General features: G+C 74.3%; 53 protein-coding genes and 1 pseudogene. 11 read left to right on the plus strand and 43 right to left on the minus strand.

Annotated elements, in window-relative coordinates:
* Positions 1 to 147: 147 nt before the first annotated feature.
* The gene (locus ACFYZF_RS21570) at positions 148 to 273 is read left to right on the plus strand and encodes a hypothetical protein (RefSeq protein WP_387023417.1); all 126 of its coding nucleotides are present in this window, start codon (positions 148 to 150) and stop codon (positions 271 to 273) included.
* 122 nt (positions 274 to 395) lie between these two features.
* Positions 396 to 2,222, plus strand: a complete 1,827-nt coding sequence (locus tag ACFYZF_RS21575; RefSeq protein ID WP_387023419.1) for an AMP-dependent synthetase/ligase — start codon at positions 396 to 398, stop codon at positions 2,220 to 2,222.
* A 165-nt stretch (positions 2,223 to 2,387) separates the two neighbouring features.
* Here ACFYZF_RS21575 and ACFYZF_RS21580 read toward each other — a convergent pair whose 3' ends face one another.
* Positions 2,388 to 3,845, minus strand: coding sequence for a PLP-dependent aminotransferase family protein (locus ACFYZF_RS21580; protein ID WP_387023421.1), 1,458 nt, complete (start codon positions 3,843 to 3,845; stop codon positions 2,388 to 2,390).
* A gap of 59 nt (positions 3,846 to 3,904) precedes the next feature.
* Here ACFYZF_RS21580 and ACFYZF_RS21585 point away from each other — a divergent pair, with 59 nt between their 5' ends.
* The gene (locus tag ACFYZF_RS21585) at positions 3,905 to 4,624 is read left to right on the plus strand and encodes a YitT family protein (protein ID WP_387023423.1); all 720 of its coding nucleotides are present in this window, start codon (positions 3,905 to 3,907) and stop codon (positions 4,622 to 4,624) included.
* Between the two features lie 68 nt (positions 4,625 to 4,692).
* A complete protein-coding gene (locus ACFYZF_RS21590) occupies positions 4,693 to 5,154 on the plus strand; it encodes a hypothetical protein (RefSeq protein WP_387023425.1) in 462 nt (153 codons plus the stop codon).
* A 66-nt stretch (positions 5,155 to 5,220) separates the two neighbouring features.
* Here the strand turns inward: ACFYZF_RS21590 and hisF are convergent, their stop codons facing one another.
* From hisF to hisD, 12 genes are all read right to left on the minus strand, one after another.
* Positions 5,221 to 5,988: an imidazole glycerol phosphate synthase subunit HisF gene (gene hisF / locus ACFYZF_RS21595; RefSeq protein WP_387023427.1), complete on the minus strand. Its 768-nt coding sequence runs from the start codon at positions 5,986 to 5,988 to the stop codon at positions 5,221 to 5,223.
* A 184-nt stretch (positions 5,989 to 6,172) separates the two neighbouring features.
* The gene (locus ACFYZF_RS21600) at positions 6,173 to 7,171 is read right to left on the minus strand and encodes an NADP-dependent oxidoreductase (protein ID WP_387023429.1); all 999 of its coding nucleotides are present in this window, start codon (positions 7,169 to 7,171) and stop codon (positions 6,173 to 6,175) included.
* A gap of 45 nt (positions 7,172 to 7,216) precedes the next feature.
* Complete coding sequence (locus ACFYZF_RS21605; protein ID WP_387023431.1) at positions 7,217 to 7,648, minus strand: organic hydroperoxide resistance protein; 432 nt, start codon at positions 7,646 to 7,648, stop codon at positions 7,217 to 7,219.
* A 1-nt stretch (position 7,649) separates the two neighbouring features.
* Positions 7,650 to 8,096, minus strand: coding sequence for a MarR family winged helix-turn-helix transcriptional regulator (locus tag ACFYZF_RS21610; RefSeq protein ID WP_387023433.1), 447 nt, complete (start codon positions 8,094 to 8,096; stop codon positions 7,650 to 7,652).
* Between the two features lie 104 nt (positions 8,097 to 8,200).
* On the minus strand, positions 8,201 to 8,590 hold the full coding sequence (locus tag ACFYZF_RS21615; RefSeq protein ID WP_387023435.1) for a RidA family protein: 390 nt from the start codon (positions 8,588 to 8,590) through the stop codon (positions 8,201 to 8,203).
* Positions 8,587 to 9,312 carry a bifunctional 1-(5-phosphoribosyl)-5-((5-phosphoribosylamino)methylideneamino)imidazole-4-carboxamide isomerase/phosphoribosylanthranilate isomerase PriA gene (priA, locus tag ACFYZF_RS21620; protein ID WP_387023437.1) on the minus strand — a complete coding sequence of 242 codons (726 nt, stop codon included), beginning with the start codon at positions 9,310 to 9,312 and terminating at the stop codon, positions 8,587 to 8,589. Before priA ends, ACFYZF_RS21615 begins: the two co-directional genes overlap by 4 nt.
* Before the next feature lie 80 nt (positions 9,313 to 9,392).
* Entirely contained in the window at positions 9,393 to 9,716 is a 324-nt protein-coding gene (locus ACFYZF_RS21625) for a hypothetical protein (protein WP_387023439.1), read from the minus strand.
* A gap of 75 nt (positions 9,717 to 9,791) precedes the next feature.
* Positions 9,792 to 10,427, minus strand: a complete 636-nt coding sequence (gene hisH, locus ACFYZF_RS21630) for an imidazole glycerol phosphate synthase subunit HisH (protein ID WP_387023441.1) — start codon at positions 10,425 to 10,427, stop codon at positions 9,792 to 9,794.
* Positions 10,427 to 10,597, minus strand: coding sequence for a hypothetical protein (locus tag ACFYZF_RS21635; RefSeq protein ID WP_387023443.1), 171 nt, complete (start codon positions 10,595 to 10,597; stop codon positions 10,427 to 10,429). Before ACFYZF_RS21635 ends, hisH begins: the two co-directional genes overlap by 1 nt.
* Before the next feature lie 28 nt (positions 10,598 to 10,625).
* Positions 10,626 to 11,237 carry an imidazoleglycerol-phosphate dehydratase HisB gene (gene hisB / locus ACFYZF_RS21640; RefSeq protein ID WP_350884943.1) on the minus strand — a complete coding sequence of 204 codons (612 nt, stop codon included), beginning with the start codon at positions 11,235 to 11,237 and terminating at the stop codon, positions 10,626 to 10,628.
* Positions 11,234 to 12,307 carry a histidinol-phosphate transaminase gene (locus tag ACFYZF_RS21645; protein WP_387023446.1) on the minus strand — a complete coding sequence of 358 codons (1,074 nt, stop codon included), beginning with the start codon at positions 12,305 to 12,307 and terminating at the stop codon, positions 11,234 to 11,236. Before ACFYZF_RS21645 ends, hisB begins: the two co-directional genes overlap by 4 nt.
* A gap of 23 nt (positions 12,308 to 12,330) precedes the next feature.
* On the minus strand, positions 12,331 to 13,653 hold the full coding sequence (hisD, locus tag ACFYZF_RS21650; protein WP_387023448.1) for a histidinol dehydrogenase: 1,323 nt from the start codon (positions 13,651 to 13,653) through the stop codon (positions 12,331 to 12,333).
* 106 nt (positions 13,654 to 13,759) lie between these two features.
* On the opposite strand from hisD, the gene ACFYZF_RS21655 reads away from it, so the two are divergent.
* The gene (locus tag ACFYZF_RS21655) at positions 13,760 to 14,461 is read left to right on the plus strand and encodes an LON peptidase substrate-binding domain-containing protein (protein ID WP_387023450.1); all 702 of its coding nucleotides are present in this window, start codon (positions 13,760 to 13,762) and stop codon (positions 14,459 to 14,461) included.
* Here the strand turns inward: ACFYZF_RS21655 and ACFYZF_RS21660 are convergent.
* From ACFYZF_RS21660 to mraZ, 25 genes and pseudogenes are all read right to left on the minus strand, one after another.
* Positions 14,376 to 15,326, minus strand: coding sequence for a DUF2567 domain-containing protein (locus ACFYZF_RS21660; protein ID WP_387023452.1), 951 nt, complete (start codon positions 15,324 to 15,326; stop codon positions 14,376 to 14,378). The genes ACFYZF_RS21655 and ACFYZF_RS21660 overlap by 86 nt on opposite strands.
* Positions 15,327 to 15,382: 56 nt before the next feature.
* Complete coding sequence (locus tag ACFYZF_RS21665) at positions 15,383 to 17,023, minus strand: AAA family ATPase (RefSeq protein WP_387023454.1); 1,641 nt, start codon at positions 17,021 to 17,023, stop codon at positions 15,383 to 15,385.
* A 97-nt stretch (positions 17,024 to 17,120) separates the two neighbouring features.
* Positions 17,121 to 18,086, minus strand: a complete 966-nt coding sequence (locus tag ACFYZF_RS21670; protein WP_387023456.1) for a hypothetical protein — start codon at positions 18,084 to 18,086, stop codon at positions 17,121 to 17,123.
* 43 nt (positions 18,087 to 18,129) lie between these two features.
* Complete coding sequence (locus ACFYZF_RS21675; RefSeq protein WP_387023458.1) at positions 18,130 to 19,074, minus strand: RluA family pseudouridine synthase; 945 nt, start codon at positions 19,072 to 19,074, stop codon at positions 18,130 to 18,132.
* Positions 19,071 to 19,685 carry a signal peptidase II gene (gene lspA / locus ACFYZF_RS21680; protein WP_387023460.1) on the minus strand — a complete coding sequence of 205 codons (615 nt, stop codon included), beginning with the start codon at positions 19,683 to 19,685 and terminating at the stop codon, positions 19,071 to 19,073. Before lspA ends, ACFYZF_RS21675 begins: the two co-directional genes overlap by 4 nt.
* Before the next feature lie 62 nt (positions 19,686 to 19,747).
* A complete protein-coding gene (locus ACFYZF_RS21685) occupies positions 19,748 to 20,167 on the minus strand; it encodes a TraR/DksA family transcriptional regulator (RefSeq protein WP_387023462.1) in 420 nt (139 codons plus the stop codon).
* Positions 20,168 to 20,392: 225 nt separating this feature from the next.
* Positions 20,393 to 21,898 (minus strand): potassium/proton antiporter, encoded by a 1,506-nt coding sequence (locus ACFYZF_RS21690; protein ID WP_387023464.1) that lies wholly within the window; start codon positions 21,896 to 21,898, stop codon positions 20,393 to 20,395.
* Positions 21,899 to 21,920: 22 nt separating this feature from the next.
* Complete coding sequence (locus ACFYZF_RS21695) at positions 21,921 to 22,220, minus strand: DUF167 domain-containing protein (RefSeq protein WP_387023466.1); 300 nt, start codon at positions 22,218 to 22,220, stop codon at positions 21,921 to 21,923.
* Positions 22,221 to 22,226: 6 nt separating this feature from the next.
* Complete coding sequence (locus ACFYZF_RS21700; RefSeq protein ID WP_387023468.1) at positions 22,227 to 22,934, minus strand: hypothetical protein; 708 nt, start codon at positions 22,932 to 22,934, stop codon at positions 22,227 to 22,229.
* A gap of 73 nt (positions 22,935 to 23,007) precedes the next feature.
* Entirely contained in the window at positions 23,008 to 23,808 is an 801-nt protein-coding gene (locus tag ACFYZF_RS21705) for a DivIVA domain-containing protein (RefSeq protein ID WP_387023470.1), read from the minus strand.
* Between the two features lie 52 nt (positions 23,809 to 23,860).
* The gene (locus tag ACFYZF_RS21710; RefSeq protein WP_161690198.1) at positions 23,861 to 24,163 is read right to left on the minus strand and encodes a YggT family protein; all 303 of its coding nucleotides are present in this window, start codon (positions 24,161 to 24,163) and stop codon (positions 23,861 to 23,863) included.
* 29 nt (positions 24,164 to 24,192) lie between these two features.
* A complete protein-coding gene (locus tag ACFYZF_RS21715) occupies positions 24,193 to 24,903 on the minus strand; it encodes a cell division protein SepF (protein ID WP_387023472.1) in 711 nt (236 codons plus the stop codon).
* Positions 24,904 to 25,089: 186 nt separating this feature from the next.
* Positions 25,090 to 25,836, minus strand: a complete 747-nt coding sequence (locus tag ACFYZF_RS21720) for a YggS family pyridoxal phosphate-dependent enzyme (protein WP_387023474.1) — start codon at positions 25,834 to 25,836, stop codon at positions 25,090 to 25,092.
* Between the two features lie 9 nt (positions 25,837 to 25,845).
* Complete coding sequence (ftsZ, locus tag ACFYZF_RS21725; RefSeq protein WP_387023476.1) at positions 25,846 to 26,961, minus strand: cell division protein FtsZ; 1,116 nt, start codon at positions 26,959 to 26,961, stop codon at positions 25,846 to 25,848.
* A 275-nt stretch (positions 26,962 to 27,236) separates the two neighbouring features.
* The gene (locus tag ACFYZF_RS21730) at positions 27,237 to 28,019 is read right to left on the minus strand and encodes a cell division protein FtsQ/DivIB (RefSeq protein ID WP_387023696.1); all 783 of its coding nucleotides are present in this window, start codon (positions 28,017 to 28,019) and stop codon (positions 27,237 to 27,239) included.
* Between the two features lie 32 nt (positions 28,020 to 28,051).
* On the minus strand, positions 28,052 to 29,521 hold the full coding sequence (gene murC, locus ACFYZF_RS21735; RefSeq protein WP_387023478.1) for a UDP-N-acetylmuramate--L-alanine ligase: 1,470 nt from the start codon (positions 29,519 to 29,521) through the stop codon (positions 28,052 to 28,054).
* A gap of 142 nt (positions 29,522 to 29,663) precedes the next feature.
* Entirely contained in the window at positions 29,664 to 30,770 is a 1,107-nt protein-coding gene (gene murG, locus ACFYZF_RS21740) for an undecaprenyldiphospho-muramoylpentapeptide beta-N-acetylglucosaminyltransferase (protein ID WP_387023480.1), read from the minus strand.
* Positions 30,770 to 32,173 (minus strand): FtsW/RodA/SpoVE family cell cycle protein, encoded by a 1,404-nt coding sequence (locus ACFYZF_RS21745; protein ID WP_387023698.1) that lies wholly within the window; start codon positions 32,171 to 32,173, stop codon positions 30,770 to 30,772. Before ACFYZF_RS21745 ends, murG begins: the two co-directional genes overlap by 1 nt.
* A gap of 256 nt (positions 32,174 to 32,429) precedes the next feature.
* A complete protein-coding gene (mraY, locus tag ACFYZF_RS21750; protein WP_387023482.1) occupies positions 32,430 to 33,566 on the minus strand; it encodes a phospho-N-acetylmuramoyl-pentapeptide-transferase in 1,137 nt (378 codons plus the stop codon).
* Complete coding sequence (murF, locus tag ACFYZF_RS21755; protein WP_387023484.1) at positions 33,563 to 34,963, minus strand: UDP-N-acetylmuramoyl-tripeptide--D-alanyl-D-alanine ligase; 1,401 nt, start codon at positions 34,961 to 34,963, stop codon at positions 33,563 to 33,565. Before murF ends, mraY begins: the two co-directional genes overlap by 4 nt.
* Positions 34,960 to 36,522 (minus strand): UDP-N-acetylmuramoyl-L-alanyl-D-glutamate--2,6-diaminopimelate ligase, encoded by a 1,563-nt coding sequence (locus ACFYZF_RS21760; RefSeq protein ID WP_387023486.1) that lies wholly within the window; start codon positions 36,520 to 36,522, stop codon positions 34,960 to 34,962. The genes murF and ACFYZF_RS21760 overlap by 4 nt, the downstream gene beginning before the upstream one ends.
* Positions 36,523 to 36,574: 52 nt before the next feature.
* On the minus strand, positions 36,575 to 38,803 hold the full coding sequence (locus tag ACFYZF_RS21765) for a peptidoglycan D,D-transpeptidase FtsI family protein (RefSeq protein WP_387023488.1): 2,229 nt from the start codon (positions 38,801 to 38,803) through the stop codon (positions 36,575 to 36,577).
* 3 nt (positions 38,804 to 38,806) lie between these two features.
* Positions 38,807 to 39,409 (minus strand): hypothetical protein, encoded by a 603-nt coding sequence (locus ACFYZF_RS21770; protein WP_387023490.1) that lies wholly within the window; start codon positions 39,407 to 39,409, stop codon positions 38,807 to 38,809.
* Positions 39,406 to 40,505, minus strand: a pseudogene (rsmH, locus tag ACFYZF_RS21775) (16S rRNA (cytosine(1402)-N(4))-methyltransferase RsmH). Before rsmH ends, ACFYZF_RS21770 begins: the two are co-directional and overlap by 4 nt.
* Positions 40,506 to 40,712: 207 nt before the next feature.
* The gene (mraZ, locus tag ACFYZF_RS21780) at positions 40,713 to 41,144 is read right to left on the minus strand and encodes a division/cell wall cluster transcriptional repressor MraZ (RefSeq protein WP_387023492.1); all 432 of its coding nucleotides are present in this window, start codon (positions 41,142 to 41,144) and stop codon (positions 40,713 to 40,715) included.
* 356 nt (positions 41,145 to 41,500) lie between these two features.
* Between mraZ and ACFYZF_RS21785 the strand changes: the two genes are divergently transcribed.
* From ACFYZF_RS21785 to ACFYZF_RS21795, 3 genes are read left to right on the plus strand one after another with little or no spacing between them, the layout of a single operon-like run.
* Complete coding sequence (locus ACFYZF_RS21785; protein ID WP_387023700.1) at positions 41,501 to 42,748, plus strand: MurT ligase domain-containing protein; 1,248 nt, start codon at positions 41,501 to 41,503, stop codon at positions 42,746 to 42,748.
* Positions 42,738 to 43,457: a type 1 glutamine amidotransferase gene (locus ACFYZF_RS21790; RefSeq protein ID WP_387023494.1), complete on the plus strand. Its 720-nt coding sequence runs from the start codon at positions 42,738 to 42,740 to the stop codon at positions 43,455 to 43,457. Before ACFYZF_RS21785 ends, ACFYZF_RS21790 begins: the two co-directional genes overlap by 11 nt.
* Entirely contained in the window at positions 43,454 to 44,140 is a 687-nt protein-coding gene (locus ACFYZF_RS21795) for a TVP38/TMEM64 family protein (protein WP_387023496.1), read from the plus strand. Before ACFYZF_RS21790 ends, ACFYZF_RS21795 begins: the two co-directional genes overlap by 4 nt.
* Before the next feature lie 197 nt (positions 44,141 to 44,337).
* On the opposite strand, the gene leuS is transcribed toward ACFYZF_RS21795, so the two are convergent.
* Positions 44,338 to 47,175, minus strand: coding sequence for a leucine--tRNA ligase (gene leuS / locus ACFYZF_RS21800; RefSeq protein WP_387023498.1), 2,838 nt, complete (start codon positions 47,173 to 47,175; stop codon positions 44,338 to 44,340).
* 560 nt (positions 47,176 to 47,735) lie between these two features.
* Here leuS and ACFYZF_RS21805 point away from each other — a divergent pair.
* The 3 genes from ACFYZF_RS21805 (at position 47,736) to ACFYZF_RS21815 (ending at position 52,713) form a co-directional block, all read left to right on the plus strand.
* Positions 47,736 to 48,791 (plus strand): AAA family ATPase, encoded by a 1,056-nt coding sequence (locus ACFYZF_RS21805; protein WP_387023500.1) that lies wholly within the window; start codon positions 47,736 to 47,738, stop codon positions 48,789 to 48,791.
* A gap of 2 nt (positions 48,792 to 48,793) precedes the next feature.
* Positions 48,794 to 50,092: a DUF58 domain-containing protein gene (locus tag ACFYZF_RS21810; RefSeq protein WP_387023502.1), complete on the plus strand. Its 1,299-nt coding sequence runs from the start codon at positions 48,794 to 48,796 to the stop codon at positions 50,090 to 50,092.
* A 152-nt stretch (positions 50,093 to 50,244) separates the two neighbouring features.
* Entirely contained in the window at positions 50,245 to 52,713 is a 2,469-nt protein-coding gene (locus ACFYZF_RS21815; protein WP_387023504.1) for a transglutaminaseTgpA domain-containing protein, read from the plus strand.
* Positions 52,714 to 53,002: 289 nt separating this feature from the next.
* On the opposite strand, the gene ACFYZF_RS21820 is transcribed toward ACFYZF_RS21815, so the two are convergent.
* The 4 genes from ACFYZF_RS21820 to ACFYZF_RS21835 form a co-directional block, all read right to left on the minus strand.
* Complete coding sequence (locus tag ACFYZF_RS21820; RefSeq protein ID WP_387023506.1) at positions 53,003 to 53,401, minus strand: DUF3040 domain-containing protein; 399 nt, start codon at positions 53,399 to 53,401, stop codon at positions 53,003 to 53,005.
* Between the two features lie 115 nt (positions 53,402 to 53,516).
* Complete coding sequence (locus ACFYZF_RS21825; RefSeq protein WP_387023508.1) at positions 53,517 to 54,776, minus strand: DNA polymerase IV; 1,260 nt, start codon at positions 54,774 to 54,776, stop codon at positions 53,517 to 53,519.
* Between the two features lie 49 nt (positions 54,777 to 54,825).
* Entirely contained in the window at positions 54,826 to 56,040 is a 1,215-nt protein-coding gene (locus ACFYZF_RS21830; protein ID WP_387023510.1) for an alkaline phosphatase family protein, read from the minus strand.
* Positions 56,037 to 56,804: a methyltransferase domain-containing protein gene (locus ACFYZF_RS21835; RefSeq protein ID WP_387023512.1), complete on the minus strand. Its 768-nt coding sequence runs from the start codon at positions 56,802 to 56,804 to the stop codon at positions 56,037 to 56,039. The genes ACFYZF_RS21830 and ACFYZF_RS21835 overlap by 4 nt, the downstream gene beginning before the upstream one ends.
* Positions 56,805 to 56,812: the final 8 nt, after the last annotated feature.

Below are 56,812 nucleotides of genomic sequence, written 5' to 3' on the forward strand. Positions count from 1 at the left end.
CAAACCACTTCTTCGCGTACGAAAAGTAGACGGGGGGGGGGCGCCCCCCCCGCCGGCGCGGGGGCCCCCCCCCCCCCGCCCCCCCCGGGCGGGCGGGCGGGGGGGGCGGGCCCCCCCCCCCCCGACCGGTTCAACCGCACCCTCGCCGTGTACGCCGAGCGGGAGGCGGCCCTGCTCGCCGACGACCCGACGGTGCGCCCGTTCCTGGCCGCCCGGAGCAACTGGGTGCGGGCCACCTACGACTGGTCCGCCCGTGCCGCCCGGTACGCCTGAGGTCCACCCGGACAGCCTGGGATCACCAGGGCTAGCCGATGGGCGGTGCAGGCAATACCCTTCGGTAACCGCAGAATGACGTGACCCCTGTCACGCCTCCAGCCCTGAAGGCGGCTACAGCGATGACTCTCGATGTACCGTACCGCTCCATCCCCGACATGTTCCTCAAGCGCGTCGCGGCGTCCCCCGACCGCCACGCCTTCGGCCACCCCGCCCCCGACGACTCCGGGCCGGTCTGGCTGACCTGGACGCAGGTCAGCCAGCGGGCCAAGGCGGTCGCGGCCGGGCTGCACGGGCTCGGGGTCGGCCAGGAGGACCCGGTGGCGATCCTGGCGAACACCCGGCTCGACTGGGTCATCGCCGACTTCGGCATCATGTGCGCCGGCGGCGCCACCACCACCGTGTACCCGACCACCGAGCCCGAGGAGGCGGCGTACATCGTCGCCGACTCCGGCTCCCGGGTGCTGTTCGCCGAGAACCCGGCCCAGGCCGCGAAGCTCGTCGGGGCGGAACTGCCGGCGCTGACCCACGTGGTGCTCTTCGACGGCGCGGCCGATCCCGCCGCGGCCGTGCCCCAACTGACCCTGGCCGAGCTGGAGGAGCAGGGCGCCCGGGTGCTCGCCGCCGAGCCGGGGCTGATCGAGCGGCTGGTGGCCGGGATCGGGCCGGAGCACCTGGCCACCCTGATCTACACCTCGGGCACCACCGGCCGGCCCAAGGGCGTCGAGCTGCTGCACGGCGGCTGGTGCTGGGAGGGGGTGGCGCAGGACGATGTCGGGCTGCTGCGCGACGACGACCTGCAGTACCTGTGGCTCCCGCTGTCCCACTCGTTCGGCAAGACCCTGCTCTGCGGGTCCACCCACGTCGGCCTGCCGACCTACGTCGACGGCCGGGTGGAGAAGCTGGTCGACCTGCTCGGGGTCATCCGGCCGACGCTGATGTGCGGGGCGCCCCGGGTGTTCGAGAAGATCTACAACAAGGTCGTCACCACCGCCCGGGACGCCGGCGGCGCCAAGGCGAAGATCTTCGCCTGGGGGGTCGGGGTCGGCCAGGCGAAGGTGGCCCTGGAGCAGGACGGCCGTCCGGTGCCGACCGGGCTGAGGCTGAAGTACGCGCTGGCCGAGAAGCTGGTGTTCAGCAAGCTCCAGGCCCGGCTCGGCGGGCGGATCCGGGTGCTGGTCTCCGGGGCCGCGCCGCTGAGCAAGGAGATCGCCAGCTTCTTCGCCGCCGCCAACCTGCCCATTTCGGAGGGGTACGGCCTCACCGAGACCAGCGCCGGCAACTTCGTCAACCCGCCGGACGGGCTGCGGATCGGCACCGTGGGCCGGGCGATGGGCGACCTCGAGTGCCGGATCGACACCGACGGGGAGATCCTGGTCCGGGGCCGCCCGGTGATGCGCGGCTACCACAACCTGCCCGAGGACACCGCCGCAGCGTTCACCGACGACGGGTTCTTCCGGACCGGGGACATCGGCAGCCTCGACGAGGACGGCTACCTGCGCATCACCGACCGGAAGAAGGACCTGGTCAAGACCTCCGGCGGGAAGTACATCGCGCCGTCGCACATCGAGGGGATGTTCAAGGCGCTCTGCCCGTACACCTCGCAGGCGATCGTGATCGGCCAGGCCCGCAACTACTGCACCATGCTGGTCAGCCTCGACCCGGACGCGATCACCGGCTGGGCCGCCGGCGGCCCCCTGGAGGGCCGCGGGTACGCCGAGATCGTCGCCTCCGACGAGGCCCGGCTCATGGTCGAGGAGTACGTCGCCCAGCTCAACGCCAAGCTGAACCGCTGGGAGACGATCAAGAAGGTCGCCGTCCTCCCCCGGGACCTGACCATCGAGCACGGCGAGATGACCCCGTCCATGAAGATCAAGCGTCGGGGTGTGGAGGGCAACTTCGCGGCCGAGATCGAGAAGATGTACGCCGGCACACTCGCCGAACTCTGACCGCGGTGCCGCCGGCGGCCGTGTCCCCCCGTCCCGGGACACGGCCGCCGTCGTCTCACAGGTGCTCGCCCCGGCTCTCCTCGGTCCCGGCCGCCCGCTGCTCCTGCGGCGCGAGCCGCCCGGGCGCGGTCCGGCCGGGACGTCGTCCGGGCGGCGGCGCGCCGCTCAGGCGATGACGGCCGGCTCCCGCCACCGCGGCCGGCCGCCGCGGTCCAGGTCGTACCGGACCGCGGCGAGCCGCCCCACGGCGTCGACCAGGTCCGCGGCCGGCAGGGTGAACGGTAGCCGCAGGAACCGCTCCAGCGTCCCGTCCAGGCCGAACCGGGGGCCGGGGGCCAGCCGTACGCCGACCTCCTCGGCGGCCCGGGCGAGCGCGCTGGAGATCGGCCCGTCCAGCTCGGCCCAGAGCGTCACCCCGCCGCGCGGAACGGTGACCCGCCATTCGGGCAGCCGCTGCGCGAGCGCGCCGGTCAGCGCGTCGCGTTGGGCGGCGAGCTGCACCCGCCGGGCGGCCACGATGGTCGACGCGTCGGCCAACAGGTGAACCGCGACCAGCTGGTCCAGCACCGGGCCGGCCATGTCCACCCCGACCCGGGCGGCGGCCAGCCGCTGCACCTGGGGGGCGGAGGCGCGCACCCAGCCGATGCGCAGGCCGCCCCAGTACGGCTTGCTCATTCCGCCGATGGAGATCACCCGGGAGTGCCGGTCGAAGGTGGCGACCGGCGGCGGCAGCGGGGTGCCGTCCAGCGGCAGGTCCACGAACGACTCGTCGATGACCAGGTCGGTGCCGGCGGCGTGGGCCGCGCCGACCACCCGCTCGCGCAGCTCGGTGGGCATCAGGTGCCCGGTCGGGTTCTGGAACTCCGGGATCAGGTACGCCAGCTTCGGCCGCCCCTGGCGCAGGCTGCCCAGCAACAGGTCGGCGTCCCACCCGGCGCCGTCGATGGCCAGCCCGTGGGTGGTGATCCGGGCCCGCCGGGCGGCCAGCGCGGCGAGGGCGTTCGGGTAGGTCGGCGACTCGACCAGCACGCTGCCGCCGGGGGCCAGGGCCAGCCGCAGCACCAGGTCCAGCGCGTGCTGGGTGCCGCTGGTGACCATGATCTGGTCGGGCGAGGTGGGCAGGCCCCGGTCGGTGTACCCGGCGGCCACGGCCTCGCGCAGCTCGATGATGCCGGTCGGGTGGTAACCGGCGCCGCCCAGGTAGCGGGGCAGGTCCTCGGCGGCGGCGCGGGCGGCGGGCATCAGCTCCGCCGGGGCGGCCAGCGCGGCCATCCCGAGGTCGATCATGTCCCGGTCGTCCTGCGGGGTCCACAGCCCGGTGCTGGCGACCTGGTGGGTGCCCGGGAGCATGGTCCAGCTCCCCGCGCCCCGCCGGCTGGCCAGGTGGCCGGTCTCCCGCAGCAGCCGGTACGCGGCGGTGACCGTGGTCCGGCTGATCCGCAGCGCCTCGGCCAGCTCCCGCTCGGCGGGCAGGCGCACCCCCAGGGGCAGGCGGCCGTCGGCGAGCAGCCCTCGGACGGCGGCGGCGAGCGCCGCGTAGTCCGGGCTGCGGCGGCGGCCCGGCAGGGCATGCCACTGCCCGAGCAGTCGGGCCAATTGGGTGCCACGCACCTGACTTGTCATGGCCACCCTCCCGATATTGGCTCCTTATGTCGCACCGATTGGACCCTAGGGTGGCATGCATGGCACCGATTGGCAATCTCCGGCAGCGGCCGGTCCGGCGGCTGACCCAGCTCTACGCGGGCCTGCTCCTCTACGGCGTCAGCATGGCGCTGATGATCCGCTCCGGGCTCGGCCTCGACCCCTGGGACGTGTTCCACCAGGGGCTCTCCCGGCTCACCGGGTTGTCGTTCGGCACCGTCACCATCGCGGTCGGCGCGCTGGTGCTGCTGCTGTGGATCCCGCTGCGGCAGCGTCCCGGTCTGGGCACGGTGAGCAACGTGCTGGTGATCGGGCTGGTGGTGGACGCCACCCTGGCCCTGCTGCCCGGCGGCGGCCCGCTCGCGGCGCGGGCGGCGCTGCTGGTCGCCGGGATCGTCGCCAACGGCGCCGCCACCGCCCTCTACCTCGGCGCGCGGCTCGGCCCGGGCCCCCGCGACGGCCTGATGACCGGGTACGTGGCCCGCCGGCCCGGACGGTCCGTCCGGCAGGTACGCACCGTCATCGAGATCACCGTGCTGGCCCTGGGCTGGCTGCTCGGCGGCACCGTCGGCATCGGCACGATCGCCTACGCGCTCACCATCGGGCCGCTGGCCCAGTTCTTCCTGCCCGTCTTCACGGTGGACCTGCCGCCCCGGGAGCCCGTTGGACCGCGGCGGGACGATCGGATCGCGGCCGGCCCGCAGCCGGACGGCCATAATGTGGTCGAAGCACCGGCGACGGACTGCGGCCAACCGCGCTGAGCTGCGGAAATGCCGGGCCGGGAAAAGTGGGTGTTTCCTTGCTCGGCGGCGCACGGCATCATTCCTGCATGGGGGAGAACGGATGGCTTTGGGCCGACGCCTGGATCTTCGTTTCACTGGTGATCGCGAACGGTGCGGGGCGGCACCGCCGGGCGGCGTCCACCCGACGGCCGGAGGGCGTCCGGCTCACTGACGTGCTCTCCACAGCCGACCACCTCAACCACGCCATCCCTGAACGGCACGAGGTGGAGACGGCGGTCCGACGGCTCGTCGGCGCCGGCCTGGTCAGCGTCTCGGACGGCTGGTTCCGGCTCACCGCCGACGGGGAGCGGCTGTGGCGCACCCGGCCGAACGCCGGCCTGTCCACCGCCGTGGACACCGTGCAGGGCGTGCTGTGCCGGCGGCACACCCCCGGCAGCGCCGACTGGACGCTGGAGAAGGAGGAGCACGCCGCGGCCGTGCAGGAGTACGTGGTCCGCTCGATCCCGGCCCCGCGCCGCTCCCCCGAGGGCCACTCCGGCCGGGGCTGACCCCGACCCCGGAGGACCATTCCGGCCGGGGCTGACCCCGGCCCCGCGCAGGCCCGGAGGGCGACGTCAGCGGACGGGGTGACCCGAGCCGCGCAGCACGCCCTTGACCTCGCCGACGGTCAGCTCGCCGAAGTGGAAGACGCTGGCCGCGAGCACCGCGTCCGCCCCGGCGGCGATCGCCGGCGGGAAGTGGGCGATCTCGCCCGCGCCGCCGCTGGCCACCACGGGCACGTCGACGACCCGGCGGACCTCGCCGATCAGCTCCAGGTCGAAGCCGGCCTTCGTGCCGTCGGCGTCCATCGAGTTGAGCAGGATCTCCCCCGCGCCCAGCTCCGCGCCGCGCCGCGCCCACCGGACGGCGTCGATCCCGGTGCCCCGGCGACCACCGTGGGTGGTCACCTCGAAACCGCTCGGGGTGACCCCGGCCGGTGCCCGGCGCACGTCGAGGGAGAGCACCAGCACCTGCCGGCCGAACCGGTCGGCGATCTCCGCGATCAGCTCCGGGCGGGCGATGGCGGCGGTGTTCACTCCCACCTTGTCGGCGCCGGCGCGCAGCAGGGTGTCGACGTCGGCGACCTGCCGGACGCCGCCGCCCACGGTGAGCGGGATGAAGACCGACTCGGCGGTGCGCCGCACCACGTCGAGCATGGTGCCCCGCTCGCCGCTGGAGGCGGTCACGTCCAGGAAGGTCAGCTCGTCCGCGCCCGCCCGGTCGTACGCCGCCGCAAGCTCCACCGGGTCGCCGGCGTCACGCAGGTCGAGGAAGTTGACCCCCTTGACCACCCGCCCGGCGTCCACGTCCAGACACGGGATGACCCGTACCGCCACCGTCATGCCGCGAAGCCTATCCTCCCCCGCCCACCCCCTCCGTCGACCGCCCGCGCCCGCCCCGCCCACGCGCACTTTCACGGAGTCCGTGGCCACGGCGTGCGCCGATGCCACACGTTCCGTGAAGGTGCGCGCACCGGAACACCGGGAGGGCGCGGGATGGGCGGGTCTTGGGCGACGGGGCGGGGGGCTACAGCCGGACGAGCATCTTGCCGAGGTTCTCGCCGCGGAGCAGGCCGAGGAAGGCCTCCGGGGCGCGGGTGATGCCGTCGACCACCGTCTCGTCGTACGAGAGCTTCCCCTCGTGCAGCCAGCCGGCGACCTCCTGGACGAACCGGCCGCGCAGGTGGTCGTGGTCGCTGACCAGGAAGCCGCGCAGGGTGAGCCGCTTGCCGATGACCAGCGCCAGGTTGCGCGGGGCCGCCGGCGGCTCGCTGTCGTTGTACTGGGCGATCATCCCGCAGATCGCGGCCCGGCCGTGCAGCCGCATCGCGCCGATGGCCGCCTCCAGGTGGTCCCCGCCGACGTTGTCGAAGTAGACGTCGATCCCGTCCGGCGCGGCGGCCCTGAGCGAGTCGCGCACCGGGCCGTCGTGGTAGTCGAACGCGGCGTCGAAGCCCAGTTCCTCCAGCCGCTCGACCTTGGCCGCCGAGCCGGCGCTGCCGACCACCCGCCCGGCGCCCCTGAGCTTGGCGATCTGGCCGACCATGCCGCCCACCGCTCCGGCAGCGCCGGAGACGAAGACCGTCTCGCCCGGCTTCATCGCGGCCACGTCGAGCAGCCCCGCGTACGCGGTCAGCCCGGTCATGCCGAGCACGCCCAGGTACGTGCTCACCGGGGCCAGGTCCGGATCGACCTTGCGGGCGCCCCGGGCGTCGACCAGGGCGTACTCCCGCCAGCCGAGGCCGTGCAGGACCGTGTCGCCCGGGGCGATCCCGTCGGCCTCACCGGCCACCACCTCGCCGAGCGCGCCGCCGTCGAGCGGGGCGTCGAGGGCGAAGGGCGGCGCGTACGACTTGACGTCGTTCATCCGCCCCCGCATGTACGGGTCGACGGACATGAACTGGTTGCGCACCACGAGCTGGCCGGGCCCCGGGGTGGGCACCTCGGTCTCCACGAGGCGGAAGTTCTCGGTGGTCGGCCAGCCCTGCGGGCGGGAGGCCAGGTGGATCTCACGGTTGACGGTCACGGTGTCGTCCCTTCGTTCGCTGGTCGGGCTGGGCTGCGCGAGGTGTCAGGCGGCCAGGGCCTCGCGGACGGTGAGCGCCACCTCGACGTTGCCACGGGTCGCGTTCGAGTAGGGGCAGACCTGGTGAGCCTGGGCGACGAGCTGCTCGGCGGCCTCCCGGGGCACGGCCGGCAGGTCCACCACGAGGGCCACGGTCAGCCCGTACCCGCCGTTGCCGTTCGGGCCGATGCCCACCTCGGCGTCGACCACGGAGCCGGTGACGTCGGCATTCGCCCCGCGGGCGACCAGGCGCAGCGCCGAGTGGAAGCAGGCGGCGTACCCGGCGGCGAAGAGCTGCTCCGGGTTCGCGGCGCCGCCGGCCCCGCCCATCTCCTTCGGGACCGCGAGGTCCAGCTCGAACGTGCCGTCGGAGGTGCGGACGCGGCCGTCGCGGCCGTCGCCGGTGGCGCGGGCGTCGGCGGTGTAGAGGACCTTCATGTCACTGCTCCTTCTGTCGGTGGATCGTCTCGGTGACCCGGGTCAGGGTGTCGCGCAGCGCGACCAGCTCGGCCTCGCTGAGGCCGGTGGCGAGGGCCACCCGCAGCGGGACGTCGGACATCCGCTCGCGCAGCGCCCTGCCGTCGCCGGTCAGGCGCACCTCCACCCGGCGCTCGTCGCGCGCCGAGCGGGACCGGACCAGCAGGCCCCCCGCCTCCAGCCGCTTGAGCAACGGGGAGAGGGTGCCGGAGTCCAGGCGCAGCGCGGCGCCCAGCTCGGAGACCGTGGGGACGTCGTCGTCGCGCTCCCAGAGCACCAGCAGCACCAGGTACTGCGGGTAGGTCAGCCCGAACGCGTCGAGGATCGGCCGGTAGACGTCGGTCAGGGCGCGCGACGCCGCGTACAGCGTGAAGCACACCTGCCGGCGCAACACCAGGTCATCGATCACCCCGGAAAGGTAGCGCGCAATTGAGTTGTGCACAACCGATCTGGCTGGACGGTGGCCCGCCTCACCCCGCCCTCGCCGGGGCGGGGTGGGGCGGGGCGGGGCGGTCAGCGGTCGCCGAGGTACGCCTCCAGCTCCACCTCGACCAGGTGGTCCGGGTCCAGCAGGGCGGCCACCACGACCAGGGTCGCCACCGGGCGGACCGCGCCGAACACCGCGTTGTGGGCCCGGCCCACCTCGTCGGCGTACGCGCGGTCGGTCACGTACATCCGGGTGCGCACCACGTCCCCGGGCTCCGCGCCGACCTCGGCCAGGGCCGCCAGGCCGATCCGCAGCGCCTGGGCGGTCTGCGCCGCGGCATCCCCCACGTGCACGACACGCCCGTCGACCGTGGCGGTGCAGCCGGCCGTGACGGCCCGGTCGCCGGCCCGGACCACCCGGGAGTAGCCGTAGAGCTGCTCCCAGGGGCCGCCCGAGCCGAGCCGGGTGACGGTCACGCGGCGGCCAGCACGTCGAGGGCCTGTCGCACGGTGAACGCGCCCGCGTACAGCGCCTTGCCGGCGATCACACCCTCCACGCCCACCGGCTCCAGGGTGGCCAGGGCCCGCAGGTCGTCCAGCGCCGAGACGCCGCCGGAGGCGATCACCGGGGCTGCGGTGCGGGAGCACACCTCGCGCAGCAGGTCCAGGTTCGGCCCGCGCATGGTGCCGTCCTTGGTGATGTCGGTCACCACGTACCGGGCGGCGCCGGCCTTGTCGAGCCGCTCCAGCACCTCGAACAGGTCGCCGCCGTCGCGGGTCCAGCCGCGCGCCGACAGGGTACGACCCCGCACGTCCAGCCCGATGGCGACCCGGTCGCCGTACTCGCCGCAGATCCGGTCGCACCACTGCGGGTCCTCCAGCGCGGCCGTGCCGATGTTCACCCGGGCCGCGCCGGTGCCCAGGGCGGCCCGCAGCGACTCGTCGTCCCGGATGCCGCCCGACAGCTCCACCTTGACGTCGAGCCGGCGGACCACCTCGGCCAGCAGGGCCGCGTTGGAGCCACGGCCGAACGCGGCGTCCAGGTCCACCAGGTGGATCCACTCCGCGCCGTCGTGCTGCCAGGCCAGGGCCGCCTCCAACGGGTCGCCGTAGGTGGTCTCGCTGCCGGCGGCGCCCTGCACGAGCCGGACGGCCTGGCCGTCGGCGACGTCCACGGCGGGCAACAGGGTGAGGCTCAACGCTCTTCTCCTCGGATCGGGAACACGGTGGATCGGGAACACGGTGGATCGGGAACACGGTGGATCGGGAACACGGTGGATCAGGACCGGCGGCCCAGGGCGATCACCACGGCCGCCGGCAGGACCAGCAGCAACAACACGACCAGCACCAGCCGCAGCGCCAGGTCGTCGACGAAACTCCAGATGCCGAGCACCGCCACCCCGGTCAGCCCCACGATCGCGGCCCGCTCGCCCCGGGTGTGCCGGGCCAGCCGGCCCGAGCGGCGGCGCGACCAGCGGGGCAGCAGCCGGCGTACCAGCGCGCGGCGGCGCTCCCGGCGGGCCACCCGGCGGCGGCGGACGGCCCGCTCCCGCTCCAACTGGGCCTCGCGGGCCTCCCGGCGGCGGGCCCGCTCCTTGCTCATCGGACGCCCCGGCCCGGCGTCGCCGGGCCGACGGGCGGCCGGCCCGCGGCGGCCCGGCCCGGCCCGGTGGCCCGCTCAGCCACCGACGGTCACGGTGGCCAGCCAGTTGCGCAGCAGCGCCGCGCCGGTGTCGGCCGACTTCTCCGGATGGAACTGGGCTGCCGACAGCGCGCCGCGCTCGACCGCGGCCACGAAGTCCGTCTCGTGGTGCGCGGTGGTCACCGTCGCCCCGGCCGTGGCCAGCGCCGCCGGGTCGGTCACCCCGTAGGAGTGGACGAAGTAGAAGCGGCTGTCCGCCGGCAGGCCGGCGAAGAGCGTCGACGACGCCGGGGCGTGCACGGTGTTCCAGCCCATGTGCGGCAGCCGGGCGGCGGCCAGCCGCGTCACCGCGCCGGGCAGCAGCCCGAGCCCCTTGGTGACCACCCCGTGCTCGTCCCCGTGCTCGAAGAGCACCTGCATGCCGACGCAGATGCCCAGCACCGGACGGCCGGCGGCGACCCGTTCGGCGATCACCGGGCCGGCACCGATCGCCTCGATCCCGGCCATGCAGGCGGCGAACGCGCCGACGCCCGGGACGACCAGGCCCTCGGCCCCTGCGGCGGCGGTCAGGTCGTCGGTCACCGTGACGTGCGCGCCGGCCCGTTCCAGGGCCCGCTCGGCCGAGCGCAGGTTGCCCGAGCCGTAGTCGAGCACCACGATCTGCTTCGCCATCAGCCCTCCCCGGGCAGCAGCCAGAGCACCCCGCCGACGGTGGCCAGCACCGCGAGCAGCGCGGTGATCACCACCGCGCTACGCGGCGCGCCCTGGCGGTGCAGCGACCACACCCCGCCGACCAGCACCCCGGCGAGGATCAACAGCAGCGTCGGCAACACGGATCCCATCAGGATCGTCCCTTCCGCGCGCCCGGCCTCACAGCGCGCCCTTCGTGCTGGGGATCGCGCCGGCCGAGCGCGGATCGATGGCGGTGGCCTCACGCAGGGCGCGGGAAACCGCCTTGAACTGGGCCTCCACCACATGGTGGGCGTCCGGGTGGCCGCCGGGGCGGGCCGCCCGCAACACGTCCACGTGCAGGGTGATCCGGGCCGCCTGGCCGAAGGACTCCCAGATGTGCCGGGTCATGCTGGTCGGGTAGACCGGCCCGATGTACGGCGCGAGCGGCGGCTCGTCGTGCACCACGTACGGGCGGCCGGACAGGTCGACGGCGGCCCGGACCAGGACCTCGTCCATCGGGACGGTGGCCGAGCCGTACCGCCGGATGCCGGCCTTGTCCCCCAGCGCCTCGTCGAACGCGGCGCCCAGGGCCAGCGCCGTGTCCTCCATCGTGTGGTGGGCGTCGATCTCCAGGTCGCCCACGGTGCGCACGGTCAGGTCGAAGCCGCCGTGCCGGGCGATCTGGTGCAGCATGTGGTCGTAGAAGCCGACCCCGGTGCCGATCTCGGCCGCTCCGGTGCCGTCGAGGTCGATCTCGACGAGCACCTTGGTCTCCTTGGTGATCCGCTCCACCCGGGCGGTCCGGCTCATTGAAGTCTCTCCATCGCGGTGAGGAAGGCGTCGGTCTCGGCGGGGGTGCCGGCGGTGACCCGCAGCCAGCCGGGCAGCCCGACGTCGCGGACCAGCACGCCGGCGTCGAGCAGGGTGTGCCAGGCCACCGCCTGGTCCCCGCCCACGGCGAAGAGCACGAAGTTGGCGTCGCTGTCGGCCACCCGGTGACCCCGGGCGCGCAGCTCGGCGACGATCCGGTCCCGCTGCCCCATGATCGCCTCGACCGTGCCGAGCAGGGCGTTGCGGTGCGCCAGCGCCGCCCGGGCGGCGGCCTGGGTGAGCGCGGAGAGGTGGTACGGCAGCCGGACGAGCTGCACCGCGGCCACCACGGCCGGGTCGGCGGCCAGGTAGCCGAGTCGGCCGCCGGCGAAGCCGAACGCCTTGCTCATCGTCCGGGTCACCACCAGCCTCGGGTGGCCGGGCAGCACCGCGAGGGCGCTGACCGTGCCGGGGCGGGCGAACTCGGCGTACGCCTCGTCGACCACCACCATGCCGGGGGCCTCCGCCAGCACCGCGGCGACCACCGCCGGGTCCAGCGCGGTGCCGGTGGGGTTGTTCGGCGAGCAGAGGAAGACCACGTCGGGGCGGTGCTCGCGGACCTGGGCGACCGCCTCGTCGGCGGTCAGCCCGAAGTCCGCCCCACGCCGGGCCGGCACCCAGCGGGTGCCGGTGCCCAGGGCCAGCAGCGGATGCATCGAGTACGCCGGGGCGAAGCCGAGCGCGCTGCGCCCCGGGCCGCCGAACGCCTGGAGCAGTTGCTGCTGGATCTCGTTGGACCCGTTGGCCGCCCACACCTGCTCGACGGTGAGCCCGTGGCCCAGGTACGCCGCCAGGTCGGCGCGCAGCGCCACGGCGTCGCGGTCCGGGTACCGGTTGAGGTCGCGCAGCTCCGCCGCGAGGGCCTTGCCGATCGCGTCGACCACCGGCTCGGGCACCGGGTAGGAGTTCTCGTTGGTGTTCAGCCGCACCGGCACGTCGAGCTGCGGCGCCCCGTACGGGGACAGCCCGCGCAGGTCGTCGCGGATCGGCAGGTCGTCGATGGCGTTCACGCCCGCCACCCCGCCTCGCCCGCTCACGGGGTGTCTCCCGGGAAACGCACGCTGACCGCCTGGCCGTGGGCCGGCAGGTTCTCCACCCCGGCCAGGGTGACGACGTGTGGGGCCACCTCGCGCAGCGCCTGCTCGGTGTACTCCACGAGGTGGACGCCGCGTAGGAAGGACTGCACCGACAGGCCCGAGGAGTGCCGGGCGCAGCCGCCGGTGGGCAGCACGTGGTTGGAGCCGGCGCAGTAGTCGCCCAGCGACACCGGCGACCAGGCGCCGACGAAGATCGCCCCGGCGTTGCGCACCCGCAGCGCCCACTCGCGGGCGTTCTCGGTCTGGATCTCCAGGTGCTCGGCGGCGTACGCGTCGACCACCCGCAGGCCGGCCTCCAGGTCGTCGACGAGGACCACGCCGCTCTGCTCACCGGTCAGCGCGGTCGTGACCCGCTCGGCGTGCTTCGTCGCGGGCACCTGTCGGGCCAGCTCCCGCTCGACCGCCTCGACCAGCGCGGGCGACGGGGTGACCAGCACGCTTGCCGCGAGAGGGTCGTGCTCGGCCTGGCTGACCAGGTCGGCGGCGACGTGCGCCGGGTCGGCCGTGTCGTCGGCGAGGATGGCGATCTCGGTCGGGCCGGCCTCGGCGTCGATGCCGACCACCCCACGCAGCAGCCGCTTCGCGGCGGTCACCCAGATGTTGCCCGGGCCGGTGATCATGTCGACCGGGTCGCAGCGCTCCGCGCCGGCCGGGTCGACCGCCGAGCCGTACGCGAGCATGGCCACCGCCTGGGCGCCGCCGACGGCGTACACCTCGTCGACGCCGAGCAGCGCGCAGGCCGCGAGGACCCGGGCGTCGGGCAGGCCGCCGTTGTCCTGCTGCGGAGGGCTGGCCACCACCAGGGAACGGACCCCGGCCGCCTGGGCGGGGACCACGTTCATCACCACGGTCGACGGGTACATCGCCAGGCCGCCGGGAACGTACAGGCCGACCCGGTCCACCGGCACCCAGCGCTCGGTGACCGTGCCGCCCGGCACCACCTGCGTGGTGTGGTCGGTGCGCCGCTGGTCGGCGTGCACCTTCCGGGCGCGGCTGATCGACTCCGACAGCGCCGCGCGGACCTGCGGGTCGAGCGTCCCCTCGGCCTCGGCGATCGCCTCGGCGGGGACCCGCAGCCGCTCCGGCGAGACGCCGTCGAACCGCTCGCTCGCCTCCCGGATCGCCGGGTACCCATGCTCCCGGACCGCCTCCACGATCGGGCGGATCTTCTCGACGGCCACGGAGACGTCGAGCTGGGCACGGGGCAGCAGGCGGCGGGGGTCCCGGACGCCGCCGCGCAGGTCGATCCGATTCAACACCCCTGCGAGTCTAGGCGGATCGCCCGACGCAGGCCCGCGCCGCCCGCAGGCCGGGACGGTGAGCCGAGCCACGCCGACGCGGCGCGGGCGGGCTACGCTCGACCACGTGACTGCACGGTTGCCGATCTTCCCCCTCGGGACGGTGCTCTTCCCCGGTCTCGTGCTGCCCCTGCACATCTTCGAGGAGCGCTACCGGGCCCTGGTGCGCCATATGGTAAGCCTGCCCGAGGGCACGCCCCGCGAGTTCGGGGTGGTGGCGATCCGGGCCGGCTGGGAGGTGGCCCCCGGGGCCACGGAACGACCCGTCCCCGGCGTCGGGGACGTCACGCTGCACGAGGTGGGCTGCACCGCCGAGGTGCGTCAGGTGACCGAGCTGGCCGACGGCGGGTTCGACATCGTCACGGTCGGACGGCGGCGGTTCCGCATCACCGACGTCGACGAGCGTGCCGAGCCGTACCTGACCGCCGAGGTGGAGTGGCTGCCGGAGCCGGGCGGCCCGGACGAGGGCAGCGATCTGCTGGCGCCCCGGGTGATCTCGGTGTTCCGGCAGTACCTCGGGCTGATCCGCCCCGGCCCGGAGGACATCTCCGAGCAGCTCCCGGAGGACCCCACCGTCCTGTCCCACCTGGTCGCCGCGACGGCCATGCTGACCGTGGACGACCGGCAGCGGCTGCTCGCCATCGACGACACGACCGCCCGGCTCCGCGCCGAACTGCGGCTGCTCAACCGCGAGGCGGCTCTGCTGCGCCAGGTGCGGGCGGTTCCGGTGCCGCTGTCGGAGCTGGCGAGCCCTCCGGCCCCCAACTGACCCCCGGCGGGACAGCCAGGAAGCCGCCGGGGGGCGCAGCCGGGCCCCAGGCCAGGTCCGGCGTCGGTTCCCGGCGCAGCGACGGCCAGCGGGACCAGCCGGCCAGCAGGGTGTACGTCACGGCCGCGGCGAACGCCGGCAGCAGCAGGTTGCCGTACGGCACCGGGAGCACGTCGAGGAACCAGTGCACGCCCCCGGCGCGCAGGTCGGCGGGCTTGGTGAACGCCCGCCCCACCGGGGCGTCGGCCAGCAGACGGTCGTACGTCGACAGGCCGACCCGGCGGCCGACCTGCCAGGCCACCGGTGCCGCCGCGAGCCCGCCGAGCACGCCGGCGAGCAGCCCGGCGGGGCCACGGCTGCGACGCAACAACACCCACAGGGCCAGCGCGGCGAGCACGCCGAACCCGAGCCCGAGCATGCTGAACCAGCCGTCCGAGGCGATCGGCTGCTCCGGCTGCGGCTGGGCGTAGACGGCACCCTCGGCGGTCTTGACCACCGGGGTGTCGGGCGCGACGGCCGCCCAGAGCAGCCCCAGCGGAACACCCAGCGCGGCCAGTGCCGCCGCCGCGCCGAGCGCCACCGCGATCGACCGCCCCGGCCGACGCGCCGGCCGGTCGGCGGCGGGAAACGGGACGTAGCCGGCGGCGGGAGTCGCCGGTCCGGACGACCCGGGGTCGGGGGCCGGCCAGGCGAGCGGGTCCGCGCCGGGCGCGGCGGCGGGGGTGCCCGCCGGCACCGGCAGGCCGGCGGACCAGTCGGGGGCCTCCGGGCCCGCCACCGGCCGGGGATGCGACCCGGGCTCGGGCCCGCCCGGCGCGGCGGGTGGGGGCAGCGTGCGGTCGGGATCGGAGGTGTCCGGGCTCACCGGTTGATCCTTCCAGACCGGACCCACCTCCGGGGCATCGGTGCCGCCGGACGGTCTCAGCCGGCGAAGGGTTCGAGCATGGTCGACGCGGCGCGCAGCCAGGCCTGGCGGGTCTCCGGCTGGAGCTGCTGGTACTCGATCGAGGACCCGGTCTCCAGCGCCGGGTCGTACGGCACCACGGTCACGGCCCTCGTCCGGGTGGCGAAGTGCCGCTCCAGGTCGTCCTGTAGCGGCGAGCGGCCGGGCGTCGGGCAGGAGATCAGGGTGACCGCGTTCTCGGCCAGCTCGCCCATGCCCACCTCGTGCAGCAGGTCGAGCATCCAGTCCGCGCTGAACGCGGCGTCCTCCCGGGGCACGGTGGTGACCACCAGTTGGTCTGCGGCCTGCATCACCGTGCGCCAGTTCGGGCTCTCCACGTTGTTGCCGGTGTCCACGCAGACCACGTCGTGGGTTCGGCGCAGCAGCTCCAGCACCCGCTTGACGGTGAACTGGTCCAGCCGCTGGGCGAACCGGGGGCTCTCCTCCCCGGCCAGCACGTCGTACGAGCCGTCGGAGGCGTGCCGCAGGTAGTCGTCCAGGCTCGCCAGCAGCTCGGCGCCCTCGCGGATCTCGATCTGGGCGAGGTCCCCGATCAGGTGCCGGATGGTCCGGGCGTGCCGGGCGCTGCCGGCGCGCAGCCCGAGGGTGCCGCGCAGCTCGTTGTCGTCCCAGGCGAGCACGCCCCGGCCCCGCACGCTGCCGACGGTGGCGGCGGCCAACACCGTGGCGGTGGTCTTGTGCACCCCGCCCTTGGGGTTGGCGAAGGCGAGCACCCGGGAGGTGCCCAGCTCGCGGCGGAGCACCCCGGCAGACCGCTCCAGCTCGCTCTCCGGGCTCTGCGGTCGCCACTCGATCCGGGCCGGGTAGCCCCGGTCCACCACGGCCGGCGGCCCGGCCTGGTACACCGGCTCGACCGGGGGCTGGTACGCCGGCTCGATCTGCGGTTGGTACGCCGGCTCCACCGGGGGCTGGTACACCGGCTCGATCTGCGGTTGGTACGTCGGCTCGACCGGGGGCTGGTACGTCGGCTCCGGTCGGTACCCGCCGTTGTCCAGCAGCGCGTACCGCGACTCGACCGGTGACGGCTCGGACCGGTAGCCGCTGTCCAACATCGCGTACCGGGACTGGGCGGGCGGGGCGAGGTCTGCGCGGCGCACCGGCTCCGGCTCCGGATGGGCCGGCTCGTGGCGGGCCGGCTCGGCCCGCCACGCCGGCTCGACCGGGTACACCGGCTCGGCCGGATAGGCGGCCTCGGACTGATAGGACAGCCCGGGCTGGTAGGACGGCTCCGCCTGGTACGTCGGCCCGGGCTGGTAGGACGGCTCGGGCTGGTAGCCCGGGTCGATCCGGTAGGCCGGGTCCACCCGGTAGCTCGCCCCGGCCCGGTAGCCCCCGTGGGGCGGCTCGGCCGGGTGGCCGGGCTCCGCGCCGTACGACGGCTCGGCGGAGCGGCCGATCGCCGGCGCCCGCCCGGCGTAACCGTTGCCCGACGCGCGCCGGGGCAGCGGCTCGGGGGCCACCCGGGACGCCTCCTCGGCACGATGGTCGGCCTCGGCCTGCTCCGCGGTACGACCGCCGTGGCGGGCCCGGTCGAGCAGCGCCCGCCACCGCGGTGCTGGCTCGGCCGGTCGACCCCAGCCGGTCTCCGTGCCGTCCAAGGCTCGCCCTCCCAGCGCCATCGATCTCCGCCTGACAGGCTACGAACGAAACCCTATTCGGACCACACCGGTCTGCGCACATTCTGGTCCGTCTTTGTCACCGAGGCACCGCCTCCGGGCCGCCGTCGGCCGCGTATGGCGAGGTCGCGGCGCTCGGCGCGACCTCCCCGGCCGACGCCGGGCCGACAGGCGGTGACGACACCACGACCTTCGGTGCCGCTTCCGACGTTTCGCCCACCCCCGGCACCGGCCCGGTGTCGGCCGGCGGGCGGGCCACGTCGCGCTGTTCGGGCAGCGGTGGGGTGACCACCGTGCGGTCCAACCGGCGCAGCTCCGGGGCCGGTTCGACAGACCGGACCCCCGGCCGACCGGCCAGCGCGCGCAGCGCCTCCGGAACGCCCCGCACCACCGCCGCGTACACGCAGGCGCACCCCGCCCGGTACGCCGCCGCCTCGTCCGCCGCGACCTGCGCCCCGGTCTCGTACCCCCGGCGCAGCTCGGGGTCGGCGGCACCGGCGGCCCGGGCCCGCTGGTCGGCGGCCTCGCGGTCCTTGCGGGCGGCCACCCCGGCCATTCCGGCGGTCACGTCCTGCGGCAGCCACTGGACCGGCAGCCGGACGATCTGGCTCTGCCGGCCGGGCAGCGGCGCCCGGGTCACCACCTCCGCGACGGACACGCCGTCGAGCAGCGCCGCCAGCCCGCCCGGGGCGACGTACGCCGAGAACGACACCAGCGCGTACGTTCCGGCCGGCGGCCCGGCGGCCGGCAGGGCCGCCAGCTCGGCCGCTGCGGCGCTCAGGTACCCGGGGATCGGGTCGCCGGAGGCGATTCCGACCCGGGTCACCTCGCCCACCGTGCGGTCCCCCGCCGGCCGGGCCTGACGGCTCGCCCACCCGGCGGTGAGCAGCACCGCCGCCACCGCCAGCAGTGCGGCCGAGGTGAGCAGGCGGGGCCGGCGGGCCGCTCCGGCCGGGCGACCGGCGGCGGGGCCGGTCGCGGCGGCCGGCCCGGGGTCCGGGCCCGACGGCGGCTGGTCGGACCGCGGTGGTTCGGTAGCGCGCACCGCGCGGGCCCTCTCGTCGGAAGAGTCTCGGTGGGACGTCGGGTCAGTCGCGGAGGATCTCCAGCGCCCGTTCCAGGTCAGCCGGGTAGTCGCTGACGAAGGTCACCTGGTCGCCCGTGCGCGGGTGCAGGAAACTCAGCGACCGGGCGTGCAGCCACTGCCGGCCCAGGCCCAGCCGGGCGGACAGCGTCGGGTCCGCGCCGTAGGTGAGGTCGCCCACGCAGGGGTGGCGCAGGGCGGAGAAGTGCACCCGGATCTGATGGGTCCGGCCGGTCTCCAGCCGGACGTCCAGCAGGCTCGCCGCCGGGAACGCCTCCAGCGTGTCGTAGTGGGTGACGCTGGGCTTGCCGTCGGAGACCACGGCCCACCGGTAGTCGTGGTTCGGGTGCCGGTCGATCGGGGCGTCGATGGTGCCGCGCAGCGGGTCCGGGTGACCCTGCACCACGGCGTGGTAGCGCTTCTCCACCTCGCGGTACTTGAAGGCCCGCTTCAGCGCGGTGTACGCCTGCTCGCTCTTGGCCACCGCCATGATCCCGGTGGTCCCGACATCGAGGCGGTGCACCACGCCCTGCCGCTCGGCGGCGCCGCTGGTGGAGATCCGGTGCCCGACGCCGGCCAGCCCGCCGATCACGGTCGGGCCGGTCCAGCCGGGGCTGGGGTGGGCCGCCACGCCCACCGGCTTGTCCACGACCACGATGTCGTCGTCGGCGTACACCACCCGAAGGCCGGGAACCGTCTGCGGCACCACGGTCGGCGGGGCGGCCGGGGCCGGCAGCGTCACCTCCAGCCACGAGCCGGCCTTGACCTTGTGCGAGTTGGGCCGGGCAACGCCGTCGACCAGCGCGTCACCGGCGTCGACCAGGGCCGCGGCGGCGGTGCGGGAGAGCCCGAAGAGCCGGGACACGGCCTGGTCGAGCCGCATGCCGTCCAGGCCGTCCGGCACCGGCAGGGAACGCTGGTCGCCGCCCGCGGCGAACGCCGCGGTCACGCCCGCCCCCGCTGTCCGGCCGGGACCGCGTCGGCGGGCTTGTCCCTGCCGAGCCGGGAGCCGTCGCGCTGACGCCCGGTGAGTTCCAGCACCACGGCCAGCCCCACCCCGCAGAGCAGCGAGCTGTCGGCCAGGTTGAACACCGGCCACACCTGGCCGTACGGGTCGAAGAGGCTGATCATGTCGACCACGTGGCCGACGAAGTGGCCGGGGGCCCGGAAGATCCGGTCGCCCAGGTTGCCCAGCGCCCCGCCGAGCACCAGACCGAGCGAGACCGCCCAGGGCAGCGAACGCAGCCGCAGGGCCATCCACCCGATCCAGCCGACCACCCCGATCGTGATCAGCGGGAAGACCCAGGTGTGGTCGCCGCCGATGCCCCACGCCGCGCCGCTGTTGCGGGTCAGGCTGAGGTAGACCGCGCCGCCGAGCAGCTTCACCGGCTCCCTGTCGCTGAGCGCGAGCAGGGCGAGGTGCTTGGTGAGCAGGTCGGCCAGGAACGCCACCAGGGCGACCGCGACGAGGATCACGATCGTCCGGCGCCGGGCCGGGGGCGGGGCCCCGCCCGGCTCGGCGGTGCCGGTCTCGGACCCGGCGGGCGGTGTAGCCGTCATCTGCTCCCCATCGACGCTCTCGGCGGTGATCGCTCACCGTCCTGATCGGCCGGGGAGCGAATTCAGCGCCGCTCCTCCAGCTGCTTGCACTTCACGCAGAGCGTCGCCGACGGAAACGCGGCGAGCCGCTCCACCGGGATCGGGTCGCCGCACCGCTCGCACCAGCCGTAGCCGCCCTCGTCGAGCCGCTCCAGCGCCCGCTCGACCTGCGTGATCCGTTCCCGGATGCTGTTGGCGAGTGAGATCTCCTGCTCCCGCTCGAACGTCTTGGTGCCGGTGTCGGCCTGGTCGTCCCCGGCCGAGTCCGTCAGCCGATCGCGCTGCAGCTCGGTGATCTCGCTCAACGTCTGATCGTACTCGGAGCGCAACTCGTCCCGCCGCGCCGCCAGGGCCGCCCGGATCTTCTCGGTCTCCGCGACGCTGCGGGTGGCCTTGGCCATCGGCTTGCGGCCGGCGGTCCTGGTGTCGGCTGGCTTCGCCATCGTCGCTCCCTAGCGCCGCGGCACCGCGGCGCTGCCGCGGCCCCTGGACAGGGGTCGCCGGCCTGGCGCCCCCAGGTAACAAAACGGGCGCACGGCAACGGTCGCCGCGCACTCCGGAGATTGGCAAGAATACGGAACGTACAGGCGTCCGACAACGTGCCGCACCCGCCGCCCCGCCACTCCGCCCCGAAAAGCCCTCAAATGGGCAAAACGAACGCTAGCAGATTAATCGTTGCGATCCTCGCCGTACTCGCCAAACCACCGGGCCAGGCGCCCCCGGCGGCTGACCGCGCGCAGCCGCCGCTCAGCGGCGTCCCGCACCCCCGACGTCGCCACGATCAGCAGGCTGTCGCCGGTCTTCAGCCGGGTGTCCGGGCCGGGCACGAAACCCGCCCCGTCGCGCAGCACCAGGGTCACCGAGGCGCCCACCGGCAGCCGCAGCTCGTCCACGTGGACGCCGGCCAGCCGCGACTGCGGGGGCACCTCCAACTGGAGCAGGTCCGCCCGCATCCGCTCCAACGGGGCGATCTCCACCCGGATCTCCGCCGGCTCGGCCGGCGCGGTCACTCCCAGCCAGCGGGCGGCCGGGGCGAGGGTGCCCGCCTGGAGCAGGGTGAAGATGACCACCAGCACGAAGACCGCGTCGAAGAGCCGCTCCGCGCCCGGCACCCGCTCCGACAGCGGGATGGTCGCCAGCACGATCGGCACCGCCCCGCGCAGCCCGGCCCAGGACAGGAACGCCTGGTCGCGCAAGCCGAACCGGAACGGCCAGGCGGACAGCGCCACCGACAGCGGCCGGGCGGCCAGCACCAGCGCCAGCCCGGCGACGATCGCCGGCAGCAACGCCGCGTCCAGCCGGGCCGGCGAGGCCAGCAGCCCGAGCAGGACGAACAGGCCGATCTGGGCCAGCCAGGCCAGCCCGTCGGCGAAGCCGAGGATGGCCTGCCGATGCGGCAACCGGGCATTGCCCAGCAGCACCCCCGCGACGTACACGGCCAGGAAGCCGGAGGCGTGCAGCACCGCGCCCGCCGCGTACGCGAGCACGGTGAAGCCGACCGCCGCGATCGGGTAGAGCCCGGCCGACGGCAGCGCCGCCTTGCGCAACGCCGCCCGGCCGGCGAGCCCGACGCCCAGCCCGACCGCGGCGCCCACGCCCAGTTCGTAGCCGAGCAGCAGACCCTCGTACCACCACGGGTGGGCGGCCTCGGCGGCCGCCCGGGACAGCAGCACCACCAGCAGCACCACCGGGGCGTCGTTCATCCCCGACTCGGCCTCCAGGGTGGCGACCAGCCGGGGCGGCAGTCGCAGCCGGCGCAGGGTGGCGAAGACGGCGGCGGCGTCGGTCGAGGAGAGCACCGCACCGTAGAGCATGGCCAGCCGCCAGTCCAGCCCGAGCAGCAGATGCACCGCCAGGCCGACCACCAGAATGCTCACCACCACCCCGGCGGTGGACAGCACCGCGGCCAGCCCGAGCACCGGTCGCAGGGCGCTCCACCGGGCGGTCAACCCACCCTCAGCGATGATCACGATCAGGGCGCAGAAGCCGAGGGTCCGGGTCAGCTCGACGTCGTCGAACCGGATGCCCAACCCGGACTCGCCGATCGCCATACCGAGGGCGAGGTAGACCAGAAGGCTCGGCACGCCCAGCCGGGTGGAGAAGCGGACCGCGCCGACTGCCACCAGCAGCACGGCGGCGCCGAGCAGCAGCGTGAGGTCGAACCCGGGGGTCATGCCGGCCCGGGGCGGGCAGCCGTCACCGGTCGGCCCCGTCGCGCAGCCGGCGCAGCGCCTTCGCCAGCTCCGGCGACGGGCGCTCGACGAGGAAGAGCTTGTCCCGGCTGGTCGAGCCGGCCCGCAACGACACGGCCGCCGGCCGGACGCCGAGCGCCTCGGCCAGCGCCCGACGAGCCGCCTCGGTGGCCCGGCCGTCGACCGGCGGGGCGTTCACGGCGATCACCAGGGCCGGCCCGTGCGGGCCGTCGTGCCGGCCGCCGACCCGGGCCCGGGCTGCCCCCGGCTTCACCCGCACGGCAACGGTGAGCGTGTCGTCCATCGGGTGTCAGAGTGGCCGGGCGTCGGCGAGCAGGAAGGTGTCCGGCGCGCAGCCGGCGCACGGGGTGAAACCGAGCCGGACGGCCTCGGCCACCGGCAGCGGCTCGGCGACGCGGTCGAACAGGTGCGGGCAGTCGGCCAGGTGGTAGCGGGGCCGCCCGTCGACGACCTGGACCTCGTCGTCGAGCTGGGCGACCAGCGCGGCGTCCGACGGGGACACCCGCAGCGCGGGCGGCTCGTCCGGCGGCGCCGCGGCCTGGTCCGGGTCGGCCGGACCGTCGAGCGGGTCCTCAGCCGCGTACGGCTGCCCGTCGGCGTACGGGTCGAGCGGGTCCTCAGCCGCGTACGGCTGCCCGTCGTCGTGCGGGTTCTCCCCGCCGACGGCCGGCGACCCGGGTGGTTGCCGCCACCCGGTGTCGTCGGCACCGATCGTCGGGGGAACATGCTGGGCCGGGATGTCCGCCCCGGCCGGGAAATGGGTCTCGGCCTCCGGGTCGTCGCCGGCCGGTCGCCGGCGGACCCAGGTGGCGTCCGGGTCGGAACGCCCGGCTGCCGCCCGGGTGGCGGCCGCCTGGCGGGCACCGACCACCAACGCGACGGCGGCCAGCAGGCTGGCCGCGATGGAGCCGGTCAGCGGCAGGCTGGACCCACCGGTGAGGCCGACCACCAGAAGCACGACGGCGACGAGGATGAGCAACAGGCTTACGACTATCACGGCTCACCCCCGCCGCGTCGGATTCAGGTGGGCGTGGTCGGCGGTCGTCCCCACGACGACCGCCGTACCGGAATCAGCGACCCGACTCCAGAGCACCGGAGCGACCGCCGCTGTACGAGCCGGCGAGGCCGGCTGCCGCGAGGCCGTTACTGCCGCCCACGGCCCGGCTGCCCTCGCGGGTCATCTCGACCTCCAGGCCCTGACCGCGGCCGTCGAGGTCGCGCAGCTGGCTCTCCAGGTACGCCTTGAGCCGGGTGCGGTACTCCCGCTCGAACTGCTTGAGCTCCTCGATGTGCTTCTGCAGCGCCGTGCGCTTGGCGTCCAGGCCGCCCATGGCCTCCTGGTGCCGCTGGCGGGCGTCGCGCTCCAGGGCGTCAGCCTTGGAGCGTGCCTCACGGGTGACCTCCTCGGCGTTCGAACGGGCCTCGGAGAGCAGCTGGTCGGCCTCCCGACGGGCGTCGGAGACGTGGTCGTCGGCGGTGCGCTGGGCCATCATCAGCACCCGCAGCGCCTGCTGCTCGCCGTCGCCGGCCACGGCAGGGCCGCCCTGGGTGCGGACCTGCTCCAGCTCGGCCTGCATCGCGCGGGCGGCCTGCTCGGCCGCCGCCTTGTCACGCTGCACCCGGTCGAGCTGGGCCTTGACGTCGTTCAGCTCGGCGGCGAGCCGGGCGTCACCGCCGGGGCCGGCGGGAGCGCCGCCACGGCCGCCGCGCTCCACCTGGGCGCGCAGCTCGTTGTTCTCCTCGATCAGACGGGCAAGCTCACGCTCGACCTCGTCCAGGAAGGCGTCGACCTCCTCCTCGTCGTACCCCCGCTTGCCGATCGGCGGCTTTTTGAAGGCGACGTTGTGTACGTCGGCCGGGGTCAGCGGCATCGAAACTCCTCGGGTCAGTTGCGGCCGCGTAGCGGGCTGGGCCTGCGGGTGTTCACCACCCGCGGATCAGCCGCTTCAACACGAACTCCATCAGCACGAACAGGATAACCAGGAGCACAAGGGAGGCCAGGTCGATGCTCACGGTACCAATGCGCAGCGGAGGGATCACACGCCTCAACGCCTTCAGAGGCGGATCAGTGACGCTCCACACGGATTCCAGTCCCGCCGTCGCCCCCCGCCCGGGCTGCCAGCGGCGGCCGTAGGCGAGCACCGCGCTGAGGACAAACCGGGCCAGAAGAATGATCAGGAAGACATAAAGAATCAGGTACAGGACTTGCAGCAGGATCGACAACACAGCAGGCGACGTCCCTCGGTCGGCCGGGGCTAACTCAGGCTGAAGAACCCGCCCTCGGCAATCTTGGCCTTGTCCTCTGCGGTGACCTGGACGTTGGCCGGTGAGAGCAGGAACACCCGGTTGGTCACGCGCTCGATCGTACCGCGCAGGCCGAACGCCAACCCGGCGGCGAAGTCGACCAGTCGGCGGGCATCCGCCTCGTCCATCTCGGTGAGGTTGATGATCACCGGAACGCCGTCGCGGAAGTGCTCCCCGATCGTGCGGGCCTCACGGTACGTGGTCGGGTGCAGCGTGGTGATCTGGTACCGCTGCTCCTCCTCGGCCGGCACCGCCCGCTCCCGGACCTGCCCCTGTGGGGCCAGGGCCAGGTTGTCCCGGGTGTGGTAGCTCAACGTGCCCGAGCCGTCGCCGCCGGAGTTGCGGGTGATCGACCGGACGCTGGACCGGTCGGCACGCTCGCGCTCGACCCGCTCCGGACGGTCGGACTCGGCCCGGTCGGTGTCCAGCGCGCGGCTCGCGGAGCGTTCGGTCAGCCGGCCCCGCTCCCCGGCCCGGGGTCGGGGAGCCGGCGGCTCGTCGGCCTCGTCGTCATCGTCGTCGGCGAACTCCTCCGCGTACCGGCCCTGCCGGTAACGCGACTCGCGGTAGCCACCCTTTTCGTAGCCACCGTCGTCGTAGGCCCGCTCGTCGTCCTCCTCGACCAGACCGAGCCAGACCCCCGCCTTGCGCAGTGCACCCATCCCGCGCCCTTCCGTCCGCCATGCGGCACGCGCCCCCGTGCCGTGTCGCTTCTCGCGGGTAGACAACTGCCCACCGGACCGGAACGGCAATCCTCGGCCCGCGATTCGCGGTCACGGGCCCGGCCCCCTGGCAACGGGACGCCGCTCCTGAAACAACACTGATGTAATTTGCTTCTCGCGGTCAGGCTACCGCAGCGTGGAACGCATTCCGAGCAACGCGCTGCCGACGCGGACATGTGTCGCGCCATACCCGATCGCGGTTTCCAGGTCGCCGCTCATTCCGGCGGAGAGCATGACGGCCTCCGGGTGGGCGGCCCGGAACTCCCGCGCCACCTCGGCCAGCCGGGCGAACGCCCGCTCCGGCTCCCAGCCCAGCGGGGCCACCGCCATCAGCCCGGCCAGCCGCAGCCCGTCCGCGCGGGCCACCGCCTCGGCCACCGGGTGTAGTCCGGCGTCCGGGTCGGCGGAGCCCGGCAGCGCGCCGCCGCGGGTCGGGTCGCCGTCGATGCTGACCTGGATCAGCGCGTCGAGGGGCCGATCCCGGCCGGCCACCGCCGCAGCGCCCAGCGCCCGGGCGAGCCGGGCGCTGTCGACCGACTGGACGACGTCGGCGTACCCGACCACCGAACGGCACTTGTTGCGCTGCAACTGCCCGATGAAGTGCCACCGCGGCCTCGCCCCGGCGGCGGCCACCTCGGCGGCCTTGCCGGCCGCCTCCTGGTCCCGGTTCTCCCCCACCTCGGTCACCCCGAGCCCGGCCAGGGCCAGCACGTCGGAGGCCGGGTACGTCTTGGTGACCGCGACCATGGTGACCTCGGACCGGGCCCGCCCGGCGACCGCGCAGGCGTCGGCGATCCGGGCCTGGACCTGAGCCAACCCGGCCGCCAGCTCGGCCTGGCGGTCCGGGTGCACGGGCGGCTTCGCGTCGGTCATGGCCGCCGGTCAGGATCCGTTCTTGAGGAAGTCCGGCACGTCCACGTCGTCGAAGAGCACGCGACGCGGCGACTGGGTGGGCGCCGGCATGGTGGTCTGCGGCGTGGCCGGCGGGGTGGGCTGGGTCGGCTGGTTCTGGTTGGTCTTGCGGCTCGGCTCGACCGCCTTGTACGCCGGGGTGCCGCCGTCGAAGCCGGCGGCGATCACGGTGACCCGCACCTCGTCGCCGAGCGCGTCGTCGATGACCGCGCCGAAGATGATGTTGGCGTCCGGGTGGGCCGCGTCGGTGACCAGCTGGGCAGCGTCGTTGATCTCGAACAGGCCCAGGTCGGAGCCGCCGGCGATGGAGAGCAGCACGCCACGCGCGCCGTCCATGCTCTGCTCGAGCAACGGGCTGGAGATGGCCGCCTCGGCCGCCTCGACCGCGCGGTTCTCCCCGCGCGCGCTGCCGATGCCCATCAGGGCGCTGCCCGCGCCGCTCATCACGCTCTTGACGTCGGCGAAGTCCAGGTTGATCAGACCCGGAGTGGTGATCAGGTCGGTGATGCCCTGGACACCGGAGAGGAGCACCTGGTCGGCGGTACGGAACGCGTCCATCATGCTGATGTTTCGGTCACCGAGCGCCAGCAGCCGGTCGTTCGGGATGACGATCAGCGTGTCGCACTGGTTGCGCAGCTCGTCTATTCCCGCCTCGGCCTGCACCTGGCGGCGCTTGCCCTCGAACGAGAAGGGCCGGGTGACCACGCCGATGGTCAGCGCGCCGAGCTTGCGGGCGATGTTCGCCACCACCGGCGCTCCGCCGGTGCCGGTGCCGCCGCCCTCACCGCAGGTCACGAAGACCATGTCGGCGCCCTTGAGCACCTCCTCGATCTCGTCGCGGTGGTCCTCGGCGGCGTTCTTGCCCACGTCCGGGTTGGCGCCCGCGCCGAGCCCGCGGGTCAGCTCGCGGCCGACGTCCAGCTTCACGTCGGCGTCGCTCATCAGCAGCGCCTGCGCGTCGGTGTTGATCGCGATGAACTCGACGCCCTTGAGCCCAACCTCGATCATCCGGTTGACGGCGTTGACGCCGCCACCCCCGATGCCGACGACCTTGATGACCGCCAGGTAGTTGTGCGGAGGTGTCATCTCCGGTCCTTTCCCTTCGAGATTGGCATGGGCCGACCCCACACGGCTTGGCCAGACCAGCGTCGACATCAGCTTGTCCCTGCGAGGCCGAGCTGAACCCTCACCCTCTACTAGAGGCTTACAGTTATGTCAACTACTGATCCTCTTCGGGGCAACGTAAGCGGCCTCACGCCCGGAGCCAAGGACCCGCCCGGCGTGTCGCCGTCCGGAGAGGGCCACGCCTCACTTCCGCCGCCCACCGGCCACCCGCCCCGGACGGACCACTGACCGGCCGGTCACTTGAAGGTGACCACGTCCGGAGCGCTGACGTCGATGGTGTCGGCCTCACGACCGAGCAGGGCCGTGGCCACCCGGGCCTTGTCCGCGCCCCGGGTGGCGTCCCCCCAGACGACGGTCCGGTCGCCGCGCAGCCGCAGGCTGATCCGGGCCAGCCCGTCCACGGTCACCTCCACCAGTTGCCCGCGAAGCTGGGGAGTGAGCACGCCCAGCACCTCCAACCCGGCCCGGGTGCCGGGGTCCTCCGGGCCCGGCCGGCCGACCCGCACCACCGGCAGGCCGTCCGGCTGCCTCGGCAGGGACCGGAAGACCACCCCGGAGCGGTCGACCACCGCGAACGCGCCGCCCTGCGGCACCGCCGCCACGGGCGTCCGCTCCACCACCCGCACCACCAGCGTGCCCGGCCAGTCCCGGATGACCGTCGCCCGCTCCACCGGGGCCAAGGTGCCGATCCGCCGGCCGGTGCCGGCCAGGTCCACCCGGGCCAGTGGGAAGTCGTCCGGCACTGCGGCGGCCTCGCGGACCTGCACCGCGCTGACCAGTTCGGCGCCCTCCACCCGCACCTCGCGCACCCCGAGCAGGCCGGTGCCGAAGACCGTCCAGCCCACCAGCGCGGCCAGGGCGAACACCCCGGCGGCCACCGCCCAGGGCAGCGCCGCGCGCATCCGGCGTTGCCGGGCCCGGGCCATGAAACGCCGGGTGGACGGCGGCACGGCGTCGGTGCCGGCCCGGACCAGCTGCCAGCGGCGCACCGGCCCTCGCCGACCGCCGCCCGGGTCCACGCTGGCGGTACGGCCACGCGCCGGACCGGGGCTCATCCGGCGGTGGCCGCCGAGCCGTCCGGTTCGACGGCGGCGGCGTCACCTGAGCGGGCCGACAGGGCGTCCAGGAGCTGGTCGCCCATCAGCGAGATCGGCGGCGCACCCATGGTCACCACCACGTCGCCGGGGCGGGCCCGGCGGACCACCTCCACCGGCGCGTCGTCCCAGGAGTCCACGAAGACCTTCCGGTCGGCCGGCAGCGGCACGGCCTCGACCAGCGCGGCCGAGCCCTCACCCGGCTGGCGCAGCTCGCCCGGCCCGAAGACCTCCAGCAGCACCAGCTCGTCGGCGATGCCCAGCGCCGCGGCGATCTCCGCCTGGAGGTCACGGGTCCGGTAGAGCCGGTACGGCTGGAACACCACGATCACCCGCCCGTCGCCGGCCACCTCACGCAGCGTCTGCAACGCCAGGGTCATCGACGTCGGGTGGTAGGCGTACTCGTCGTAGACCAGCACGCCGTCGGCCACACCCTTGCGCTCGAAGCGCCGCCGCACCCCCGGGAACGCGCCGAGCGCGGCCTCCGCCGCCTCGACCGGCAACCCCAGCAGGTACGCGGTCAGCACTGCCGAGGCGCTGTTGAGCCCCATGTGCCGCCCCGGCACCGGCAGCCGGATCTCGCCCAACGAACGGCCGTCCACCTCGGCCAGGTAGCGCACCCCCTGGGCGGACGAGACGATGTCGCTCAGCCGCAGGTCGGCGTCGGGCGCCTCGCCGTACGTGTGCACCCGGCGGCCCTCGGCCCGCAGCACCTCGGCCAGCCGCCGCCCGCCCGGGTCGTCGGCGCAGGTGACGATGAACCCGTCGGGGTCGGTGAGCCGGGCGAACTCGGCGAACGCCGCCTCCAGGGTGGCCAGGTCGCCGTACGTGTTGAGGTGGTCCGCCTCGATGTTCGTGATGACCGAGACGTACGGACGGTAGATCAGGAACGAGCGGTCGCTCTCGTCCGCCTCGACCACGAAGTGTTCGCCGGTGCCGTGGTGCGCCCCGGAGCCGACCTCGGAGATCTCCCCGCCGATGACGAAGGACGGATCGACGCCGGCCTGCTGGAGCACCATCGTCACCATCGAGGTGGTGGTGGTCTTGCCGTGGGTGCCGGCCACCGCCACGGTCCGCCGGCCGGTCATCGCCGCAGCCAGGGCCTCGGAGCGGTGCAGCACCCGCAGCCCGCGCCGCCGTGCCTCCACCATCTCCAGGTGGTCCTGCGGGATCGCCGAGGAGTAGACCACGGTGTCCACGCCGTCGAGGTTGGACGCCTCGTGGGTCATGTGGATGGTCCCGCCCAGCGCCCGCATCCCGGCCAGCGACGGCCACTCGCGCAGCTCGCTGCCGGAGACCGGCAGGCCCCGGGTGAGGAAGAGCCGGGCCAGCCCGCTCATGCCGACGCCGCCGACCCCGATCAGGTGGATCCGGCCCAGGTCCTCGGCGGTCAGTGTGCCGGCCGGGGTGAACTGCGCGGTGTTCATGACGGATACCTTCCGGTCTCGACGGTCGGCCCGGTCACGGTGCCTCCCTTGTTCGCGACTGCGGGGCTCGCAAGCTCACTCCTCGCACTCACCGTGCCTCCCTTGTTCGCGACTGCGGGGCTCGCAAGCTCACTCCTCGCACTCACCGTGCCACCGCCTCGTAGACGAAGTTCAGCAGCGCCTCGTCGCCGTCGCGCCGCCCGTAGGCCGACGCGGCGGCGCCCATCGCGGCGAGCCGGTGCGGGTCGCGGATCAGCGGGATGACGGTGCGCTCCACCCAGGCCGGGGTCAGCTCGGCGTCGTCGACGAGCAGCCCGCCGCCGGCCTCCACCACGGGCAGCGCGTTGCGCTTCTGCTCCTGGTTGCTGTGCGGGTACGGCACGTAGACGGTGGGCAGGCCGATCGCCGCGACCTCGGCACAGGTCATCGCCCCGCCCCGGCCGAGCATCAGGTCGGCCGCCGCGTAGCCGATCTCCATCTGGGACAGGTACGGCAGGGTCACGTACGGCACCGGCAGGTCGGTGGGGATCGGCACCGGCTCGTTACGGGCGCCCATCACGTGCAGCACCTGCACCCCGTGCCGGGCCAGCTCCTTGGCCGCCCCGGCCACCGCGAGGTTGATCGAGCGGGCGCCCTGCGAACCACCGGCGACGAAGAGCACCGGCAGGTCGGGGCGGAGTCCGAAGTGGGCGCGGGCGGCGGCGGCGTTCGCGGCCCGGTCCAGCCCCGCGATGCCCCGGCGCAGCGGCACGCCGACGACCCGGGCGTCGCGCAGCGCCTCGGCCTGCGCCGGCTGGTGCGGGAAGCCCACGGCCACGTTGTCGGTGAACTTCATGCCGAGCCGGTTGGCCACCCCCGGCGGCACGTTGACCTCGTGGATGACGATCGGCAACTCGCGCCGCCAGGCGGCGAGGTAGCCGGGCACCGAGACGTACCCGCCGAAGCCCACGACCACGTCGGCCCGGACCTCGTCGATCACCTTGCCCGCCGCGCGGGCCGCCTTCCACATCCGGTCCGGGGTGCGGACCAGGCTCATGTTCACCGACCGGGGAAGCTGGTACGCCGGGATCTGCCGCAGGTCGTAGCCGGCCGGCGGGATCAGCTCGTTCTCCAGGCCCTTCGGTGTGCCGAGGCAGGTGATCCGGACGCCCGGGTCGTGTCGGCGCAGGCAGTCGGCGAAGGCGAGCAGCGGGTAGATGTGGCCACCCGTGCCCCCTCCGCAGAGCACCACCGAACGCAGCGGACCCATCAGCGTCTCCTCTCGCTCGCCGTCCCGCCCCGGGCCCGGTCGGGCCGGGCGTCGCGGGATGCGGCCTGGTCGTCCTCGCGCCGCGCCCGGGACCGGGGTACGGACCCACGGTCCGGCGGCGGCGCCGGCCGGCGGCGCCGGCCGGGAAGCGGCGGCAACGGGGCCCAGAGTAGTCGGACCCATCGGGCGGGCGGACGGGCATGCAGGGCTCGGGCCGCGTCGGGTTCCGCGCGGGCGAACGAGGCCAGCATCCCGATCGCCGCCAGGGTCACCACGAGGGCGCTTCCGCCGTCGGAGATGAACGGCAGCGGCACGCCGGTCATCGGCATCAGGCCGATGACCCCGCCGATGTTGATGATCGCCTGGCCGATCAGCCAGGTGGTCGCCCCGGCCGCGGCGAGCCGGCGGAACGGGTCCTCCACCCGCCGGGCGATCCGCAGGCCGGTGTAGCCGAGCACCGCGAACAGGGTGATCAGCACCACGCAGCCGACCACGCCCAGCTCCTCCGCGAGCACGGCGAAGATGAAGTCGTTGTGCGCCTCGGGCAGCCAGCCGAACTTGAGGCTGCTCTTGCCGAGCCCGACGCCGAACCAGCCGCCGTGCTCGATGGCGTTGCGGGCCTGGACCGGCTGGTAGCACCAGGTCTCGAAGCACTTCGCCGGATCGGGCGGGTTGATGAAGACGGTCAGCCGGGCCAACCGGTAGTTCTCCTGTCCCTTGGCCCCGGACCCGGCGCCGAGCGAGGCTGCGGCGACCAGCAGGCCGATGCCGACCAGGCCGATCACCGACAGCACCGCGAAGACCTTGGCCCGTACCCCGGCCGCCCAGAGCAGCCCGACGACCAGGGCGAGCAGGCAGAGCATGGTGCCGACGTCGTTGTAGCCGACCAGCACGAACAACAGCCCGACCACCGGGAACAGCGGGGTGGCCAGCTCCTTCCACCAGCCGAGCCGGACGCCCTTGCGGGCCAGCACGTCGGCCCCCCAGAGCACCAGCGCGAACTTCGCCAGCTCGGACGGCTGGAGCTGGATGCCGCCGACGAACAGCCAGAGCAGCTTCGCCTTCAACGGCCCGATCTGCTGCACCCCGAAGAACGAGTTCAGGGCGAGCAGCAGGTTGAGCACCAGCAGCAACCCCACCGCGATCCCGAGCGCGACCCGGGCGACCGAGCGGTAGGTGCTCGCCGGCAGCCGCTGGCAGACCCAGAACGCCACCACGCCGATCACCGCGAAGATGGCCTGCTGGGTGAGGTCGGCGAAGGCGTTGCCCTGCTCGGCGTAGTTCATCACGCTGGTGGCCGAGAAGACCATGGTCAGGCCGATCACCAGCAGCAGGCTGGCGCTGGAGATCAGCAGGTAGTACGAGGCCAGCGGCCGGGCCAGCAGGCCGCGCAGCGCCGCCAGCCCGCCCGCGGCGTCCAGGCCGAACCCCGGCGCCGGGCCCGGCGGATCGGCGGTGCGCCCACCCCCCGCCGCCCGCCTCGGAGACGTGTCGGTTGTCGTCGTGCCGGTACCTCGGTCCTCCCCCACCCGCCCATCATGGCGAATGCGACCGGCCCGTTCCCGCCGAACGCCGTGGCCGGCGTGTCGGACCGGCTGAAAGGAGGGCCCCCTGCGATCGCAGGGGGCCCTCCGGACGGTTCAGGAGCCGCGGGGCGGCTCAGCCCATCGCCGCCAGGAAGTCGCTGTAGAACAGCCCCAGCGCGATGGCAACGCCGATCCCGGCGATGATCCAGAACCGGACCACGATGTTGACCTCGCTCCAGCCGGCGAGTTCGAAGTGGTGCTGCAGGGGCGACATCCGGAACACCCGCTTGCCGGTGGTGCGGAACGAGATGATCTGGATGACCACCGACATCGTGATGATCACGAACAGCCCGCCGATGATCGGCAGCAGCAGGATGGTCCGGGTGGACATCGCCATGCCGGCGATCAGGCCGCCCAGGCCCAGCGCCCCGGTGTCGCCCATGAAGATCCGGGCCGGGGAGGTGTTCCACCACAGGAAGCCGACGCAGGCCCCGGCCGCCGCCCCGGCGATCAGCGCGATCTCCAGCGGATCCCGGACGGTGTAGCAGTAGTTGTTCGGGTTCGCCGTGTACGCCGGGTCGGCGCACCAGTGCCGGTACTGCCAGAACGCGATCAGCGCGTAAGCCGCGAGGACCATCACCGACGCGCCGGTGGCGAGGCCATCGAGGCCGTCGGTGAGGTTCACGCCGTTGGTCGCCGCCATCACCACGAAGATGAAGATGACCACGGCGCCGATCTTGCTGATGTCCAGGGCGGGGATGTCCCGGATGAAGCTCAGCGTGCTGGCACCCACCGTCTCGGTGTTGGTGGCCGCGCCGCTGGCGTCGGTCATGCTGCTCGGGAAGTACAGCGCGACGACGCCGAAGAGCGCGCCGACGAGGATCTGCCCCGCCAGCTTGCCCCGCTTGTTGAGCCCGCCGCTGTTCCGCTTGCGGACCTTGAGGAAGTCGTCGATGAAGCCGACCGCGCCGGAGAACACCATCAGGCCCAGCAGGAACAGCGCGGTGATGGTCGGCTCGACCTGGGCGATCTGCGCGTCCGGCAGGGTGGTCAGGGCGAGGTGCCCGGCGACGTACGCGATGACCGTGGCCAGGATGAAGACCACGCCGCCCATCGTCGGCGTGCCCTTCTTGCCCTCGTTGCTGGCAAGCCCGAGGTTCGATCGGATCGGCTGGCCGGCCTTCAGCCGGGCGAACACCTTGATCGCGATCGGGGTGCAGAACAGCGAGACGAGGAACGCCACCCCGATGGCGATGATCACCGCCCTCATGCGGCGGCCCCCTCGCCCGTGGCGTCGACGCGCAGCGCGTCGGCCACCTCCCAGGTGCGGTACCGGGAGCCCTTCACCAGGACGACATCACCCGGTCGCAGTTCGCCCCGCAGCATCTCGACGGCCGCCGCCTGATCGGTGAGCAGCACCGACTCTCCTCCCCAGTCCTCTACCGCTGTCGCGCCCTCATGGATCGGCGCCGCCGGCTCGCCCACCACGAGCAGCCGGTCCACCCCCAGCCCGGCCGTGAGCCGGCCGACCTCCAGATGTCCGTCCCGTTCGTACGGCCCCAGCTCGGCCATGTAGCCCAGCACCGCGAGCGTGCGCCCCCCGCCGCGCATGCCGTCGAGCGCCCGCAGCGCCACCGCCATCGACGCCGGGTTCGCGTTGTACGAATCGTCAATCACCGTCACACCGTCGGGGCGCTCGAAGACGTCCATCCGACGGGTGGAGACCAGACCCAGCTCGCCCAGTGCGGCGGCCAGCTCGGTCAACGGCATGCCCAGCTCCCGGGCCACCGCGGCGGCGGCCAGCGAGTTGGAGACCTGGTGCCGGCCGGTCAGCCCGAGCCGCACCGGCGCGCTCCCCTCCGGGGTCACCAGGGTGTACGACGCCCGGCCCCGCCCGTCCAGGGTGACGTCCACGGCCCGGACGTCGGCGTGCGCGGCCTCGCCGTAGCGGACCACCCGGGCCCGGGTACGCCCGGCCATCGCGTCGACGAGCGGGTCGTCGGCGTTGAGCACGGCCAGCCCGTCGGCCGGCAGCGACTCGACCAGCTCCCCCTTGGCCAGCGCGATGTTCTCCACCGAGCCGAACTCGCCGAGGTGCGCCACGCCGACGTTGAGCACCACGGAAATCCGGGGCGGCACCACCTCGCACAGGTAGCGCACGTGCCCCACCCCCCGGGCGCCCTTCTCCAGCACCAGGAACCGGGTGTCCGGATCGGCCCGCAACGCCGTCCACGGGTGGCCCAGCTCGTTGTTGAACGACCCGGGCGGGGCCACCGTGGGGCCGAGCCGGACGGTGAGCTGGGCGATCAGGTCCTTCGTGGTGGTCTTGCCGGACGAGCCGGTCAACCCGATCACGGTCAGTTCGGGCAGCCGGTCCACCACGGCCCGGGCCAGCCGGCCCATCGCGTCCAGGGCGTCGGCGACCAGCACCATCGGCACCCCGGGCACATCCCGGGTGCCGAGCACCGCGACCGCGCCGGCCTCGACGGCCGCGGCGGCGTAGTCGTGGCCGTCCACCTTCTCCCCGGGGAACGCCACGAACAGCGTCCCGGCGGACACCTTGCGCGAGTCGAACTCGACCGGGCCCGTCACCCGGGCGGCCGGGTCGGCGGCGAGCAGCCGGCCGTCGACCGCCCCGGCCACCTCGGCCAGTGTCAGCGGGATCACCGCTGACCCGCCAGGTCGCCGAAGCGGGCGCGCAGCGCGTCGGCCAGCTCGGTCCGGTCGTCGAACGACAGCACCTCGCCGCCGATCTCCTGCCCGCGCTCGTGGCCCTTGCCGAGCACGGCCACCACGTCGCCCGGGGCGGCCAGCCGGACCGCCTCGTCGATCGCCGCCCGGCGGCCGGCGACCTCGACGATCCGGGCCGGGGCCCCGGACCCGTACGCCCCGGCCAGCACCTCCGCCCGGATCGCGCCCGGGTCCTCGGTGCGCGGGTTGTCGTCGGTCACCAGCACCACGTCGGCCCCCTGTGCTGCGGCGGCGCCCATCGCCGGCCGCTTGCCCCGGTCCCGGTCGCCGCCGGCGCCGATGACGCAGATCAGCCGCCCGGCGCTCAGCTCGCGCAGCGCGGCCAGGGCGGCCACGATCGCGTCGGTCTTGTGCGCGTAGTCGACCACCCCACGCACCGGGCCGGCCGTAGCGACCAGCTCCAGCCGGCCGGGGACCCCGCCGCAGGCGGCCACCCCGGCGGCGGCGGTCTCCGCGTCCACTCCGGCGGCGACCAGCGCGGCGATGGCCAGCAGGGCGTTGGCCACGTTGTGCCGCCCGGGCAGCGCCACCCCGGCCGGGACGGTCGACCCGTCGGGGCCGTGGGCGGTGAACCGCTGGGCATAGCCCTCGCCGTCGACGTCGCCGGCGTACCAGGTGGCGGTCGGGTCGCCGGCGGCCGAGTAGCTGACCGTGGCGGGCTTGAACAGCGGGCGCAGGGCCGCGTCGTCGTGGTTGAGCACCTCGACCGCGCAGCGCCCGTCGAACAGCTGGGCCTTCGCGGCGAAGTAGTCCGCCGAGTCGGCGTGGAAGTCCAGGTGGTCGGAGCCGAAGTTGGTGTATCCGCCCACGGTGAACCGCACCCCGCCGACCCGACCCATCGCCAGGGCGTGGCTGGAGACCTCCATGACCAGCGCGGTGACGCCGCGCTCCCGGGCTGCGGCGAGCATGGCGTGCAGGTCGGTGGCCTCCGGCGTGGTCCGCACGCTGTCGACCACCAGGTCGCCCAGCCGGGTCTCCACCGTGCCGATCAGCCCGGTCACGTGGCCGGCGGCGCGCAGCCCCGACTCGACGAGGTAGGCGGTGGAGGTCTTGCCGGCCGTCCCGGTGATCCCGATGACGGTCAGCCCGGCGGTGGGGTCGCCGTAGACGGCGGAGGCGAGGGGGCCGAGCACCGCGCGGGGGTCGGGCACGATCAGCGCGGGCAGGCCCGCCGCAGCCACCGCCGGGGCGCCGGCCGGGTCGGTCAGGGCGGCCACCGCGCCCGCTGCCGCCGCGCCGGCGGCGAACTCCGCGCCGTGGCGGCGGGCGCCGGGCAGCGCGGCGTACAGGTCGCCGGGGCGGACCTCCTGGCTGGCGTGGGTCACCCCGGTCACCGCGACGTCGGCGGCACCTGACGGCGGCTCGACGGCGAGCCGGTCGGCGAGATCGCCGAGCCGGAGTCCGGTCATGGTACGGGGGCGTGGATTGCCGGGCACGGCGTCAGACCCTACCCGGTCGTCCGGTCTCGACCGCACAGCCGCCCCGGTGGTTCGTCCCCACTCACCGATGATGTCCCCCCGCGCCTGGTCAGCGCGGAAAGACCTCGAACTTGGGCGGCTTGGCCGCCGACGGGGGAACCCGGTACCGGCTGAGGGTGAAGCCCATGATCTCGCGGAAGGCCGGCGCGGCGACCGCCCCGCCGCCGCCCTCGGGGCTCCACACGAAGACCGCCACCACGAACCGCGGGTTGTCCGCCGGGGCCATCCCGATGAACGAGCCGACCTCGCCGGGCTGCTGCTTGCCGTCGACGTAGCGCAGGCCGGTGCCGGTCTTGCCGGCCACCTGGTAGCCGGGCACCGCGGCGGCGAGCCCGGTGGCCCCGTCGACCGTGGTGACCGCCTGGAGCATGGTACGCAGCGCCGCCGCGTTCTGCGGGCTGAGCACCGAGCGGGTGACCGGCGCCTTGCCCGGGGTTCGGCTGCCGTCCTTCCCGTTGATCACCGCTTTGATCAGGTGTGGCTGGACGTAGGTGCCGTTGTTGGCGATCGCCCCGTACGCGGCGGCCATCTGCAGCGGCGTGGCGTCGACGCTGTGCCCGATCGGCACCGACCCCTCCGACGACCCGCTCCACTGCTCGGCAGGGAGCAGCCGGCCACTGGCCTCGCCCGGCATGCCCTCGCCGGTGGGCTGGCCGAGCCCGAAACGCTTCTGGTAGTCGATCAGCCGGTCCCGGCCGAGCTTGTCGGCGATCTCGATGGTGCCGACGTTCGACGAGTACGCCAGCATCCCGGCGAGGCTCATCTTCTGCCCGTCGGCAGGGTGGGTGTCGCGGAAGACCGTGTCGCCCTTGCGGATGGTGTTGGCGACCGGCAGCGCGGTGTCGGGCGTGACGACGCCCTCCTGGAGCGCCGCGCCGAAGGTGATCGCCTTGTGGATCGAGCCGGGGTCGACCACGAAGCTGGTGGCGGCGTCCTCTCGGTCCGTGGGCGCGCTCTCCTCGTGCTTCGCGGCGTTGTAGGTGGGGTGGCTGGTCTGGGCCAGCACCTCGCCGGTGGGCGCGTCGAGCACGACGACCGCGCCGATGCTGCCCTGGGCCTTGTCCATCTGGTCCTTCAGCACCTGCTGCGCCTTGAACTGGAGGTCCCGGAGGATGGTCAACTCCAGGGAGCTGCCCGGCTTGGCCGGGGTGGTGCGGCTGTAGCCGCCCGGGATGGGGGCACCCAGGTCGCCCTGCCCGGCCTCGTACACCCGGCGGCCGTACTCGCCGCGCAGCAGGTCGTCGTAGCGGGCCTCCAGGCCCTCCAGGCCGACCATGTCCTGGCTGGTGAAGCCGAGCAGGTTGGCGGCCAGGTCGGCGCCGGGCACCTCGCGCCGCTCGTCGCGGTGCACGCCGATGCCGGCCAGCTCCAGCGCCATGATCTTCTTGGCGGTGGGGATGTCGACGCCGCGCGCCAGGTACTCGAACTGGGACGCGCGGCCGTTGTCCCGGGTGCGCTGCTTCATCCGCCCGGCCAGTTCGGAGGCGGGCAGGCCGAGCAGGGGCGAGAGCGCCCGCGCGGCCGCCGCGCGGTCCTCGACCCGGGTGGGGTCGGCGAAGACGTACCGGGCCTCGACGCTGTTCGCCAGCGGGGCCCCGGTGCGGTCGTAGATCGCACCCCGGGGGGCGGGCAGGTCGACCCGGGTCAGCCGGTCGGCCAGCCCGCCGCCGGCGTACGCCGGGGTGTCGACGGCCTGGAGGAAGACCAGCCGGATGCCGATGGTGGCGAACAGCACGAGGACGAGCAGGGTGCCCAGGCGCAGCCGGCGCCGGGGGTCGGCCAGTCGGGGCGGCTTGCGCGGCTTGCGCGGCGAGCGCCGGGCGGTGGGCCGCTCCGGGCGACGCGGGGCGCGCGGGCCGGGCCGGCGGCGCGGCGGGGGCGGCGCGTCATCGTCGTCGTCGGCCGGCGTGCGGGCCGGCCGGGCCTGGACGGTCCGGATCACCCCGGAGCGCCCGGCCCGGGCGCCCTCCCGCCGGCCCGCGCGGGTCGAGCCGACCCGGCCACCGTCGAGCACCTGCAACGCCGGTCGGAACGGATCGCCGCCGGCCCCGGTTCTGCGGGGGGTACGCCGCTGCTCGGCGCCCCCGGCACCCGGCCGGCCGAGTGCGCCGCCCTCCTCGCGGATGGTCCGCCCGCGGGGGGTGTACGCCCGAGCGTCGGAGATGCCACCCACGCCGGGCTCGCCGGCACGCGGCTCGCCCCGCCCGCTGGTGGAGCGCGACGAATTGCGCCGGGACCCCGTGGGGTCCCGGCGCGGTTCATCCGATCTCGGCGGCACCGGTCAGCCTCCCGCACCCTGCTGGCTGGTGACCGAGGGCTGGCCGTCGGCCGGCTGCGGCACGCCGATGATCCGGCCGTCCGGCAGCCGGATGTACGCCGGCTCCTCGGCCTCGACCATGCCCAGCCGCTTCGCGGCGGCGGTGAGGTTGCCCGGGGCCTCCGCGTCGGCGATCTTCTTCTCCAGCTGCTGCTGGTCCACGTCGAGCTTGGCCTGCTGCTGCTGGAGCCTCTCCAGCCGGAAGGAATTCTCGTTGATCTTGGTGTTGACCAGCAGGATGCCGAGCACCCCGCCGACGACCAGCACCAGGATCAGCGCGACGAAGGGCGCCCGCGGCACCGTCACCGGCGGCGGCGGAGCGACCCGCAGCCGTGGCGACGGGGTCGCCGCCGGACTGGTCCGCTCGGCCGGGCGCAGCGCGGCGCTGCCGTTGGTCGGGAACTCGCGCGCCCCCCGGGCGCGAGTCTCCCCCTGCCGGTCGAACCGGCCGGCCCCCGCCGCCGGAACACCGGTCCGCGTGGTCCGCTGCGCCGCGGTCCGGCCCCCCGACCGCGGTGCGCGCTGCCCAACGCCGGTGTCCCGGCCGTCGCGCTTGTCAACGTTCATCTTCCCTCCCCCTCCTCGTCCGTCCCTGCCCCTCGCCCTGCGTCGGCCTCGGATCCGCCGATCCCGCCGACCCCGGTTGGTGCATCGCCCTGACCCGCCGGCGGTACCGTTCGCGGTCGGCCCGCCCCTGCTGCTCCGCCTCCGGGTCGATCCGTTCCGCGGCCCGCAGGCGCACCGAGGCGGCGCGCGGGTTCGCGGCGACCTCCTCCTCCCCGGGCAGCTCCGCGCCCCGGCTGAGCAGCCGGAACGTCGGAGCCGAACCGGGAAGTTCGACCGGGAGGTCGACCGGGCCCTTGCTGCGAACCCGGTCGGCGAGGGCCGCCTTGGTGAGCCGGTCCTCCAGCGAGTGGTAGGACAGGACCACCATGCGACCACCCACGGTGAGCGTGTCGAGAGCAGTTGGCAGCGCCGTCTCCAGCGCTGCCAACTCCTTGTTTACCTCGATCCGTAAAGCCTGAAACGTTCTCTTGGCGGGGTGTCCGCCCGTCCGTCGGGCTGCTGCCGGGATGCTCTCCCTGACCAGTTCCGCCAGCCGCGCCGACGAGGTGATCCGGGCCCGCTCGCGCTCCCGGAGGATCGCCGAGGCGACCCGCACGGCGAACTTCTCCTCGCCGTACACCCGCAGCACCCGGGCCAGGTCCGGGTGGGAATAGCTGTTGACCACCTCCTCGGCGGTCACCCCCCGGGTCTGGTCCATCCGCATGTCCAGCGGGGCGTCCTGCGCGTAGGCGAACCCGCGGTCGGGCGCGTCCAGCTGGAGCGAGGAGACGCCCAGGTCGAACAGGATGCCGTCGATCGCCGGGTAGCCGAGCCGGTCCAGCACCTCGGGCAGCTCGTCGTAGACGGCGTGCTCCAGGTGGACCCGGTCGGCGAACCTGGCCAGCCGGACCCGCGCGTGGGCGAGGGCCTCGGTGTCCCGGTCCAGCCCGATCAGCACCGTGCGCGGATGCCGTTCCAGCACCGCCTCGGCGTGACCGGCCAGACCCAGCGTGGCGTCGACGTGGATCGTGCGGTCGCCCCTGTCCAGCGCGGGGGCCAGCAACTCGAGACACCGCTCGAGCAGCACAGGCACGTGCGTGCCGCGAAGCTCCCCCATGTCGACCCCCACTTGGATTGAACCGTCCGTTTCTCTCCGCGCCTGCCGTCGCCACGACGCCTCCGTCGTACCGCCAGATCCCCATCCGCTCCCGCCCGCCGGAGGCCGCGGCCCTCCGATGAGATCGTGCGCCTGGCACCGGGGAAGGGGTGCCAGGAACTCGAAAGCGGCTGGAGATCTCGCAGTACGTCGGGCGCCGTCACGCCCTTACAGACCGCCCGGCAGCACCCCCTCCTCGATGTCGGCGAAGTCGTCCTCGCTCTCGGAGAGGTAGGTCTCCCAGGCCACTTTGTCCCAGACCTCCACCCGCGTGCTCGCCCCGATCACCACCAGGTCCCGGTCGAGCCCCGCGTACGCCCGCAGGTGGGGCGGGATGGTGACCCGGCCCTGCTTGTCCGGGACCTCGTCGTGCGCGCTGGCGAAGAAGACCCGGCTGTACGCCCGGGCCGCCTTGTGCGTCATGGGTTGCGCGCGCAACTGGTCGGCGATGCGCTGGAACTCGGGCATCGGGAAGACGTAGAGACAGCGATCCTGCCCTTTGGTGATCACGACACCCCCCGCCAGCTCATCCCGGAACTTCGCCGGAAGGATCAACCGGCCCTTGTCGTCCAGGCGCGGAGTGTGGGTGCCGAGAAACACCGGCCCAACCCCCTCGCCCATTCAGCGGCGTTCGCGGCGCCGCTTTCCCCCCGGGCCGGTGGGCCCTACCGACCTCACCATTGGGCCCCACTCTACTCCACTTCCCTCCACCTGCAACCAGAATCGCCCGCACGGCGCGGCGTTTCGGAACGCAAAACCGCACGTCAGAGGGGGTGGAGCAGAGTGGAGGGCCGGAGCGCCCCCACCGGGGCGTCCACTACCCGACATAGATCGACTCCATCCGGTCCAGCGCGCGCTGACCGTCCGCCGGACGCCCCCGGCCGAACGGTTCGCCGTCGGCGGCGATCTGGCGGGGGCCGCGGTCCGGTAACCTCGCTCGCGTGACGGACGCGAAGATGCCCCTGCGGGCGAAAGTGGCCAGCTCGGTGTCGCGGACCGCCGCGGCGCTGTCGAGAGCCGCGGGTCGTGGTGACGGTTCGGTGATCGGCGGCTGGATCGGCCTGAAGATCGACCCGGACCTGCTCGCCCACCTGTCTGCCGGACGTGCCATCGCGCTCGTCTCCGGCACCAACGGCAAGACGACCACCACCCGGCTGGCCGCCGCGGCGGTCGGCGTCCTGGGCCGGGTGGCCACCAACTCCTTCGGCGCCAACATGCCCACCGGCCACACCTCGGCGCTGGCCAAGGCCGGCAGCACACCGTACGCGGTACTGGAGGTCGACGAGCACTACCTGGCCCAGGTCCTGGAGGCAACCGAGCCACACGTGGTGGCGCTGCTCAACCTCTCCCGGGACCAGCTCGACCGGGCCAAGGAGGTCGCCATGATGGCGCAGCTCTGGCGGGCCGCGCTGATCAATCACCCGGACGTGCGGGTGGTGGCGAACGCCGACGATCCGATGGTGGTGTGGGCCGCCACCCCGCCCGGCGACCCGGCCCGCGGCATCCGGCCGCCGAACGTCACCTGGTTCAGCGCCGGCCAGCGCTGGCACGACGACTCGTGGGTCTGCCCTGAATGCGGCCACACCATCCAGCGCTCCGGCGAGCAGTGGTGGTGCAGCGGCTGCCCGCTGCGTCGCCCCGGCCCGCAGTGGACGGTGGAGGACGACGGCGTGCTCGACCCCACCGGGGCCTGGCACAAGGTGACCCTCCAGCTCCCCGGCAAGGTCAACGTGGGCAACGCGGCGACCGCCCTGGCCGTCGCCGCCGAGTTCGGCGTGCGCCCGGTCGACGCGGTCTCCCGGCTGGGCTCCGTCACCTCGGTCGCCGGCCGCTACGCCCAGGTCGACCGGGACGGGCGCAACATCCGGCTGCTGCTGGCGAAGAACCCCGCGAGCTGGCTGGAGGCGTTCGAGATGGCCGACGTGGCCCCGACGCTGCTGTCCATCAACGCCCGGGACCCCGACGGGATGGACACCTCCTGGCTGTTCGACGTCGACTTCGCCCCGCTGCGCGGCCGGCAGGTGCTGATCACCGGCGACCGGGCGTACGACCTGGCGGTCCGCCTCGACGTCAACGGGGTGCCCTTCCAGCACATCCGGACGTTCGCCGAGGCGGTCCGGGCCGTGCCACCCGGCCGCCTGGAGGTCATCGCCAACTACACCGCCTTCCAGGACATCCGAGCGGAGCTGGACCGTGTCAACTGAGAGCCTGCGTATCGTCTGGATCTACCCCGACCTGCTGTCCACGTACGGCGACCGGGGCAACATGCTGATCCTGGCCCGCCGGGCGCAGCAGCGCGGGATGCCGGTGGAGGTGCTGGAGGTCCGCTCCGACCAGCGGCTGCCCGCCACCGCCGACATCTACCTCATCGGCGGCGGCGAGGACGGCCCACAGGCGCTCGGCGCGCAGCGGCTGCGGGCCGACGGCGGCCTGCACCGGGCCGCCGCCCAGGGATCGGTGGTGTTCGGCGTCTGCGCCGGCTACCAGCTCCTCGGCACCTCGTTCTTCGCCAAGGGCGTCCAGTGCACCGGGCTGGAGCTGCTCGACCTCTCCTCCGACCGGGGCCCGAGCCGCGCCGTCGGCGAGCTGGCCGGCGACATCGACCCCCGGCTCGGCGTGCCGGCGCTCACCGGCTTCGAGAACCACGGCGGCCGGACCCACCTCGGCCCGGGGGTCTCCCCGCTGGCCCGGGTGACCGCCGGGATCGGCAACGACGGCGCCACGGAAGGCGCGTGGCGGGGCAAGTTGCTCGGCACGTACTCGCACGGCCCCGCCCTGGCCCGCAACCCCGCCCTGGCCGACCTGCTGCTGCGCTGGGCGACCGGCGCGCACCAGCTCCCGCCGCTGGACGACACCTGGGCCGACCGGCTCCGCTCCGAGCGCCGCGCCGCCGTGGCCGCCGCCCGGGCATGATCCAGGCGGCCCGGCGGCTGCTCCGGCAGCCGTCGGCCGTCCGGTTCGCGCTGCTGCTGCTCCTGCTCGCCACCTTCGGGGCGGCCCTGCTCGTCGTCCCCCTGCCCGAGGCGGAGGAGTTTCCCGGGCTGGCCGACCGGCTGGGCGGGCTCGCCCCCGTGGCGGCGGTCGGCGGCGGGGCGCTGTTGCTGGTCGCGCTGGTCCCCCGGACCTTCATCACGCTCGCCTCGGGGGCGATCTTCGGCGCGCTGGAGGGCGCCGCGTACGCGCTGGGCGCCGCGCTACTCGCGGCGGCGCTGGGCTTCACGGTCGGCCGCCTCCTCGGCCGGGAGTTCGTCGCCGACCGGGTACGCGGCCGGCTGGCCCGCCTCGACGGCTGGTTCGCCCGGCAGAGCGTCCTCGGTGTGATCACCGTACGGCTGCTGCCGATCGCCGGGTTCGGGCTGGTCAGCTACGGCTACGGCACCACGGGCACCCGGGTGCTGCCGTTCCTGGCCGGCAGCGTCCTCGCCTCCGCCCCCACCGCCTTCGGCTACGCGGCGCTCGGCGCGGCGGCCACCTCCCCGGGCGACGTCAACTGGTACGCCGCCGCCCCCGCCGGCCTCGGCCTGATCGCCAGCGCGGTGCTGGTCCACCGATGGTGGCGCGCCGAACGCGGGCGGCGGGTGAAGACCGCCGAATGACCACAGCGACCGTCGGCGCATGCCCCGGCGGTCTACTCGCTCGCACAAGCGCCGGCAGCCCCACACCCCCGTCCCCGCCGATCGTGCGGTTGCGGCCCCCACATACCGGCCAGAACGGACGGAACAAGGGCCGCAACCGCAAGATCGCGGAGACACGGGGCGGGGGCGGGGCGGGAGACGCGGAGTGGAGGGCGGGGTCAGGCGACGACGGAGACCATGCGGTCCTTGATGACGATGACCTTGCGGGGGGCCTTGCCGGCCAGGGCGGACTCGACCGCCTCCAGGGCCGCCACGCGGACCGTCTCCTCGGACGCGTCGGCGGGGACCTCGATCCGGCCGCGGACCTTGCCGTTGATCTGCACCGGGTACGTCACCGTCTCGGCGACCAGCAGCGCCGGGTCGGCGACCGGGAAGTCCGTGTACGCCAGCGAGGCGTCGTGGCCCAGCCTGCGCCACAGTTCCTCGGCGACGTGCGGGGCGAACGGGGCGAGCATCAGCACCAGCGGCTCGGCCACCTCACGGGGGGTGGCCGGCAGCCGGGTCAGCGCGTTGGTCAGCTCGATCAGCTTGGCGATCGCGGTGTTGAACCGGATCCCCTCCATGTCGCCGCGTACCCCGTCGACGACCTTGTGCAGCAACCGCCGGGTGGCCTCGTCGGCCGGGGCGTCGGTGACCCGCAGCTCGCCGGTCTGCTCGTCGACGACGGCCCGCCAGACCCGCTGCAGGAACCGGTACGACCCGACGACCGCCCGGGTCTCCCACGGGCGGGACACCTCCAGCGGGCCCATCGACATCTCGTACACCCGGAAGGTGTCCGCGCCGTAGGCGGCGCACATGTCGTCGGGGGTGACCACGTTCTTCAGCGACTTGCCCATCTTGCCGTACTCGCGGCGCACCTCCTCGTCGCCCAGGAACCAGGCGCCGTCGCGCTCGACGACCTCCTCGGCCTGCACGTAGGAGCCCCGGGGATCGACGTACGCGTACGCCTGGATCATGCCCTGGTTGAACAGCTTGCGGTACGGCTCGAACGACGAGACGTGGCCCAGGTCGTACAGCACCTTGTGCCAGAAGCGGGCGTACAGCAGGTGCAGCACGGCGTGTTCGGCGCCGCCGACGTACAGGTCGGTGCCCCCGCAGTCGCCCTCGGCGCGCGGGCCCATCCAGTACCGCTCGTTCTCGGCGTCGACGAACCGGTCGGCGTTGGTCGGGTCCAGGTAGCGCAGCTCGTACCAGCAGGAGCCGGCCCACTGCGGCATCACGTTGGTCTCCCGGGTGTACCGCTTCGGCCCGTCGCCCAGGTCCAGCTCCACCTCGACCCAGTCGCGCCGGCGCGACAGCGGGGTCTCCGGGTTGCTGGCGGCGTCGTCGGGGGCGAACGTCTTCGGGGAGAAGTCGTCCACCTCGGGCAGCTCGACCGGCAGCATCTCCTCCGGCAGCGCGATGACCGCCCCGGTCTCGTCGTACACGATGGGGAACGGCTCGCCCCAGTAGCGCTGCCGGGAGAACAGCCAGTCGCGCAGCCGGTAGGTGACCGCGCCGGTGCCGTGCCCGTTCGCCTCCAGCCAGGAGATGATCGCCGCCTTGGCGTCGGTGACCCCCAGGCCGTTCAGGTCCAGGCCACGCTCGGGAGCGGCGCTGTTCACCGCGGGGCCGTCCCCGGTGTACGCCTTGCCGTCGAAGCCGTCGGCCGGCTGCACGGTGCGCACGATCGGCAGGTCGAAGACCTCGGCGAACGCCCAGTCCCGCTCGTCCTGCGCGGGCACCGCCATGATCGCGCCGGTGCCGTAGCCGGCCAGCACGTAGTCGGCGATGAAGATCGGGACCTGCCCGCCGGTGACCGGGTTGGTGGCGTACGCGCCGACGAAGACGCCGGTCTTCTCCTTCGTGTCGGACTGCCGCTCCACGTCGGTCTTGGCCGCCGCCGCCTTCCGGTACGCCTCGACGGCCGCCCGGGGGCCGGTGTGCCCGCCGGTCCAGGCGTCCTTCGTGCCCTCCGGCCAGGCGGCCGGCACCAGCGCGTCGACCAGCTCGTGCTCGGGCGCCAGCACCATGTAGGTGGCCCCGAAGACGGTGTCGGGCCGGGTCGTGAACACCCGCACCGGCGCGACGGCGGTCGGGAAGTCGATGTGCGCGCCGGTGGATCGGCCGATCCAGTTGCGCTGCATCAGCTTGATCGGCTCGGGCCAGTCCAGCGTGTCCAGGTCGTCCAGCAGCCGGTCGCCGTACGCGGTGATCCGCATCTTCCACTGCTTCAGGTTCCGCTTGAACACCGGGAAGTTGCCCCGGTCCGAGCGGCCGTCGGCGGTGACCTCCTCGTTGGCCAGCACGGTGCCCAGCCCCGGGCACCAGTTCACCGGCGCCTCCGAGACGTACGCCAGCCGGCGGTCGTCGACGATCCTGCGCCGCTCGGCGACGGTCAGCTCCGCCCAGGGGCGACCGTCCGGAGTGGGCCGGGTGCCGCCGGCGAACTCGGCGATCAGCTCGGCGACCGGGCGGGCCTTCTTCGCGTCCTGGTCGTACCAGGAGTTGAAGACCTGCAGAAAGATCCACTGGGTCCAGCGGTAGAAGTCGGTGTCGATGGTCGCCACCGAGCGGCGGTCGTCGTGGGCCATCCCCAGCCGGCGCAGCTGCTCCTTGTACCGGGCGATGTTCGCCACGGTGGTGGTGCGCGGGTGGGTGCCGGTCTGCACGGCGTACTGCTCGGCGGGCAGCCCGAACGCGTCGAAGCCCATCGCGTGCAGCACGTTGCGCCCGGCCATCCGCTGGTACCGGGCGAAGCAGTCGGTGCCGATGTACCCCAGCGGGTGCCCGACGTGCAGGCCCGCCCCCGACGGGTACGGGAACATGTCCAGCACGTACAGCTTCTCCGCGCCGGCCCGCGGGTGGTCGGGGTCGGCCAGCGGGCCGGTCGGGTTCGGGGCGTGGAAGGTGCCCTCCCGCTCCCAGGTGTCCTGCCAGCGCCGCTCGATCTCGTCGGCCAGGGCCGCGGTGTACCGGTACGGGGGGATGTCGCCCGCCGGTGCTGCCTCACTCATGGTGTCTCCTCGCTTCGCTCGTCGCCGCCGGCCATCCCTCGGCCGGGCTGGGTGCTGACCTCGCTCGGCGCGGTCATGTCGTCATGGGGGTGCTCCGCCCGCCGCGCGGCGGGCGGGGGCCCGTGCCGCCCGTCGCCGGAGCGGGCCCGACCGGCGGAGGGCACAAAAAAGCCCCTCGCGCAGGAGGGGCCGCCGTGCTGTCGCGCGTCAGCGCATCAGCACGGCCCGGTAAGAAGCAGGAAGACTCCGGCCATGTCGGGGAGTGTACCCCGCGGGCCGGGCGCGCGCGTCGCCCGCCTCAGGGAGGCGGAGCGCCGGCGCGGCCCCTCCACCGACGGTGCGGACTCTGCTAACCCCCGTCCGACTCCCCCGTCCGGCGAATATTCGGGGGGTAACCGGCCGAGTTCCTGCAAGGGTCGGCGATCACGACAAACATGGTTAGCCTGAGGGGCCTGTGAGATTTCTGCGGCAGACGAGAAGATTCTGGTCCCGCTGCGAACCCGACGGCGGGTCCAGGTGCTCTGTACAGAGCTGCCGTTCCGGCGACGAGGAGGAGGCCCGTGACACAACAGACCTGGGACGAGGTGGGCGGTCTGCTACCGCACGACGAGTTCCGCACCGCCAGCGAGGCCATCGTGGCCAACATCGAGCAGGTCATCGAGGGCAAGACCGCCACGATCCGGCTCGCCCTCGCCGTCCTCCTCGCCGAGGGCCACCTCCTCATCGAGGACGTCCCAGGCGTCGGCAAGACCAAGCTGGCGAAGGCCCTCGCCCGGTCGATCGACTGCTCCGTGCGCCGCATCCAGTTCACGCCGGACCTGCTGCCCAGCGACGTCACCGGGGTGAGCGTCTACAACCAGGAGACGCACGACTTCGAGTTCCGGCCCGGGGCGGTCTTCGCCAACCTGGTCGTCGGCGACGAGATCAACCGCGCGTCGCCGAAGACCCAGTCCGCGCTGCTGGAGTGCATGGAGGAGCGACAGGTCACCGTCGACGGGGTCACCTACCAGTTGCAGACCCCGTTCATGGTGATTGCCACCCAGAACCCGATCGAGATGGAGGGGACGTACCCGCTGCCCGAGGCGCAGCGGGACCGGTTCACCGCCCGGATCGCCATGGGATACCCGGACCCCGCGGCCGAGCTGGCCATGCTGGACGGGCACGGCGCGGCCGACCCGCTCCAGGAGCTGGGGGCCGTCTCCGACGCCGACACGGTCCGCCGGCTGATCGCCACGGTCCGCGAGGTGCACGTCGCCGACGCGGTGAAGCAGTACGCGGTCGACCTGGTCACCGCCACCCGGGAGGCTCCCGACCTGCGACTGGGCGCGTCCCCCCGGGCCACTCTCCAGCTCCTGCGCACCGCCCGGGCCGTCGCCGCCCTGGAGGGCCGCGACTACGTCCTGCCCGACGACCTCCAGGCGCTCGCGGTGCCGGTGCTCGCCCACCGGATCATCCCGACCGCCGACGCCCAGCTCGCCCGGCGCACCACCGACGCGATCGTGTCCGAGCTGGTGCACCGGCTCCCGCTGCCGCACGACCGCCAGCGCTCCCCGTACGACAACCGGCCCACCGGCGAGGGCAACGGCCGAGCCACGTACGAGCCCCGGAGGCGGTGACCGTGCGCGAAGGGCTCCGGGGCCTGACCACCCGCGGCCGTTCCTTCCTGGCCGCCGCGCTGGCCGCGGGCGTCTCCGCCGCCATCCTCGGCGAGAAGGACCTGCTGCGGGTGGCGGTGCTGCTGGCCGCTCTGCCGCTGCTCGCCGCCGCGTACGTCGGGCGCAGCCGGTACAAGCTGGCCGGTAACCGGTCCCTGGAGCCGCACCGGGTGCCGGTCGGGGCCAGCTCCCGGGTGGTGCTGCGGTTGCAGAACATGTCCCGGCTGCCCACCGGCACGCTGCTGCTGGAGGACCGGCTGCCGTACGCGCTGGGCAGCCGGCCCCGGGTGGTGCTGGAGCGCCTCGGCGCGCACCAGGCCAGCTCGGTGGCGTACACCGTCCGCGCGGACGTGCGCGGCCGGTACGGGCTGGGCCCCCTGGTGGTCCGGTTGACCGACCCGTTCGGGCTGTGCGAGCTGAGCCGGGCCTTCCCCGGCACCGACCACCTCACGGTGATCCCGCAGGTCACGGCCCTGCCCTCGGTCCGGCTCCCCGGCGAGTACGCGGGCAGCGGCGACAGCCGGGCCCGCTCGGTGGCGGTGCACGGCGAGGACGACGCGGCGACCCGGGAGTACCGGGTGGGCGACGACCTGCGCCGGGTGCACTGGAAGTCGACCGCCCGCACCGGGGAGCTGATGGTCCGCCGCGAGGAGCAGCCCTGGGAGAGCCGGGCCACCGTCGTCCTGGACACCCGGGGGTACGGCCACCGCGGCGACGGGCCGACGGCGAGCTTCGAGTGGACCGTCTCCGCGGCGGCCAGCATCGCCGTGCACCTGCGCCAGGCCGGGTACAAGCTGCGTCTGGTCACCGGCGGCGGCGCGGACGTCGACGCGACCGAGGGCGCCGGGGACGGGGTGCTCCTCGACCACCTCGCCGAGGTTCGGCTCGACGGGCGCGGCGAGATCACCACACTGGTGCAGCGGGTCCGGCAGCGCGCCGACGGCGGCCTGATCATCGCGCTGTTCGGCTCGCTGAGCGCCGCCGAGGCCGAGCTGCTCGCCGGGCTGCGCGGCAACGGCGCCACCTGTGTCGGCTTCCTGCTGAACAGTTCCACCTGGCTGAACCTGCCCGCCCGGGCCCGGGCCGAGGCCGACCACGCGCACGGTGCCGCCGCGCTCGCCCTGGTGCGCAGCGGGTGGCGGGTGATCGGGGTCGACCACGGGGCCCGGCTGCCCGTGCTCTGGCCGCAGGCCGGCCGGGGCTCGCAGGGGTTCGCCCTACGGGCGGCGCTGGCCGAGACGGTCGCGGGCGGCGTGAAGTGACGCCCGGGCCAGGGCGACGTGAAGTGACGCCCGGGCCAGGGTGGCGGGGCCGACGCTCCGGCTCGGGCGTGAGGTGACGCTCCCTTCCCCGGATTGGGAGCACGCGAGGAGCCCGGCACGCCGGGCATGACACACACCGGAAGGGTGGTCCCGTGACCGCGACCCGCAACCTCGGCTTCGTGGCCGCCGGCGCGACCCTGCTCTCGGCGGCCCCGCTGTCGGCCATCTTCGAACGCTGGACCTGGCTCATCCAGGCCGCCATCGCGGTCGCGGTGGTGGCCGGCGTGGCGGCGTTGACCCGGCTGGTCCGGGCGCCGCTGTGGGGGCAGGTCCTGGGCATGCTCGCCGGGCTGGTGCTCGCGCTGACCTGGCTCTTCCCCAGCGGCGGGGAGCTGGTGGCGTTCCTGCCCACCCCGGCCACCTTCGCCCACTTCGGTGAGTTGGTCGGGGCGTCCGCGCAGGACATGCGCTCGTACGGGGTCAAGGTACCCGACACCGACCCGCTGCTGTTCATCAGCGTGCTCGGCATCGGCGGGGTGGCGATGGTGGTGGACGTGCTCGCCGTCGGGCTGCGCCGCCCGGCGCTGGCCGGCCTACCGATGCTCGCCATCTACTCGGTGCCGGTCGCGGTGTACATCGACAGCGTCCCCGCCGTGCCGTTCATGGTCGGCGCCGCCGGGTACCTCTGGCTGTTGGTCGCCGACAACGTCGACCGGGTCCGCCGGTTCGGCCGCCGGTTCACCGGTGACGGCCGGGACGTCGACGTGTGGGAGTCGTCCCCGCTGGCCGCCGCCGGCCGCCGGCTGGCCGTGGTGGGGGTCGCGCTGGCGGTGGCGCTGCCGCTGGCCGTGCCGGGGATGACCGGCGGGCTGCTCGACGCCCTCAGCTCCGGGACGGGCAACGGCACCGGACGCGCCGGCCAGGGCGGCAGCCCGGGCAAGGTCGACCTGTTCGCCGCGCTGAGCGGCGAGCTCAACCAGTCCGAGGTCGTCGAGATGGTGAAGGTGACCACCACCGAGCCGAGCCCGTTCTACCTGCGCTTCGGCGTCGCGGACAAGCTCCGGGCGGACGGCTTCCGGGAGAGCGACCCGAACGGCCGGCCGGTGAACCGGGGGCTGCCCGACCCCGCCCGGGCCGGGGAGGGCGTCGAGCAGCAGGAGTACCGGGCCACCGTCGAGGTGACGAAGAACTTCCCCATGCCCCTGCTGCCGGTCTACGGGGAGCCGGTGCGGACCGAGGATCTGGGCGGCAACTGGCTGTACGACCCGGCCCTTCAGTTGATCTTCTCCAAGCGGGACAACGCCCGCGACAAGCGCTACTCGTTCGACTACGTCCGGTCGACGTACAGTCCGGCGGCACTGCGCCGCGCCCCCTCGCTGCCGGCCGACCATCCCGTCCAGGTCCAGCAGACCGAGACCCCGCCGGTGTCGCAGGTGGACGCCCTGGTCTCCGACCTCGTCCGGGGCGAGCGCACCGACTACGACAAGGTGCGGGCGATCTACGACCACTTCTCCTCGGACAACGGCTTCACCTACAGCCTGACTACCAAGGGCGGCACCAGCGGGCAGGACATCGTCGACTTCCTCAACAACAAGGCCGGCTTCTGCCAGCAGTACGCGGCGGCGATGGCGTGGATGGTCCGAGCGGCCGGCATCCCGGCCCGGGTGGCGTTCGGCTTCACCAACGGCACCGGCCGCACCGGCGAGGGGTACGTGCTGACCAACCGGAACCTGCACGCCTGGACGGAGGTCTACTTCGACGGGATGGGCTGGGTGCCCTTCGACGCCACCCCGGCGTACGGAGTGCAGGGCTCGACCCGCTCGGCGTGGGCCCCGGACACCGACGCGCCGGAGTCCGTCACCCCCGACCCCGGCGCTCCGAGCGCCCCGGGCGAGAACGACCCCTCTCCGGACGCCGCCGGCCCGGACGCCGCCGACCGGGAAACCGATGCCGGGCTGGCCGTCGGGGCCGGCGGCCCCACCCGGCAGACCCCGGTCTGGCTCTGGTGGACGGTGGGCCTGTTCGCCCTGCTCGCTCTGCTCGCCGTGCCGGCACTGCGCCGGGCGGCGCTGCGTCGACGCCGGGGCACCCGGGTGGCCGCGGCCCCGAAGGCCACCATGCTGGACGCCGGCACCGGCGGGGACGGCGTCGAGCGGACGATCGTGGTCGGGGTGGACCCCGCCCGGGCCCGGGCGAAAGCGCACGCGGCCTGGGACGAACTGCTCGACACCCTGGTCGACTACCGGGTCCGGGTGGACCGGACGGAGACCCCCCGGGCGACGGCCGAGCGCCTGGCCACCGACGCGCTGACCGAGGACGCCTCCGCCGCCGCCGCGGCGCGGCTGCTCGGGCGCGCCGAGGAGCGGGCCCGCTACGCCCGGGATCCGCTCGCCGGTGAGGACCTGACTCCGGCCCTGCGCAGCGTCCGCGGCGTGCTCGCCGCCCGGGCCGACCGGCGGACCAGGCTGCTGGCCGCCGTGCTGCCCCCGTCGGTGCTGCTGCGCTGGCGGACGGCGGTGAGCGACACGTCCTCACGGGTGGTGGCCAGGACCGGCGACGCCCGGTACCGGCTGCTGCGCTGGAACCCGCGCCGGCTGCTGGCCAACCGCGCCGGCCGCTGACCCACCGATCAGACCACCACTCCCATCTCGTCGGCCAGGCGCAGGACGTCGAGGCTCGCCGCCGGCGACCGGCACAACAGATGGGACGGCGCTCGGCGGTGGGCCGATTGCGGTACCACCGCCGACGCCGACCCGGACGGACGGCAGAAAGAAACCGGCCGCCCCTCGGCGGCCGGGAAGGCCCGCGCGGCATCGGCGCGGGCACGAAGAAGCGGCCCGTCGTCGGACGGGCCGGGATCAGCACGGTTCCGCCGGGTCGGCGGGACCGGGGCTCAGGGGAGGGGCCGGGTCAGCGGTGCCCCTCCGGGCGCTGCCGCCACCGGTCCTCCATCCGGTCCAGGAACGACGACCGCTTGCCGGACGACCGCCCGCGCGGGCGGCGCCGACTGGTCGTCCCGCCGACCACGTGCAGGTCGGGAGACTGCGCCTTGCGGTGCGACTGCACCGCGTACGCCGCCGAACCCAGCATGACGACGAAACCCGCCACCGCGAGCGGCGGAGTCTTGATCACCGCACCGTAGACCAGCAGGGCCAGCCCAACGATGATCGCGCCGGCAGCGACAAGCAGGCGACGCCGCGCATGGAAGCGCGGATCGCTGGCACGCACGGCCGAGGCGAATTTGGGGTCCTCGGCAAGCGACCGCTCGATCTGCTCGAACAGCCGCTGCTCGTGCTCCGAGAGCGGCACGGCACTCCTCCCCGGTCACGTGGGTCGGCCCGGGCGGGCCGATAGACCGTGGCAGCCAACCGGCTGCTTACCGCCAAGTCTACGAGGGGGGTCGCGCGTCGGAAAGCGGGACGACCTATGGGCCGGGTGGATTTTCATTTCGCCCCCGGTCGCGACGGCGAAGCAGACTCGCCGGACCTATGACGGACCGCCCGAAACGGGCAGCCGCCGCGTCCGCGGCCGCCTCCGCTTCCCGCCAGCCGCGCTCGGGGGCGCCGAGGGTGAGCTGCTGCGGGGTCTGTTCCGCCGGCGCGAGGCCCTCCAGCCGCACCCCGACGAGGCGAATCCGCTCGCCGGGGTCGAGAACGGTGTAGAGCGCCAAAGCGGTGTCGAAGATCTCCCGGGCCGTGTCGGTGGGGACACCGAGGGTGCGGGAGCGGTTGACCGTGCGGAAGTCGGCCATCCGCACTTTGATCGACACCGTCCGGCCGACCTGGCCGGCCCGGCGCAGCCGGACGCCGACCTTCTCGGCGAGGGCCAACAGCGCCCGGCGGATCTCCAGCGGGTCGCCGACGTCGACGTCGAAGGTCACCTCGGCGCCGATCGACTTCTCCACCTGCTCCGGGGTGACCCGGCGTGGATCGCGCCCCCAGGCCAGCTCGTGCAGGTGGCCGGCGGCGGCCGCCCCGACCGCCTTGCGGAGCATGCCGAAGGGCGCCTCGGCCAGGTCACCGACGGTGTTCAGCCCCAGCCGGCACAGCGTCTCGGCGGACCGCTCCCCCACCCCCCAGAGCGCGGAGACGGGCAGCGGGTGCAGGAATTCGAGCACCTGGTCTGCGGGCACCACCAGCAGCCCGTCGGGCTTGGCGCGGGTGGAGCCGAGCTTGGCCACGAACTTGCTCGGCGCGACCCCCACCGAGCAGGTCAGCTCCTGCTCCCGCTCGACCCGGGCGCGGATGCGCCGGGCGATCTCGGCCGGTGCGCCGAAGAGCCGGCGGGCGCCGGCCACGTCGAGGAACGCCTCGTCGAGCGAGAGCGGCTCGACCAGCGGGGTGACGTCCCGGAAGACCTGCATGACCGCCCGGGAGGCCGCCGTGTACTGCGCGAAGTCGGGCGGCAGGTAGGCCGCGTGCGGGCAGAGCGCCCGGGCCCGCGCGGTGGGCATGGCGCTGCGGACGCCGTACCGTCGGGCCTCGTAGCTGGCGGAGCTGACCACGCCGCGCGGCCCGACCCCGCCGACCACGACGGGCCGGCCGCGCAGCTCGGGGCGGCGGCGCACCTCGACAGAGGCGAAGAAGGCGTCCATGTCGACGTGCAGGATCGGGCAGCCGGAGTCGTCGCCGTCGGGCCCGAAGCGCGGGTCACCCCCGCGCGGCAACGACTGGCTGCGGCCCATCCCCGCAGGCTAGCCCCCGGGTACGACACCCCGGGGACCGCACGGCTGCTCAGCCGCGGACCACCAGCAGCGGGATGGTCATCTCGGCAGCCGTGTCCGCCCCGTGGTACGCCACCAGGCGCGACTCGATCGGGTGCTCCGACCGGGTGGCCACCACCGCGGACGTGCCTCGGCAGACCACCACCACGTCGCCGACTCGGCGCAGGTGCTCCTCCGGCACCGGGCCGAACCAGCCGGTGGCCACCGCCTCTCCCCGGTGCAGCACCCGGGCCGCGTCGCCGAGGACCGCCGACCAGGCCGCCACCACGTCGTCGGCCGCGCCGGGCTCGACGTGCAGGTAACGGACCCGGGGTTCGCCGGCCAGCACCCGCACCCCGGCCCGCAACCCGGGGTCGGCGTCGAAGTCGACCCGGTCCGCCATCGGCACGTCGAGCTGGCCATGATCGGCGGTGACCAGCAGCGCGGCGTCCTTCGGGAGGCCGTCGACCAGCCGGGCGAGCAGCCCGTCCACCACGGCGGCGGCGACCCGCCACGGCGCGGAGTCGACCCCGCTGAGATGGCCGTGCCGGTCCAGGTCGGGGTGGTATCCGGAGACCAGGGTCGGCCCGGCCCCGGCGGCCAGCGCGGTGAGCATCGCGGCAGCGAGCGCGTCGGCGTCGGCGGCGCCCCGGTAGTCGCCACCCCGGTTGGCGGCCAGGGTGAGGCCGCTGCCGGCGTACTCGGGGCGGCTCACCACGGTCACCGCGACCCCGGCGGCGCGGGCCCGTTCGAACTGGGTGGCGACGGGCTGCCAGCCCAGCGGCTCCGGGTCGCCGGTCCACTCGATGTGGCTGAGCACCCGGTCGGTGCCGGGTACCCGGACCTTGAAGCCGAGCACCCCGTGCGCGCCGGGGGCCACGCCGGTGCCCAGGGTCACCAGGCTGGTCGGGGTGGTCGACGGGAAACCGGAGGTGAGTGGGCGGCCGACGGTCGCGGCCAGCCCGGCCAGGGTCGGGGCGTACGGGGCGGCGGTGGGGATCTGGTACCAGCCGAGCCCGTCGACCAGCAGCACGGCGACCCGCCGCACCCCGGCCAGCCGGGGGGCCAGCCCGAGCAGGTCCACGGCCCCCGGCACCCCGAGCACCGCCAGCGCGCTGGGCAGCACGTCGGCCAGGCTTCCGCCGCCGTACCGGGGCGCGACCGGCTCCAGCGGCGCGACCGGGAACTCCGGCCCCGACGCCGAGCGGGCCGGATCGCCGGGCGGGAACGGCACGGGCCCGGTCATACCGGCCGGCGCGCGAACAGATGCAGCTGGGCGGCGAGGTCCCGGTACGGCGGCCGGGCGGCCAGGGCCCGCTCCAGCTCGACCAGGGCGGCCGGTTGGCCGTCCGCGACGGCGGCGGGGAGCAGGTCGGCCAGGACGCGTACCCCGTGGATCTCCTCGACCGCGAGGCCCCCGTCGGTGAGCAGCGCCGCGGCGCGGTCGGCGTCGTAGCGCCGGCGCAGGGTGTCCCGGGGGCCGGCGGCGCCGGCCGGGTCGGCGGCCACGGCGGCAGCCAGGTCGAGGTGGCCGTTCATCGCCCGGCCGAGCACCGCGGCGGCCTGCCCCGCGACCAGGACGCTGGCCGCGCCGCCCGGGCGCAGCGCGGCGACCAGCGCAGCCACCACCAGAGCGGGGTCGTCGACCACCTCCAGCACGGAGTGGCAGAGCACCAGGTCGACGCTTGCCGGCTCGACCAGCCCGGCGAGCGCGTCGCCGTCGCCCTGCACGGCACGTACCCGGTCGGCGACGCCGGCCTCGGCGGCCCGGCGGGTCAGCGCGGCGAGGGCGTCGGGGCTGGCGTCGACCACGGTGACCCGGTGCCCGGCCTGGGCCAGCGGCACGGCGAACCCGCCGGTGCCGCCGCCGACGTCGAGGACGGTGAGCCGGTCATCGGCGCGGCGGTCCAGTTCGGCCCGGAGCACGGACCAGATGACGGCGGTACGGGGGGTCAACGGCGGGCCGGTGAGCCGGCCACGGGTCTGCTCCACGCGGTCGAGCCTAGTCACCTGGTCCA

Origin of the sequence: Micromonospora sp. NPDC001898 (genome assembly GCF_042891255.1) — a bacterium.
In the GTDB taxonomy this organism is placed as follows: Bacteria; Actinomycetota; Actinomycetes; order Mycobacteriales; family Micromonosporaceae; genus Micromonospora.

What these genes read in the sequence shown, in the direction of transcription:
- ACFYZF_RS21625 (WP_387023439.1), bottom strand. Translation starts at nt 9,716, where the DNA reads ATGAGCAAGGAGCGGGCCCGCCGCCGGGAGGCCCGCGAGGCCCAGTTG.
- leuS (WP_387023498.1), bottom strand. Translation starts at nt 47,175, where the DNA reads ATGAGTGAGGCAGCACCGGCGGGCGACATCCCCCCGTACCGGTACACC.
- ACFYZF_RS21580 (WP_387023421.1), bottom strand. Translation starts at nt 3,845, where the DNA reads ATGACAAGTCAGGTGCGTGGCACCCAATTGGCCCGACTGCTCGGGCAG.
- ACFYZF_RS21585 (WP_387023423.1), top strand. Translation starts at nt 3,905, where the DNA reads ATGGCACCGATTGGCAATCTCCGGCAGCGGCCGGTCCGGCGGCTGACC.
- ACFYZF_RS21785 (WP_387023700.1), top strand. Translation starts at nt 41,501, where the DNA reads ATGCCCCTGCGGGCGAAAGTGGCCAGCTCGGTGTCGCGGACCGCCGCG.
- ftsZ (WP_387023476.1), bottom strand. Translation starts at nt 26,961, where the DNA reads ATGACACCTCCGCACAACTACCTGGCGGTCATCAAGGTCGTCGGCATC.
- ACFYZF_RS21720 (WP_387023474.1), bottom strand. Translation starts at nt 25,836, where the DNA reads ATGACCGACGCGAAGCCGCCCGTGCACCCGGACCGCCAGGCCGAGCTG.
- murC (WP_387023478.1), bottom strand. Translation starts at nt 29,521, where the DNA reads ATGAACACCGCGCAGTTCACCCCGGCCGGCACACTGACCGCCGAGGAC.
- lspA (WP_387023460.1), bottom strand. Translation starts at nt 19,685, where the DNA reads ATGACGGCTACACCGCCCGCCGGGTCCGAGACCGGCACCGCCGAGCCG.
- hisB (WP_350884943.1), bottom strand. Translation starts at nt 11,237, where the DNA reads ATGAGCCGGACCGCCCGGGTGGAGCGGATCACCAAGGAGACCAAGGTG.
- ACFYZF_RS21715 (WP_387023472.1), bottom strand. Translation starts at nt 24,903, where the DNA reads ATGGGTGCACTGCGCAAGGCGGGGGTCTGGCTCGGTCTGGTCGAGGAG.
- ACFYZF_RS21590 (WP_387023425.1), top strand. Translation starts at nt 4,693, where the DNA reads ATGGGGGAGAACGGATGGCTTTGGGCCGACGCCTGGATCTTCGTTTCA.
- murG (WP_387023480.1), bottom strand. Translation starts at nt 30,770, where the DNA reads ATGGGTCCGCTGCGTTCGGTGGTGCTCTGCGGAGGGGGCACGGGTGGC.
- ACFYZF_RS21770 (WP_387023490.1), bottom strand. Translation starts at nt 39,409, where the DNA reads ATGAACGTTGACAAGCGCGACGGCCGGGACACCGGCGTTGGGCAGCGC.
- ACFYZF_RS21705 (WP_387023470.1), bottom strand. Translation starts at nt 23,808, where the DNA reads ATGCCGCTGACCCCGGCCGACGTACACAACGTCGCCTTCAAAAAGCCG.
- ACFYZF_RS21690 (WP_387023464.1), bottom strand. Translation starts at nt 21,898, where the DNA reads ATGACCCCCGGGTTCGACCTCACGCTGCTGCTCGGCGCCGCCGTGCTG.
- mraY (WP_387023482.1), bottom strand. Translation starts at nt 33,566, where the DNA reads ATGAGGGCGGTGATCATCGCCATCGGGGTGGCGTTCCTCGTCTCGCTG.
- ACFYZF_RS21575 (WP_387023419.1), top strand. Translation starts at nt 396, where the DNA reads ATGACTCTCGATGTACCGTACCGCTCCATCCCCGACATGTTCCTCAAG.
- ACFYZF_RS21795 (WP_387023496.1), top strand. Translation starts at nt 43,454, where the DNA reads ATGATCCAGGCGGCCCGGCGGCTGCTCCGGCAGCCGTCGGCCGTCCGG.
- ACFYZF_RS21695 (WP_387023466.1), bottom strand. Translation starts at nt 22,220, where the DNA reads ATGGACGACACGCTCACCGTTGCCGTGCGGGTGAAGCCGGGGGCAGCC.
- hisH (WP_387023441.1), bottom strand. Translation starts at nt 10,427, where the DNA reads ATGGCGAAGCAGATCGTGGTGCTCGACTACGGCTCGGGCAACCTGCGC.
- ACFYZF_RS21605 (WP_387023431.1), bottom strand. Translation starts at nt 7,648, where the DNA reads ATGAAGGTCCTCTACACCGCCGACGCCCGCGCCACCGGCGACGGCCGC.
- ACFYZF_RS21635 (WP_387023443.1), bottom strand. Translation starts at nt 10,597, where the DNA reads ATGGGATCCGTGTTGCCGACGCTGCTGTTGATCCTCGCCGGGGTGCTG.
- ACFYZF_RS21685 (WP_387023462.1), bottom strand. Translation starts at nt 20,167, where the DNA reads ATGGCGAAGCCAGCCGACACCAGGACCGCCGGCCGCAAGCCGATGGCC.
- ACFYZF_RS21830 (WP_387023510.1), bottom strand. Translation starts at nt 56,040, where the DNA reads ATGACCGGGCCCGTGCCGTTCCCGCCCGGCGATCCGGCCCGCTCGGCG.
- hisF (WP_387023427.1), bottom strand. Translation starts at nt 5,988, where the DNA reads ATGACGGTGGCGGTACGGGTCATCCCGTGTCTGGACGTGGACGCCGGG.
- ACFYZF_RS21825 (WP_387023508.1), bottom strand. Translation starts at nt 54,776, where the DNA reads ATGGGCCGCAGCCAGTCGTTGCCGCGCGGGGGTGACCCGCGCTTCGGG.